Genomic DNA, 50,641 nt, shown 5'->3' with positions numbered 1-50,641 from the left:
TCCCGTGGTTTTTGGGCGGGCTGCTTTTGTTTTTTAACAGCCCCCCCCCCCCACCCGGGCCGGGCCGGGGCCGGCCCCGCGCCCCCCCCCCGGCTCCTGCCGTCGAGGCGCGTCACTCCTGGGCGGAAGCCGCCCCCAGCAGTCCCCGGATCCTGGTCGTCGCCGCGCGGAACTCGGGGCGCCCCAGCGTTTCCGTGTACTCCCGTTCCGCCGGCAGTCCCACGTCGATGATCTCCGTGATGGTGCCGGGGCGCGGGCTCATCACCACCACCCGCTGGGCGAGATAGACCGCTTCCGAGATGGAGTGGGTCACGAGCAGCACGGTGGTTCCGGTCTCGCGCCAGATCCGGTTCAGCTCCATGTTGAGCTGCTCCCGCGTCAGCGCGTCGAGCGCGCCGAACGGCTCGTCCATCAGCAGCACGGGCGGTGCATGGAGCAGCGCCCGGCAGAGCGCGACGCGCTGCTGCATGCCACCGGAGAGTTCGTGCGGATACGCGTCCTCGAACCCGGTGAGCCCGGTCATCGCGATGAGTTCGTCCGCCCGCTCGCGGGCCGCGGCGGCGTCCGTCCGCCGGATCTCCGCCTGGAGCAGGATGTTGCGGCGGGCGGTGCGCCACTCCAGCAGCGCGGCGCGCTGGAACACGTAACCGATGTCGTGCCGCGGCCCCTCGACGGGCCGGCCGTGCAGCTGTACGGCGCCCCCGGACGCGGTCAGCAGGCCCGCCACGAGTTTGAGCAGTGTGGACTTGCCGCAGCCGGAGGGCCCGACGAGGGCGACGAACTCGCCGGGCGCCACATCGAGCGAGACCTCGCGCAAGGCGGTGACCTCGCGCTTCTTCGTACGGAACCGGACGGCCACCTCGTCCAGGCGGACCGCGGGCGCGCCCGGGGGCAAGGTGGTGTGGTGCGCGCCGTCCTGCCGCGCGGCCGGATCCTGGAGCTTCGCGTCCCTGGCCATGGTGTGTTCCGCCCTATCCCTTCAGCGCCGTGCCGCTGTCCCAGTACTCCTGTACGGCCTTCGGGCTCTTCACCAGTCCGGCCTGCGCGAAGATGTCGATGGTCCGCCGCCAGTCGCCCTCGGTGTTGACGCCCGGGGCGGCGCCGCGCGTCGCGTCGGTGTGCAGCAGGGTCACCGTGGTGGCGAACTGCTCCGACAGGACGTTCTTGGGCGGCAGTTGCTCCGAGGCGCCGTCCATCGCGGCGACGGCGGGATCCGGCGCCTTCTCGGCCGCCGCCCAGGACTCGCTGACGGCCCGCACCATGCGCCGGGCCAGGTCGCCGCGCTCGGCGAGGATCCGCTGTCCGGCGATCAGACCGTTGGAGTAGAAGTTGAGCCCGTGATCGGAGAAGCGGAGGTACGAGACCTCCTTCTTGGCCTTGTCCTTCATGGTCGGGCCCTGGTCGCTGGCGTAGCCGAGCAGCGCGTCCGTCTTGCCCGAGATCACCGCGGCGATCTTGCCCGCCGGGTCGGTGTTCTGGATCGTGACGTCCGACTCCTTCAGCCCGTTCTTCTCCAGGAAGATCGGGAAGGTCTTGGTGAGCGCGTCGCCCGCCGTGCCCGCGATGGTCTTGCCCTTGAGGTCGGCGGGGGTGGTGACGTTCTCGCTCTCGAAGAACTGCACGGACGACGGCGTCGTCTGGAGGAAGACCCCGAGGCTCTTCACCCGGACGCCCTGGTCCACCCCGCTGAGCACGGCGGGGGTGTCGGCCCAGCCGAAGTCGGTCTGTCCGGCGGCGGTCGCCTGCACGGTCTTCTGCGAACCCTGGCCGGCCCTGATCGTCAGATCGATGCCGTGCTTCTCGAAGATCTTCCGCTGCTTGCCGTAGTAGAACGGCGCGTGTTCGCCGTACGGATACCAGTTGAGCGTCAGGGTGACCTCGTCGAGCTTCTTGCCCGAGTCGCTGGTGGAGGTCCCCGCGCCGTCCTCGCCACAGGCGGTGGCGGCGATCAGGAGCAGTGGTACGAGACCGATCAGGAGTCTGCGCGGGTGCATGGCGTGGCCCTTCCCGGAACGGGGTCGAGTCGGCTTACGTACGTGTGGTGCGCCGTGCCTGTCGTACGCGGGTGTGTCGCGTGGTTCAGTAGGTGGTGGTGACGTCGGTGTCCCGGCGGCTCGCGTGCCAGGGCAGCAGCAGCCTCTCGGCGGCCTCGACCAGCGCGAAGAGGACGACACCGATCAGCGACATGACGAGGAGCCCCGCGAAGAGCATCGGGGTGTCGAGATTGCCGTTCGCCTGGAGGATCACATAGCCCAGTCCTTCGTTGGCGCCGACGAACTCGCCGACGACCGCGCCCGTCACCGCGAGGGTCACGGCGACCTTGAGCCCGGAGAAGAGATGGGGCAGCGAGGCCGGAAAGCGGATTTTGACAAAGGTCTGCCAGGGTTTCGCGCCCATCGTCGCGGAGAGCTGGAGCATCTCCGGGTCGACCGCCTTGAGACCGGTCACCATCGAGATCACCACGGGGAAGAAGGCGATGAGGACGGCGATCAGGATCTTCGGGGTGATCCCGAAGCCGAGCCAGACCACGAACAGCGGTGCGACGGCGATCTTCGGCACCACCTGGGCGAAGAGCAGCAGGGGGTAGAGGGTCCGCTCCACGGTCGACGAGCGGACCATCACCACCGCCGCGAACACACCGACCACGGCGGCGATGAGAAAGCCGAGCAGTGTCTCGTACGTCGTCACCCAGGTGTGGTGCCAGAGGTAACCCGCCTTCCCCGTCAGTACATCGAGGGTGGCACCGGGCGACGGGACGAGATACGGCTCGACCAGCTCGGCGGCGGCGATCGCCCACCAGAGCACACCGCAGCCGACCAGCAGCGCGACGGGGCGTTTACCGGCCTCGACGGCGCGGGCGATCCGCTCTCCGGCGCCCGGCCTGACACGCTGCGGCGAGGGAGCGGGAGGGGCGGGCAGGACGCTCTGGCTCACTGTGAACTCCTCGGGGAAACCGGGTAGTTGTCACGTGCGCTGCGCCTTGGGGATACTTCGGGAACCTGCCGTCAACCGCATCGGCCGACACTGGGCCCAGACTCTGGGGCCGAGAGCCGGAAAGCGCTTTCCGCCAGGATTGATCCGTCACGCTAGTGACTGCCCGTCCCTGTGGTCAAGAGGCTGGTCCGAGGTTGGGGTCTGTCCTGTGGATCAGGCCAGGCCGTCCTCCCGGCGGTGGATCTGCGCCATCAGTTGCGCCGCACAGGACTTGATGGTGTCGAGCCCGGTCCGCCCCCAGCGCCGCGGTTCGGTGTCGGCCACGCAGACGGTGCCGAGCGCCAGTCCCGTACGGTCGATGAGGGGCGCCCCGAGGTAGGAGCGGATGCCGGTCTCATCCACGAGCGCGTTCCCGGCGAACCGGGGGAAGTCGCGGACGTCCTCCAGGACCAGCGCCTTGCGCCGTACCACGACATAGGGGCAGTAGCCGTGGTCACGGGACTTGACCCGCTCCCCGCTCCCGCCCGGCGGGGTGTGCAGCCCGGCGAAGAACTGCCGTTGCTCGTCGAGGAAGTTGACCATCGCGTACGGGGCGTCCGTCAGCTGTGCCATCTGCTGGGCGAAGGTGTCGAGCGCCGGTTCCGGGCGGTCGCCGAGGCCGAGCCCGCGCAGCCGGAGCGCGCGTTCGGGCGCCTCCTGGTCCACGGGGGTGAGCAGCAGCCGGGCGATGGGGTCGTATCTCATCCGCGTTCTCCGGCACTCGGGGTGCGCGCGGGTGACCGCCTCATTCGGCGAGCTCCGGTGCGGGGGCGGGCGCGAGGACCGTCGGGGACGGCGGCGGCAGCGCGAACGGGGCCGGGGCCGGGGCGGGCGCCGGGTACGAGGTGAGCAGATGCTGGACGAGGGTGACCAGTGTGCGGATGCCGGAACTGGCGATACGCGCGTCGCAGAGCACGATCGGCACCTCCGGCTTGAGGTCTATCGCGGCCCGCACCTCCTCCGGTCCGTAACGGTAGGAACCGTCGAACTCGTTGACGGCGACGACGAATCCGATGCCCCGCTGTTCGAAGAAGTCCACCGCGGAGAAGGAGTATTCGAGCCGCCGGGTGTCGGCGAGGACGATCGCGCCGAGCGCGCCCCGGGACAGTTCGTCCCACATGAACCAGAAGCGTTCCTGTCCGGGCGTGCCGAAGAGGTACAGCACATGGCGTTCGTCGAGCGTCAGCCGGCCGAAGTCCATCGCGACCGTCGTCGACGTCTTCGTCTCGACGCCCGTGAGATCGTCGGTCGCGGCGCTGACCTGGGTCAGCAGCTCCTCCGTGCTGAGCGGCGCGATCTCGCTGACCGCGCCCACGAAGGTCGTCTTGCCGACGCCGAACCCGCCCGCGACAAGGACCTTCAGCGCGGTGGGAAAGGGCTGGCCGGCGGAACAGGGGTCAGAGCTGTCGTCGTAGACCATCGAGCACTGCCTCCAGCAGGAAACGGTCGGTGGGGTGGTCGAAGCTGTCCGGCGGCCGTGCGGTGATCGCCCCGCACTCCACCAGATCGGAGAGGAGGATCTTGGTCACCGTCACCGGGAGCCGGAGTTGCGCGGCGATCTCCGCGACGGAGGTCGGCCCCCCGCACAGGCCGACGGCGTGGGTGTGTTCGGGTCCGAGGTGCGGCTGTGGCGGCGCCCCGGTGGAGATCACCAGTGTCAGCAGGTCCAGGGCGGCCGTCGGTCTGGTCCGGCCACCGCTCACGGTGTACGGGCGGATGAGCCGGCCCGCCGCGTCGTCGAGCCACGGCCCGTCCGTGGAGAGCGGCACGGTCAGTGCCCCGTGCCGCTCGGTGAGACACCGGCCTCGTGCCGCAGCGGCGTCGCCAGATACGGCCGTACGCTCTTGACCAGCATCGCCATCTCGTAGCCGAGGACCGCGGCGTCCGCCTCGCGGCCGGCCAGCACGGCGAGACAAGTACCGGATCCCGCCGTGGAGACGAAGAGCAGGGTGGAGTCGAGCTCCACCACGACCTGCCGGACCTCACCGCCGTCGCCGAAGCGGATCCCGGCGCTGCGGCCCAGCGAGTAGAGGCCGGAGGACAGCGCCGCCATGTGGTCCGCGCTGTCGCGGTCCAGCCCGTGCACGGATCTCACCAGACCGTCGGCGGAGAGCAGCACCGCGCTGCGGGTGTACGGGACTCGCTGGACCAGGCCGCTCAACAGCCAGTCCAGGTCGGTGACATGGCCGGTCGGCACATCGCTCGCCATGGTGTGTCTACTCCTTGGGGGTGGTGTCGTGGCGCGGTGATTCCGGCGGTTCCGGAGCGGGTGGCGCCGCTTCCCCGGGGCGCGCGGCGGGTTGGGACTCGGCGAGGCCGATGCCCCGCCGGAAGGCCGCCATCAGCCCGGGGTCGTGGAGCGCGGGCTCACCGGCGGGCGGCGGCGCGGGGGCGTCCCGCAGCTGCGGTACGAGGTGTTCCTGCCCGCGGCGCCGGGGCAGCCGGGGCCGGCTCGCGGCGGGGCGGATCATGCCGTCACCGGCGTGCTCGGCCAGGGGTCTGACCGGGATCACCGGGGCGGGCGGCGGCTCGGGGCGCGCCGCGTGACGGGCTCCGGGGCGGGCCTCGGCCGGGGTGGGCCGCTCGGCGCGGGCGCTCCGTACGGGCAGGGGCGCGGGCCCGCCGGGGGCCGCCGGGGACGGCGCGGCGGGCGCCGGCTCCTGGCGCGGCGGAGGCGGGGACGCGTACGCCTGCCGCTCGACGGGGAGCTGACCGCTGCCCTGCACGGGAGTCGCCCGCACAGGCGCCCCTGGTACGGGAGGCACGGGCGCAGGCGCCTGGTGCACGGGAGCCCCTGGTACGGAATCCCCTGGTACGGGAGAGCCCGGCCGCTCCGCGGGGGCCGGGGGCGCGGCGGGGGCCGGGTGCGCGGCGTGGGCCGGTTCTTCGCCCGGGTCGGCGCCGAGGAGCGTCTGCGGCAGGACCAGTACGGCCTGGATCCCGCCGTAGATGTTGGTCTGGAGCCGGACCGCGATCCCGTGCCTGCGCGCCAGTGCGGCGACCACGAAGAGGCCGATCCGCCCGTCCTGGAGGAGGTGCGCGACATTGACCTGGTCGGGGTCGGCGAGCAGCGCGTTCATCTTCCGCTGCTCGGTGACGTGCAGGCCGAGCCCCCGGTCCTCCACCTCGATCGCCAGCCCCGCCGTCACCTGCTGGGCGCGCAGCAGCACTTGGGTGTGCGGGGACGAGAACAGCGTGGCGTTCTCGACCAGTTCGGCCAGCAGGTGGATGACGTCGGCGACGGCGTGGCCGCGCACGGTGCCTTCGATCGGCGGCACGAGCTTGACCCGCGGATACTGCTCGACCTCGGCGATCGCGGAGCGCAGGACCTCGGTCAGCGTGACCGGCCTGCTCCACTGGCGCCGGGAGATCGCCCCGCCGAGGACGGCCAGGTTCTCGGCGTGCCGGCGGATCCGGGTCGCGAGATGGTCGACCTGGAAGAGACCTTTCAGCAGCTCGGGGTCCTCGACCTCGTTCTCCAGGTCGTCCAGCAACTGGATCTCGCGGTGGACGAGGGACTGGAGGCGGCGGGCCAGGTTGACGAAGACCTCCACCTTCTGTTCGTCGCCGACACTGCCGGAGAGCCGCGAGGCCTGGATCACCGCGCCGACGGCGGCCTCACGCGAGCGGCCGAGTTCGGCCGCGAGCAGGTCGAACTCGTCTCCGCCGTGGCCGGTCCCGGTGGGCGGCGCGGGGGGCGCGGGCACCCGTTCACCCCGCCTGAGCCGCTCGACGACGTCGCGCAGTTCGGCCTGCCCGCGCGCGCTGGAGCGGCGCAGCGCGGTGCACCGGCCGAGGACGGTCCGCGCGGTGCGCTCCGCTCCCAGGGCCGCCGCGGCGACGGCGGCGAAGGCGAGCAGCGCGGTGCCCAACAGGGCTGTCCAGACCGGGGCGGTGGGTTCCGCCGTGGTGGAGCGCAGGACGAGCACCACGGCCGCGGCGCCGCTCAGTGCGGCGACTGTCGCGGGCAGGACGGCGGTGCGCAGGAGTTCGGCACGGAGGAGCTGGGGCCGTATGCGGGCGTCCGGTGGGATCGCCGCGTCCGCCCGGGCCGCGGAGGAGAGCGCGCGGGGGCCCGGCCGGCCGTGCCGTCCGCCCTCCCGGCGCTCCGGCCGCGCGACAGGTGCGCGTAGGTGAGACATCTGTGTCCTCGGTACTGGGGCCCCAGGATCGGCATCGTGCTGGTGCTGGTGCGGCGGCGGTCTTCTGGTTCACGGCGCGGCGGCAGGACCGGCGCATGCCGGACGAGCCCTCCGTTGATCACCGAGCACACACGGTAGTCGCCAAGCGGTCATCCGCGGTGGGCAGTTGACAAAGTTGCCCACAGAGCGTCCCGCTCCGGTATGAGCCGTCGCACATCAGCCCGAAATAGCCCATGGGGAGCGCGGGGGCGGCACGCGTGCGGCCCGGCGCATGGCGCCGGGCCGGATCGTTCGTACAGTGCTCCGCCTCCCGCGGCTTCCCGCTACGCCGGGAGGATCACCGAGCGGGTCAGATGGCGCGGGCTGTCCGGGTCGAGGCCGCGCCGCCGCGCGATCGCCAGGGCGAGCCGCTGGACCCGTACCAGCTCGGCCAGCGGGTCGAGGCGTCCCGCCACCCACAGCCCGCCGGTCGCCGCGACCTGCTCCGCCAGGCCGTCGGGGGCGTCCCCGAGCATCCAGGTCGCCGTGCCCCCGGTCGTGATGCTGATCGGGCCGTGCCGGTACTCCATCGCCGGGTACGCCTCCGTCCAGGAGAGGGAGGCCTCCCGCATCTTGAGGGCGCCCTCCTCGGCGAGCCCGACCGACCAGCCCCGGCCGAGGAAGGTGAACTGGGTGCACTCCGTGAGGCCGTCCGGCAGCGGCAGCGCGAGCGCCCTCTCCCCGTCCGCGGCCACGGCTTCGGTGTGCAGTCCGAGACGGGCCCGGAGCAGCGTGAGGGCCGTGGTCGCGAAGCGGGTCTGGACGACGGACCGTTCGTCGGCGAAGTCCAGGACGATCAGGTCGTCGGCGGCGTCCCGGACCGGTGTGGCCGGGTCCGCGGTGATCGCGGTCGTACGGACCGTGCCGCGGACGCCCGCGAGCAGGGCCAGCACCTCGGTGGTCGTACCGGAGCGGGTCAGCGCCACGATCCGGTCGTAGCGGCGCCCCGAGGGGAACTCGGAGGCGGCGAAGGCATCGGTCTCCCCCTGCCCCGCGCCCTCCCGGAGGGCGGCGTAGGCGCGGGCCATGAAGAACGAGGTGCCGCAGCCCACGACGGCGACGCGCTCGCCCGGCGAGGGCAGCGCGCCGCCCACCGCCTCGTCCGCGGCCAGCCCGGCGGCGCGGCGCCAGCAGGCCGGCTGGTCGGCCAGTTCCGTCTCCACATGTGTCGCCTGAGCCATAGGTGCTCTCCGTTCCCCGGCCTGATGACCGATCATCGGCTCGCTGTGATTTTTTCTGCATGCTAGAGCAGACTTTCGATCAGAAACAAGCATGCGGAGTGCGCGGTACGCTCAGGGCCGGGCCCGGGAGCCGGACCCGGCCGAACGGTGCCGGACGGTGTCGGGGCCGGTCGACGTCGACAGGGACGCGTCGCGAGGGACGCGCCGAGAAGGATGCGTGATGCGGTGAATCGCCACGAGCGGCACACGGCCCTGCTGGAGCTGCTGACCGAGCGGCATCAGGTCGAGGTCGAGGCCGTCGCCGCCGAGCTGGGGGTGTCCGTCGCGACCGTACGGCGCGACCTCGACCACCTCGCCGAGCAGCAGTTGCTGACGCGCACCCGGGGCGGGGCCGTGGCCCACTCCGTCGCGTACGAACTCCCCTTGCGCTACAAGGCGGTGCGGCACGCCTCGGAAAAGGAGCGCATCGCGCGGGCGGCGGCCGCGATGGTCGAGCCGGGGATGGTGATCGGGCTCAACGGCGGTACGACGACGACGGAGGTGGCCCGCGCCGTCGCCACCCGGGGCGACCTCGTGGGATCGGCCGAGGAGCCCGCGGTCACGCTGGTCACGAACGCGCTGAACATCGCCCATGAGCTGGCGGTACGGCCACACATCAAGATCGTGACGACCGGCGGCGTCGCGATGCACCAGTCGTACGAACTGGTCGGCCCGCTGGCCCGGCACATCCTGGGCGAGGTCAGTCTGGACCTCGCCTTCATCGGGGTGGACGCGGTGGACGCCGAGGAGGGCGCGGGCGCGCACAGCGAGCACGAGGCGAGCATCAACGCGCTGCTCGCCGAGCGGGCGCGGACGCTGGTCGTGGTGGCGGACAGCTCCAAGCTGGGCGCCCGCGCGTTCGCCAGGATCTGTCCGGTGGAGGAGATCGGGACCCTCATCACCGACACGGGCGCGGCGGAGCGGGCCGCCCGCTTCGAGGAACGCGGGATCCCGGTCGTCCTCGTCTGACGGGCCGGACCCGGCCGCGGTGGCGCGGGCGGCCGTAGCCGCCGCACGCCACCGGGGCCCTACCCTCCCGGCCTCACGCGGGTGACGTGGTCTCGGCCGTCTCCTCCGCCTTACCCGTGACGGGCTTCCCGGCCGCCGGGCCCGTGGCCGTACCGGCCGAGGCGACAAGGGCGTCGGGGACGGCAGTGGCGTACTCGGGCCAGCCGCCGGCCGGTATGGCGGCCACCGAGCGCCACCAGGGCGCGTCGGGGACGGCGTCGCCGGTGGGCTCGAAGGGCCGGCCGGGGATCGGCAGCGCGAGCCCGGCGCCGGCTTCCGCGGCGGCCTCGACCGTGCCCTCGCCCGGTTCGGCCCACGGGTGCGGGGCGAGGTTGAACGTCCCCCAGTGGATCGGCATCATCACGCCGGAGGGCCGCCCGCCCTGCAGGTCGAGGTGGGCGCGCATCCCCTCGGCCGGGGTCATGTGGATGTCGGGCCAGTACTCGCTGTACGCGCCGATCTGGATCATCGTGGCGTCGAAGGGGCCGTGCTCCGCGCCGATGTCCTGGAAGCCGGCGAAATAACCGGTGTCCCCGCTGTGGTAGATCCGGTGGTCGGGCCCCGCCACGACCCAGGACGCCCAGAGCGTGTGCTGCTGGTTGCGCAGGCCACGCCCGCAGAAGTGGCGCGCGGGGGTGGCGGTGAGGCGGATGCCTGCGACCTCGGTGGACTCGTTCCAGTCGAGTTCGCGCAGCCGGGACGCGGGCACGCCCCAGCTCTCCAGGTGGGCTCCGACGCCGAGCGGCACGGCGAACAGGGTGTCCGTGGAGGCGAGGGCCCGGATCGTGGGCAGATCGAGGTGGTCGTAGTGGTCGTGGGAGATCACGACGACATCGACCGGGCCGAGCGCGGCGAGCGGTACGGGGACGGGGTGCAGCCGCTTCGGGCCCGCGAAGGAGAACGGCGAGCAGCGCTCACCCCACACCGGGTCGAAGAGCACCCGGCGGCCGTCGATCTCGGCGAGGACGCTCGAATGCCCCATCCAGGTGAGCCGCAGGCCGGAGGCCGGGGGCGCGGCCAGGTCCGCGAGGGTCGTGGGGTGCACGGGGATGGTGCCGATCGGGGAGCGCCGGGCCCGCGCCTCCTTCTGGAAGTAGATCTTCGCGAACTCGATGCCCGAGGCCCCGGACGGTCTGGTTCTGGCGCCCACGGGGTTCTGGAACACCCCGTCGGCGAAATTCGGCGAGCGGTGGATCCGCTCCAGCCGCTCCCCCGCCGAGTCGGCCCCGAAGGCAGCGGGTCGCAGCGAGCGCAGCCGGGAGCGCAATGGAAGGGGGGAACCAGCGCCTGTCACAGCACCTCCTGGAGGTTCGGTGTTGTCCCATTATGGCCGGGAGTGTTCATCTGTGCGGGGTGAGTGATCGCAATCGCTTCACTCCCGCCCTGTCCCGTGTACGCCCGTCCAACGTTCGTCACTGCCCCGGGGATTCCCGGTCATGCCCGCCGATCCGCGTGATCTTCAGGACAGCGGCAGGCGCGCCGGGGCGCGGGCCGGAGCGCGGGCCGAGTCTCTTCGCCGGGTGGCGGGTGGTACGGCCATACTGGGGGCGGTCGGACCGTCCGGACCGTGAAAGGGAGACTGTGACGCAGCCGCAGACCGCTCAGAACGACCGGTTCCACCACGATGTGCTGGTCGTCGGGGGCAGCGGGGTGGATACCGTCGTCCGGGTCGATTCGCTGCCGGTGCCGCTCGCCGATTCCGTCCCGGTGGGGCCGATCCGTGAATGGCCCGGGCACACCGGCGGCAATGTGGCCCTGGGCTGCCGGAACTTGGGGCTGAACGTCAAGTTCCTCGACTACATAGGCGATGACTGGACCGGCGTGCAGGTCAAGGAGCGGCTCGCCGCCGGCGATGTGGACTTCGAGGCGCTGATCTCGCCGGAGGGCACCCGGCGCGCGGTCAATCTCGTCGACAGGACGGGCCGCCGGATGTCCTTCCACGACGCGCGGGACCCCGAAAAGCTGCGGATGCCACGCGAGTTCTACCTGCCGCATCTGCGGCGCGCCCGCCACGTCCATCTGTCGATCACGAACTTCACCCGGTTCCTCTTCGACGATCTTGAGGCACTGAACCTCCCGGTCTCGACCGATCTGCACGACTGGGACGGACTCGACGACTACCACCGGGAGTTCGCCCTCCGGTCCGACCTGGTGTTCCTCAGCGCGGCCGGGGCGGGCGAGCGGATCGCCTCGGTGATGCGGGAGATCCTGCGCGAGGGACGGGCCGAGGCGGTGATCGCCACGGCGGGCGCCGGCGGCTCCTACCTGATGACCCGCGACGGCGGCCGCACCCCGCGCCCGGTCCCCGCGACCGCCCCGCCCGCACCGGTGGTGGACTCCAACGGCGCGGGGGACGCGTACGTCTGCGGTTTCCTGTACGGGCGGCTGGCGGGCCTGGACCTCGAACGGAGCGCGGCGCTCGGCGCGGTCGCGGGCGCGTACGCCTGTACCGCCGAGGGCAGCGAGGCCCTGATCGGCCGGGACGAACTGCTCGCGGCCGGGGGCTGACGCCCGGGGCACGGGCGGGACGGCGGCGGCTCCGGCCGCCGGGCTCCGCCCCTCCGAACGGCGTTGTCAGTGGCGCTTGGTAGAACTGCACCAGATCAGCCGATCACCGCCCACCGGCGTCTGGAGCGTTCGACGTGACCGTCAACCACTACCTGCGGGAGCTGTACGGCCTGCCCGTGTTCGACTTCCCCGGCACCGACGGGACCGAGGGACGTGAGGCCGGGAAGCCCGAGGCCGAGGAGCTGCCGGACCCGGCCTCGGTGGCCTGGCGCATCTCGGTCGGTTCGTACGAGGCGAACGAGTCGTGGGAGGAGGCGTTCGCCCGCTTCACCGCGGCCGTCGACACCGCCGGCGTCCGGGCGCTGATCGTCGGTTCCTGGACCGACGCGTACGAATCGGGTTCCGAGTCGATCGTGGCGGCGCTGGTCGCGGCCCGCGACCGGCTGCCCGGACTGCGCGCCCTGTTCATCGGTGACATGACGTACCTGGACTGTGAGATCTCGTGGATCAACCAGAGCCGGCTCTCCCCGCTGCTGGAGGCGTACCCCGGGCTGGAGGAGTTCGGCGCGCGCGGCGGGACCGGCCTGGACTTCCTCCCCGTACGGCACGCGCGGCTGCGCTCGCTCACCGTCGAGACCGGCGGCCTGGACGCCGGCGTGGTGCGGGGCATCGGCGCGAGCGACCTGCCCGCGCTGGAGCGGCTGGACCTCTGGCTCGGCTCGGCCGAATACGGCGCGAGCACGACCGTGTCCGACCTGGGGCCCATCCTGGCCGGTGACCGGCTCCCCCGGCTGCGTCATCTGGCGTTGCGCAACAGCGTCATCCAGGACGAGATAGCCGTCGCGCTCTCCGGCGCCCCCGTCGTCGCCCGTCTGGAGAGCCTCGATCTCTCGATGGGCACCCTCGGTGACGAGGGCGCGGAGGCCCTCCTCGGCGGCCGGCCGCTCACGCATCTGAAGAAGCTCGACCTGCACCACCACTACCTGAGCGAGGCGATGCGCGAGCGGCTGGCCGCCACGCTCGGCGCGGCCGGAGTGGAGGTCGATCTGTCCGGGGCCGAGGTGCCGGACAGCTGGGACGACCGGGAGCACCGCTATGTGGCGGTGGCCGAGTAACCGATGAGCGCCTACCCCGGCGGCCAGGCCCCGGAGCCCCGACTGACCGTCGTCGGGATCCCCGGCAACCGCCGCCTGTCCCTGTTCCAGAACGCCGTACGGGCCGCCGGGCTGGCCCCGGCCCGGGAGGTCGGCTGGCTCGATGTGCTGCGCGGCCGGGCCGCGTTCGGCGCCGGGGAGACCGTACGGATCGACTCCCCCGGCGAGGACCCCGAGGTGGACCGGCTGCTGCGCGGCGCGGACGACCAGACCCGCGTCGAGGGCACGGGCCGCTGGTACGAGCGGTTCACGGCGGCCGCCCGTGACCTGGGCCGGGCGGCCACGGCCGCCGGGGCCGAGCTGCTCGACGACCCGGACGAACTGGCGGTCCTCTTCGACAAGCGGCTCACCCACGGGGTGCTGCGCGCGGCGGGGGTCCAGGTCCCCCGGTCGCCCACCTCGGGAGCGGCCGGGCCGGCCGTGTCGGGGTGGGACGACGTACGGACCCTGATGGCGGAGGCCGGGCTGTCCCGGGCGTTCGTCAAGATCGCCCACGGCTCGTCCGCGTCCGGGGTGCTCGCCGTGCGGACGGCGGGGCCGGGGCGGGTGAGCGCGACGACCTCCGTGGAGCTGGACGACGCCGGCCGCCTCTTCAACTCCCTGCGGGTGCGCCGCTACACGGACGAGCGCGCGGTGGCGGCGATCGTCGACACCCTCGCGCCGGACGGGCTGCACATCGAGCAGTGGGTGCCCAAGGGAAGCCAGCACGGCCGCGAGGCCGATCTGCGGGTGGTGGTGATCGCGGGCCGCGCCACGCACGTGGTCGTCCGTACCAGCACCTCGCCCATGACCAACCTCCACCTCGGCGGGGCCCGGGGGGACCTCGACGCGCTGCGGGCCACGATCGGCGCGGCGGGCGGCAGCTTCTCCACCGTTCTCATGATGTGCGAGGCGGCGGCGTCCTGCTTCCCCGCCACCCACTGCGTGGGCGTCGATCTGCTGCCCGCCCCGAGCTGGCGGCGGTACGCCGTCGCGGAGGTCAACGCCTTCGGCGATCTGCTGCCCGGCCTCACCGGGCTGCCGGAGCGCGAGGCCGCGGGCCTGGACACCTACGCGGCACAGCTCGCGGCCCTGCCCCGGCGGGCGGAGCGCGGGGAGGCGGGCCAGCGGCCGTGCAAACACCTCGTATGACGCCCCCTTCCCGCCCCAGGTCACCCGCCCCCGCGACGGCGCCGGTCACCGCTCCCACGGCCGCCCCCGTCACCACGCCGATGGCCACCTCCGTGGCCGACACCCTGACCGCTCCGGCGGCCGCTCCCGACATGAACGAGGTCGTCGGGCAGGACGACCTGCTCCTCGTCACCCTCGACACGCTGCGCTTCGACGTGGCGTGCGAGCTGGCCGCGGCGGGCCGCATCCCGCATCTCGCCCGCCATCTGCCGACCGGCGGCTGGGAGGAGCGGCACGCCCCGGGCAGCTTCACCTACGCCTCGCACCAGGCGATCTTCGCCGGTTTCCTGCCGACCCCCGCCACCCAGGGACCGCACCCCCGGCTCTTCGCCGCGCGCTTCGGCGGCAGCGAGTCCACGGCCGCCGGAACATTCGTCTACGACACCCCGGACCTGGTCTCGGGTCTGGCGGCGGCCGGTTACCGCACGGTCTGCGTCGGCGGTGTCGGCTTCTTCAACCGGCGGGGCGCGCTCGGCTCGGTCCTGCCCGGGCTGTTCCAGGAGAGCCACTGGGAGCCGGAGTTCGGCGTGGCGTCCCCGGTCTCCTTCGAGGCGCAGGTGGCCCGCGCCGAGCAGGTCGTCGCCGGACTCGCCCCGGAGCGGCGGCTGTTCCTCTTCGTCAACGTGTCCGCGCTGCACCAGCCCAACTGGTTCCACCGCCCGGGCGCCACCCCGGAGGCGGGCGACACCCGGGCCACGCACGCCGCCGCGCTCGAATACGTCGACCGGCACATCGGCCGGCTCTTCGCCGCCGCGAGCAGCCGCCGCCGGTGTTTCGCGATCGTCTGTTCCGACCATGGCACCGCCTACGGCGACGACGGCTGGCACGGCCACCGGCTGGCCCACCCGTCCGTCTGGACCGTGCCGTACGCCCACTTCTTCCTTGAGCACGGGACCGCACCATGACCACATCGCTGTCGCCCGCACTCCCCACGGGCACCCCGCGTCCGTACGAGAGCTACGTCTACGCCTATCCGCACAAGACGGCATACCGCCCGCTCGACGACCGCCCGGCGCTCGCCGCGGAGTGGGCCGGCGAACGCAAGGACGCGCTCTCCCTCTATCTGCACATCCCGTTCTGCGAGGTCCGCTGCGGCTTCTGCAATCTCTTCACCCGGATCGGCGCCCCCGGCGAGCTGACCACGCGCTATCTGGACGCCCTGGACCGGCAGGCGACGGCGGTACGGGACGCGCTGGACGCGGCCGGGGACGCGGAGGGGCCCGTACGGTTCGCCGCCGCGGCCTTCGGCGGCGGCACGCCCACCTATCTGGAGGCGGCGGAGCTGGAGCGCCTCTGCGACCTCGCCGAGAAGCGGATGGGCGCCGATCTGCGCGCCGTCCCGCTCTCCGTCGAGACCTCCCCCGCCACCGCCACCGCGGACCGGCTGGCGGTCCTCGCCGACCGGGGCGCGACCCGGCTGAGCATCGGCGTCCAGAGCTTTGTCGACGCGGAGGCGCGGGCCGCCGTCCGCCCGCAGCGCCGCGCCGAGGTGGAGGCCGCGCTCGGCCGGATCAGGGACGCCCGGATCCCCGTCCTCAACATCGATCTCATCTACGGCATCGACGGCCAGACCGCGGCCACCTGGCGCCGCTCGCTGGACGCCGCGCTCGCCTGGCGGCCCGAGGAGCTCTACCTCTACCCCCTGTACGTACGGCCGCTCACCGGCCTCGGCAGGCTCGGCGCGGGCGGCGACGCGCAGTGGGACCAGCAGCGGCTGGGCCTCTACCGGCAGGGCCGTGACCATCTCCTCGCCGAGGGGTACGAGCAGGTGTCCATGCGGATGTTCCGCCGCCGGGACGCACCGCCCCAGGGCGCGGACGACTACGCGTGCCAGACCGACGGCATGATCGGACTGGGCTGCGGGGCCCGCTCGTACACCTCGCGCCTGCACTACTCCTTCGACTACGCCGTCGGTATGAGCGAGATACGGGCCATCATCGACGCCTACACGGAGACGGCGGACTTCTCGCGCGCCGAGGTGGGCCGCCGCGTCGACGGGGACGAGGCGCGCCGCCGCCATCTGCTCCAGTCCCTGCTCCAGGCGCGGGGCATGCCGGTGGCGGAGTACCGCGCGCGCTTCGGCGCCGCGCCCGGCGAGGACTTCGGCCCCGAGCTGGACCGGTTCGCGGAGCTCGGCTGGCTGGACGCCGGCGCGGGCCCCGGGCTGCTGCGGCTCTCCCCGGAGGGGCTCGCGCACTCCGACGCGCTCGGGCCCGCGCTGTTCTCGCCCGCCGTACGGGCCGCGATGGCCGCGTACGCGTCGAAGTAGTGCGAGGGAGCCCCATGGACCTGACCATCCTCTACCGCGGTCCGCTCGCCTCCTGCGACTACGACTGCCCGTACTGCCCGTTCGCCAAGCGACGGGACAGCCGCGAGCAGCTGCGCGCCGACCGGGCCGCCCTGGAGCGGTTCACCGCCTGGGCCGCCGCCGCGACGGACGACCGGCTCTCCGTGCTGTTCACCCCCTGGGGCGAGGGGCTGGTGCGCTCCTGGTACCGGCGGGCGCTCACTGAGTTGTCACTGCTGCCGCACGTCCGCCGGGTGGCCATCCAGACCAATCTCAGCTTCCGCACCCAGTGGCTGGCCGACGCCGACCCGGCGAAGCTCGCCCTGTGGTGCACGTACCACCCGGGGCAGACGCCGTACGACCGTTTCCTGACGAAGGCCCACGAACTGGCGGAGCGCTCCGTCCGGTTCAGCGTCGGGGTCGTCGGCCTCGACGCACATCTGGAGCACGCCCGCCGGCTCCGCGCCGAGCTGCCGCCGCACGTCTATCTGTGGATCAACGCGGCCGAGGGGCACACGTACACGGACGAGGAGGCCGCGCGGTGGACGGAGCTGGACCCGCTCTTCCCGTACAGCCGCCACCCGCACCGCTCGGCGGGACTGCCGTGCCGGACGGGCGAGTCGGTGATCTCGGTGGACGGCGAGGGCACGGTACGGCGCTGCCACTTCGTCCCCGCCGAGCTGGGCAACCTCTACGACGGCTCGTACCGCCGCGCACTGGCGCCGCGGGCGTGTCCGCTCGCGGTCTGTGACTGCCATATCGGCTATGTCCATCTGGAGACACTGCCGCTGTACGACGTCTTCGCGGGCGGGGTGCTGGAGCGAATCCCGGCGGGGGCGTGAACCGGGCCGGGGCGTGAACCGGACGGGGCGTGAGCGGGGCGGGGGCGTGAGCCGCGGGACGGAGCGCGCCGTACGGGACCGCCCCCGCTCCCGCACCCCGCGCCGTGTCAGTGTTCCAGGGGGAGAAGGTCCGGGCGCTTCGCCGCGACATGGTCCCCCGAGGACGCACCGCGCAGCCTGCGTCCGATCCAGGGCACCAGGTACTCGCGTGCCCAGTGGATGTCGTCGCGCCGTACTTCGAGGGTGCCGCGCGGCGGCAGCGGCGGCCACGGCTGGTCCGGGTCGGCGGGCACCTCGACGCCCAGCACCTGCCCGGCGCGCAGCGCGACCCGGGTGTGGCCCTCGGCCGACAGATGGAGCCGGTCGCCGTCCCAGGCCCGCCGGTCCTGGATGGTCCTGAGGGACCAGAGGTCGAGCACGGGGCAGCCGTAGCGGTCGGCGATGGCCCGGGTGTGCTCGTTGAACGTGGCGATCTTGCCCCGCAGATGGCGCAGCACGGGCACGCCCCGGGTGTCGAAGCCGGTGGCCAGCATGACCGTGCCGACGGAGCCGGTGAGGTCGGCTACGGCCCGCTCGAAGCGTTCCGCCACGTCGTCGGGGTCGGTGCCGGGGCGGATGATGTCGTTGCCGCCCGCGCAGAACGTCACCAGGTCCGGGGCGAGTTCCCGGGCGCGGGGTATCTGTTCCTCGACGACCTGGTCGAGGAGCCGGCCGCGTACCGCGAGGTTGGCGTAGCGGAAGTCGCCGTGGACGGGGTCGGCCGTCGCACCGGAGACCGGAAGCTGATCGGCGAGCAGGACCGCGAGCCGGTCCGCCCAGCCGACGAACAGCCCGTCGGGGCCTGGATCTCCCACACCCTCGGTGAAGCTGTCACCGATCGCCGCGTACGACCCGAATGTCTTGTCTCTTCTTGTTCTCGAATCGTCTGCCACAGCGGGACATTTTCCTCCCGGCGATGTGGCCTACGCGACCGTAGGCGGGGGTTGACTCAGGGTGAGAAACGCCATCGGTCAATTTTCCCTCAAGCGGGAATAGCGAAAAGCCCTGCGGCCCGGCACCACAAGGGTGCCGGGCCGCAGGGCGGAGGAATTGTGTCCGGGGCGACCGGACGGATCAGATGGAGACGCCGTTCTGCCGGAGGAACGCCAGCGGGTCGACGTCCGAGCCGTAGTCCGGGCCCGTCCGGATCTCGAAGTGCAGGTGCGGCCCGGTCACGTTGCCGGTGGCGCCGGAGAGGCCGAGCTGCTGGCCGGTGGAGACGCTCTGACCGGCCGAGACGGAGAGGGAGGAGAGGTGGGCGTACTGGGAGTACATGCCGTTCTCGTGCCGGATGACGACCTGGTTGCCGTACGCGCCGCCGTTGCCCGCGGAGACGACGGTGCCCGCGCCGACCGCCTTCACGGTGGTGCCCGAGGGGGCCACGAAGTCCACACCGGTGTGGTAGCCACTGGACCAGCTTCCGCCGGCGGCGCGGTACGAGGTGCCGACCCCGATGCCGTCGACCGGCAGGGTGAAGCCGGACGCGCTGCTCTGCGCCGCGGAGTCGGCGGCGGGCGCCTCGCTCCGGGCCGTGGAGGGCTTGGCGGACGAGGAGTCCGACGAGGAGTCCTTCGACGACTTGGCCGACTCCGCCGACGCGGTCGACTCGGCGGGCTTGGCCACCCGGGACGACTTCGAGGCCCTGGTGGGAGCCTCCGAGCGGACGGCCGGGGTCTTGCCGTTGATGGTGAGCTTGAGGCCGGGGTGGATCAGCCCGGGATCGTCGCCGACGGCGCGGCGGTTGTCCTCGTACAGCCGCTGCCAGCCGCCCCGGACGTGCTGCTCCTCGGCGATCTTGGAGAGGTAGTCGCCCGCGACCACCGCGTACGTACGCACCGTGGTCCCGGCGGTTCGGCTCACGTGCGTGGCGGCCGCCCCCTGCGGCGCGGCGGCCGACGCGGACTGCGGGGCGCTGACGGGGGCGGACTGCGGGGCGGTGGCGGGCGCGGCCTGCTGTGCCGCGTGCGCGCCGGTGGCGCCGATGAGCGGCAGCGCGATGGCGGCGCCGCCCGTGCCGGCGGCGATGAAGCCCCGGGAGAACGGATTGGTCTTGGGGCGGCGGTGCTTACCCTTCGCGGGCATGGCGAATTCCTCTCCGGCGCCTACGAGGTGAGCTGTCGGGTTCGGGCTGGAGCTGCCCGGCCGCGCGTGGTGCGCGACTTCACCCCGAGCCGTCCCTGACGTCGGAACATCGGAACGGCGTACTACCTGGGTCCCCCGCTCCTGCCACGCGTGAATGGGTGGATGGTGTCCCCGAGGCGGCGGCAGGATTCGGCGTTCCGCTCGGATTGAGGGTGAACGTAGGCGAGTGGGACGGCCGGAACAAGCCACCCTTTTCCCTCGGTGACGCACCTTTGCCTCCGCACCGAAGATCCCCCGTCACCCTGCGTGGAGACCGCCTTCCAATTCCCTTTCGAGGTGGCCCTTCCCTTTCGCACCGTCACCACGGAACGTCACGGATATGATCCTGCTCACCAGCCGGAGCCCATCTCCCCCGCGACCGGGGCAGGTTATACGGAATCGGTCAATCCGGACAGTGCACCGTTTAGGCGCTTTCGCCCCACTCGTCCCGTCATGGTCCGTGGACTCCCCGGCCCCTCCGCCGCACTGATGAGCACACCGGCCGATGTCGTAGGGTCGGGGACCGACTCCGCCGGCGAGCAGCGCCGACGGCAGACACGGAGGAGCAGGCGTGACGCAGCAGTCGCCGCAGGTCCCGTCCACCGAGCCCGAGCTGTCCGGAGTACGCAACTTCCGTGATGTCGGCGGCCTGCCGACCGTGGACGGACGCCGGGTGCGGTACGGCGTGCTCTACCGCAGCGGTCATCTCGCCCACGCCACCGCCGACGACTCCGCCTTTCTCTCCGCCCTCGGTCTGCACACGATCTTCGACTTCCGCAATTCCGCCGATGTGAAGCTCGACGGCGCGGATGTCGAACTCGCGGGCGTGCGCCATGTGAACATCCCGCTCTCCGACCCGGCCGAAGGCGCCCAGTTCTGGCGGATGGTCCGGGACGGCGACCTCGACCAGCTCCGCTCGCTCCTCGCGGACGGCAGAGCGGCGGCCCGGATGACCGCCTCGTACCACGCGATCATCACGGAGCGCACCGCCGAGCACAGCCGGCTGCTGCACGCGCTGGCCGAGGACAGCGTCCCCGCGCTGCTGCACTGCGCGGCGGGCAAGGACCGCGCCGGGCTCTCCGTCGCCGTGTCGCTGCTCGCGGTCGGTGTCGAGCCGGAGGCGATCACGGCCGACTACCTCAAGTCGAACGATCCGCACCGCCGCTACGCCTTCCGCCGCAGCGACCGGTCGCCCGCCGGAAGGTCCGGCGAGGTGATGGAGTTGCTCAGCCCGCTCTTCGACGCCCGCGCTGCCTATCTCGACGCCGCCTTCGAGGCCATCGGGAAGACCTGGGGCTCCACCGACCGCTATCTCGCCGACGGCCTCGGGCTCGCGCCCGAGACCCGCGAACGGCTGCGCGCCCGCCTCCTGGACGAAGGCTGACGCCACGGCGGAAGACGGCGTCGAACACCTTCGGCCCGAAAGCCGCTACTGCCCCTGGCCCGAAAGCCGAAAGCCCCTGGGCCGAAAGCCGCTACCGCCCCTGGGCCCCGACGTGAAAGAGGAGGTAGAGGAATCCCGCGAAGAGATGGCCGGCCACCAGATAGGCGAAGAGCCGGATCACCAGTCCTCGCGGGAACTTCTTCTCCTCGTCCATGACGCGCGGGCCCGGGGGCACCTGTTCCCGGCCGCCCTCGGCGGGCGCCGGGCGCTCTGTCTCCGACATGGATGGGACCTCTCTCGGCAGGTCGGACATGGGGATCAGGCATGAGGAGCCGAGCCGCCGACACACAGGTCGGCGGCCGGGCTCTGGAGCAGGGTGTGGACGAAGAGGAGCTCGGCCCCCTCGGATCCGGCCGCCGCGATGCGGTGCGGGGTGAGCGAGTCGAAGTGCGCGCTGTCCCCGGGGGCGAGCAGATGCACGGCGTCGCCCAGGCTCAGCCTGAGCCGCCCGTCGAGCACGTACAGCCACTCCTCGCCGGGGTGCACCCGGACCAGGTCGCCCTGTGCCCCGTACGGCACCTCCAGCCGCAGCGGCTGCATGGCGCGCCCGGGGCCGCCCGCCTGGTGGTAGGTCCAGCCGTCGGCCTCGAAGGGTTCCGCCCGGCCGCCCCGGACGATCGGCTCGCGCTCCGGCGGCACCTCGCCGAGCAGCTCGGAGACGGTCGTCCCGTAGATCCGGGCCAGCCCGAGCAGCATGGGCAGCGAGGGCTGCCGGTGCCCCGTCTCCAGCCGGGAGAGATGGGCGGGGGAGAGTCCGGCCCGCCGGGCGGCGGCCTCCAGGGTGAGCCGGCGGCCACGGCGCAGCTCACGCAGGCGCGGCGCGACGTCGGGAAGATGATCGGAAAGCGGGTCGGGCAGCCCGTCGGGCAGCCCGTCGGCCGCCTCTCCGGCGGAGGGTGTGCTCATGCGTCCATTGCGCCAGGGACTTTCCTCCCAGGCAAATTTCTTGCCCAGGAGGCAAAAATACCCGACGCGGATCGGCCAGGCCGGCAGCCGTCTAACGGTTCGCGACGGCCTGCTTCACCAGTGTCCTGCCGAAGTCCCACATGAGTCCGCCCCCGCCGTGCGCGTCGTCCATCACGGCGGTGAAAGCGGACACGAAGCGGTCGACCTCCCGCTCCCCGATGATCAGCGGCGGAATCAGTTTGATCACTTCCAGGTGGTCGCCGGAGACCTGGGTGAGGATACGGTGCTTCTGCAGCAGCGGTACGACGACCATCTGGGCGAAGAGCCCCTTGCGGGCGGCCTGGAGCATCGTCCAGCGCCCGCGCAGCTTGATCGAGTCCGGCCGGCCGAACTCGATGCCGATCATCAGGCCCCGGCCGCGTACGTCGTGCAGCAGCTCGTAGCGGTCCACGAGCGCGGCCAGCCGTGACCGCAGCAGGTCCCCGGTGGTGCGTGCCCGCGCGACGATCTCCTCGTCCTCCAGCACCGAGAGGACGGCCAGCCCCGCCGCCATGGCCTGGGCGTTGGAGCCGAAGCTCGCGGAGTGGACCAGGACCCGGTCCATCGAGGAGTAGACCTTCTTGAAGATCCAGTCCTTGCCGAGGGTCGCGCCGACGGGCACGTAGCCGCCGGAGAGCGCCTTCGCGACACAGACGAGGTCCGGCTCCACGCCCTCCTCGTGCTGGTACGCGTAGAAGTCGCCGGTCCTGCCGAGGCCGGTCTGCACCTCGTCGGCGATGAGCAGCGCCTTGTGGCGGTGCAGCAGTTCCTGGGCGGCGCGCAGAAAGCCGGGGGGCGCGGCGTGGACGCCCTTGCCCTGGATCGGTTCCACCACGAACCCGGCCACGTCGCCGCGGGCCAGCTCCCGCTCCAGCGCGTCGAGGTCGCCGAGGCCGATCGCGGTGTCGGGCAGCAGCGGTGCGAAGCCGTCCCGGAAGCCGTCCTCGCCGTTGACGGAGAGCGACCCGGTGGTCAGCCCGTGGAAGGCGTGGCCGCAGTAGAGGATCCTGGGGCGCCCGGTGGCGTACCGGGCGAACTTCAGGGCCGTCTCGACGGCTTCCGTACCGCTGTTGCCGAAGAACACCCGGTCCAGGTGCGGGCTGTGCGCGAGGAGCTTCTCGGCGAGCAGGCCGGGCAGCGGCTGGCAGTCGAAGCGGGTGAGGTCGGCGAGGGAGGCGTCGAGGACGTCGTGGAGCGCCTTGCGTACGACGGGGTGGTGCCGGCCGAGGCCCATCACGCCGAAGCCCGCGAGCATGTCCAGGTAGTCGTTGCCGTCCGCGTCCCAGAAGTAGGCGCCCTCGGCGCGTTCGTAGACCCGGTCGAAGCCGATGGTGTGCAGCATGCGCGGGAGCTGGTGGTTGAGGTGTCTCGCGTGCAGTTCGTAGCGCTCGGCGCCGCGCGCCGCGAGCAGCCCCGGTAGGTCGAACCCCTTGGACGGGGCCGGCTGGGGGGATCCGTTCATCGCGCGCTCTCCTTGCCTGTCAGGGCGGCGCCGATCCGGCCCGCGATCTCGACGGGGGTGAGGCCGAGGTCGGCCAGCACCTCGCCGCGTTTGGCGTGCGCCAGGAACTGTTCCGGGATGCCGAAGGTACGCAGCGGTACGTCCACCCCCGCGTCGCGCAGGCACTGGCCGACGGCCCAGCCCACGCCGCCGCTGCGGCTGTTGTCCTCCACGACCGCGACCAGCCGGTGCCGTTCGGCCAGCGGGGCGAGCTGTTCGTCGACGGGCTTGACCCAGCGCGGGTCGACCACGGTGCAGCCGATGCCGCGCTCCGCGAGGAGTCCGGCGGCGCCGAGACAGACCGGTGCGAGGGCGCCGACCGCGACGAGCAGTACGTCGTCCGCCGGTACGGTGCCGGACCGTACACCGCCCACGCCGCCCACGCCGCCCATGTCGCCCGCGCCGTCCGCCGCCCGGCGCAGGACGTCCATGCCGCCGACCCGCCCGACCGCGGGGACCGCCGGGCCGACCGCCTCCTTGGGGAAGCGCACCACGGTCGGCGCGTCGTCCACGGCGACGGCCTCGCGGAGCTGGGCCCGCAGCTGGTCGGCGTCCCGGGGCGCGGCGATCCGCAGCCCCGGCACGCACTGGAGCATCGACAGGTCCCACATGCCGTTGTGCGAGGCGCCGTCCACCCCGGTGACACCGGCCCGGTCGAGAACGAAGGTGACACCGCACCGGTGCAGCGCGACATCCATCAGGAGCTGGTCGAAGGCGCGGTTGAGGAAGGTGGCGTAGACGGCGACGACGGGATGGAGTCCGCCGGTGGCGAGTCCGGCGGCGGAGACCGCGGCGTGCTGTTCCGCGATCCCCACGTCCCAGACCCGGTCGGGGAAGCGTTCGGCGAACTTCGTCAGCCCCACGGGGTGCAGCATGGCCGCCGTGATCGCCACGACGTCGGGGCGCTCCGCCCCGATCTCGGCGATCTCGTCGCGGAACACCGATGTCCAGGAGGGTCCGGCGGCCGGGGCGAGCGGCTCGCAGGTCCGCGGGTCCATCGCCCCGACGGTGTGGAAGCGGTCGGCCTCGTCCTCCAGCGCCGGGGCGTAGCCGCGCCCCTTCTCGGTGAGGCAGTGGATCAGCACGGGGCCGTGGAAGCGTTTGGCCCGGCGGAAGGCCGACTCCATGGCGGCGATGTCGTGGCCGTCGACCGGTCCGACGTACTTGAGGCCGAGGTCCTCGAAGAGCCCCTGGGGCGCGAAGGCGTCCTTGAACCCCTTCTTCGCGCCGTGCAGCGACTCGTACAGGGGCCGGCCCACGACCGGTGTGCTCTGCAGCACCGACTTGCCCCAGGCGAGGAACCTCTCGTAACCGTCGGTGGTGCGCAGGGTCGCGAGATGGTCGGCGAGGCCGCCGATCGTCGGTCCGTACGACCGCTCGTTGTCGTTGACGACGATGATCAGCGGGCGGTTCTTCGCGGCGGCGATGTTGTTGAGCGCTTCCCAGGCCATGCCGCCGGTCAGGGCGCCGTCCCCGATCACCGCGACGACATGGTCGTGCCCGCCGAGCACGTCCCGGGCCTTGGCGAGGCCGTCGGCCCAGCCGAGCACGGTGGAGGCGTGCGAGTTCTCGATGACGTCGTGCTCGGACTCCTCGCGGGAGGGGTAGCCGGAGAGACCGCCCTTGCCGCGCAGTTTGGAGAAGTCCTTTCTGCCGGTGAGGAGTTTGTGGACGTACGCCTGATGGCCCGTGTCCCACAGGATGCGGTCGACGGGCGAGTCGAAGGTCCGGTGCAGGGCGACGGTCAGCTCCACCACCCCGAGGTTGGGCCCCAGATGGCCCCCGGTCCTCGCCACCGCCTGGATGAGGAACGTTCTTATGTCCGCGGCCAGTTCATCGAGTTCGCTCGCCGTCAGTGCCTTGAGGTCGTGCGGCCCCCGGATGCGCTCCAAGACAGACACGCGCTGCCCCCTCTCGGATTCGTTCAGCTCACGGTGCCGGCGGGAGCCCCCGAGGCCACCCCGGCGTCCTTCATGGATGAGGCGATCCCCGTCGCCCCGTCGATCAGTTCCAGTCAGTTCCAGTGCTTCACGGTTTCCGTCGGCCGCGCCGGCCCCGGCGCCTCCCCGACGGCCGCCGCCGGCCCGGCGTGGATACGGCACGCCGCCCGGCGCTCCGCGACCGGCCGGGCCGGCGTGGCGGGGAGGTCCGGTGCGACCGGCTCTCCCGTGGTCATGCCGTCACCGCGTCCCGACGACCGTTTCACGGGCCGCCCGCAGGGACTCCTTGAGGGAGCCCATGGTGGCGAGGACGGCGGTCGGCTCGTAGCCGCAGTGCGCCATGCAGTTGGCGCAGCGCGGGTCCTTGCCGCGGCCGTACTTGCTCCAGTCCGTCTCCTCGATGAGCTGGCGGTACGTCGGTACGTAACCGTCGCTCATCAGGTAGCAGGGGCGCTGCCAGCCGAAGAGCGAGTAGTTGGGGATGGCCCACGCGGTACACGGGAAGTCGGCCTTGCCCTCCAGGAAGTCCAGGAAGAGCGGCGAGTGGTTGAGGCGCCAGCGCGCCCGGTTGCCGCCGGCGAAGGACTTCTTGAACAGTTCGCGGGTCTGTTCGACGCCGAGGAAGTGCTCCTGGTCGGGGGCCTTTTCGTAGGCGTAGGCGGGCGAGATCATCATCTCGTCCACCTTCAGGTCGTCATTGAGGTAGTTGAGCACCTCGATGACGGTCTGTGGGGTGTCGGTGTTGAAGAAGGTGGAGTTGGTGGTGACCCGGAAGCCGCGCCGCTTGGCCTCCTTGATCGCGGCCACGGCCTCGTCGAACACGCCTTCCTTCGCCACCGATTCGTCGTGCCGCTCGCGCAGTCCGTCGATGTGCACCGCGAAGGCGAAGTAGGGCGAGGGCGTGAACTTCTCGATCTTCTTGCGCAGCAGCATCGCGTTGGTGCACAGGAAGACGTATTTCCTCCTGGCCACCAGTTGCCGGACGATCTCGTCGATCTGCGGGTGCATCAGCGGTTCGCCGCCGGCGATGGAGACCATCGGCGCCCCGGACTCCAGCACCGCCCCGACGGCCTGGGCCACGGGCATGCGCTGCTTCAGCACCCCGGCCGGGTGCTGGATCTTGCCGCAGCCCTCGCATGCCAGATTGCAGGCGAAGAGGGGTTCCAGCTCGACGATGAGCGGGAACTTCTCACGCCTGCGGAGCTTCTGTTCGAAGAGGTACGTCCCGACCCTGATGGTCTGACGGAGTGGCATGGCCATCTAGCTCACCTCCTGGGGAGCAGCAAAGAACGGTGCCATTCATGGAAAGCTGGAAGGACGGCACGAAGAACACGGAAAGCCGATATTCCACCGCGCACTGTGCCGATTCGGACGAGCTCATGCTCTGGAGCGTCCACGACCACCCGGACGGCCGCAACGGGGCGGGGCCCGGTGGCCACGGCGCACCGCAGCGTGGCGGCGGACTCCATGTCCACCGCGAGCGCCCCCGTGGCGCGCAGCGCGGCCCGTTCCTGACCGCGTACGACGTGGTCGGAGCCGGTCAGCGGCCCGGTGTGGACGGTGCGTCCCGGTACGGCCCGGGTCAGCGCCTCCACCAGGAGGGCGGTGCCCGTGCAGGGGATGGCGCCGTCCCGGTGGCGGGTCTCGTCGGCGACGATCAGGTCCCCCGGGTTCATCCCCGGGGTGAGCCCGGCGCAGAATCCGGCGGCGATGACGGCCGCGTCCGCGTGCCGGGGCTCGCCGAGCGCGCGGAGCACGGCGCGCTCGGCGTTCCTGGGGCCCATGCCCGTACGGAGCACGGTGACGGGTCCCGCCGCCCCGCCCCGCCCGGAACCGCGCAGGGCGAGGCGTTCGATGCCGAGCGCGCAGGCGATCAGCAGCGGCGTACGGGGACCGGTGGGCGGCCCCGCGGACCGCTCCATCAGACGCCCTGTCGGACGCCGGTGTGGTGGGTGAGTGCCTTCGGTTCCCCGTGGAGATAGCGGCCGAGCGCCGTCAGCGGGAAGACCTGCCGGTAGAGGTGGTAGTTGATGGAGAAGTCCCACGGGAAGCCGGTGCCCGTGAAGTACGGCTCGTCCCACGAGCCGTCCTCCCGCTGGCTCCCGGCGAGCGAGGCGATGCCCCGTTCGACGGCCTTGCTGCCGTGCTCTCCGGCGGCGAGGAGCGCGAGGAGCGCCCAGGCGGTCTGGGAGGCGGTGGTGGCGCCGTGCCCGATCCACTCCTCCTCGCGGTAGGAGCGCAGGTCCTCGCCCCAGCCGCCGTCCTCGTTCTGGACGGATTCGAGCCAGGCGACCGCCCGTCGGATCGCGGGGTGGGAGGCCGGCAGTCCGGCGGCGGTGAGGGCGGGCACGACCGCCCCGGTGCCGTAGACGTAGTTGACGCCCCAGCGGCCGAACCAGGCGCCGTTGGTCTCCTGTTCGGCGAGGAGCCACTCGATGCCGCGCCGGGTGGCGGGGTGGTGGGACTTGCCCTCGTAGGCGAGCATCTCGACGACGTGCGCGGTCACGTCGGCCGACGGCGGGTCGATGACCTCCCCGAAGTCGCAGAAGGGCAGCCGGTTGGGGAACAGGCTGGTGTTGTCGGCGTCGAAGGCGCCCCAGGCCCCGTTGCGCGACTGCATGCCGAGGTTCCAGCGGGCGCCGCGGGCGACGGCCGCGTCGACCCGGTCCTGGTCGGGGTGGCCGACGCGGCGGAGCGCGAGGATGACCTCGGCGGTGTCGTCGATGTCGGGGTAGTTGTCGTTGTGGAACTCGAACGCCCAGCCGCCGGGGGTGAGTCCGGGTCTGCGCACGGCCCAGTCCCCCGGGCGGACGATCTGCTCGCCGATCATCCAGTCGGCGGCCTTGACCAGGGCGGGGTGGTCCGGGCTCAGGCCCGCGTCGGCGAGCGCGATGGTGGCGAGGCAGGTGTCCCAGACCGGGGACTGGCACGCCTCGATCATCCGGGCGCCGTCCTCGCGCCAGACGGCGAAGCGGTCGAGCGATTCGAGCCCGGCCCGCATGATCGGGTGGTCGAGGTCGTAGCCGAGCAGATGCAGAGCGATCACCGAGTAGACGGCGGGCGGCTGGATCCCGCCCCAGCAGCCGTCGTTCTCCTGCCGCTCGATGATCCAGCGCGCCGCGGCGTTCATCGCGGTGCGGCGCAGCAGGCGGGGCGCGACGCGGTGGTAGGCGTGCAGGGCCTTGTCGATGCGCTGGAACGCGCCGTCCCAGCTCGCCACGCGCGCGAGCGCCCGGCGGGGGCGGGGGCGGGCGGCGTCCGTGTGGAGTTCGTCGAGGGCGAAGGGGGCGGGCCGTACGGGCCGTTTCGCCGAGACGATGGTGAGGGGCACGATGGTCTGCCGCGCCCAGCAGCCGAAGTCGTAGATGTTGAGCGGGAACCACTTGGGCAGGAAGATCAGTTCCGGCGGCAGTTCGGGGAGGTCGTCCCACTTCCACCAGCCGAAGAGGGCCAGCCAGACGCGGGTGAAGACCCGGCTCGCGGCGATCCCGCCGTGTTCGCGCACCCACTGGGAGGCGCGCGCCATGTGCGGGGCGTCGGGCAGGTCCCCGGCGAGCCGCAGCGCGACATAGGCCTCGATGGTGGCGGAGAGTTCGGGCGGGCCTCCGTAGAAGGTGGCCCAGGTGCCGTCGGCGCGCTGTTCGCCGCGGATGAAGAGGGCCGCGGCCTCGGTGGTACGGGGGTCCTGCACGCCCAGGAACTGACGGAGCAGCAGATCCTCGGCGTCCATCGTCACGTTGGTGGCCAGATCCCCTTTCCACCACCCCTGGGCGTCCTGCCGGCCGAGCAGGTGCTCGACGGAGCGTGCGGTGGCCCGCTCGGCGGCGACCCGCAGGTCACCGCCCGCGGCGGGGAGGGTGGTGGTGTCGGTCGGTCCGCTGGCCGAGGCTGCGCGGGGTCCCATGGCCCCGGTGCTTCCGTCGGTCGTCGCTGTCATGGCTTCCCCTTCGTGCAGTGGTGTTCTTCTGCTGTGCCTGGGGTCTCCGTCGTCCGGTGCCGATGGCGCAGGACGGCGACTGCGGTCATATGGGAATGGTGATCATCTCTTTCGGACGACGACGAAGTCCGCGAGCGCGACGAGCTGCGCGCGGATCTTTTCCGGCATGTCGACCCGGTCCAGGGCCTCGACGGCGACGGCGTGCTGCCTGCGCGCCTCCTGGGAGGTCCACTCCCGGCCGCCCGCCTCCTCGATGAGCGCGGCCCGGGTGGCGAACTCCTCCTCCGAGAAGTTCTCGAAGTCGTTGCTCTTGACGTCGGTGGCGAGGAGTTCACCGAGCCGTACGGAGGCCGGTCCGCCGGCGGCGAGCGCGGCGACGACCGGCAGGGACTTCTTGCGCTGGCGCAGGTCGCTCCAGGTCTGCTTCCCGGTGGCCTCGGGGTCGCCCCAGATGCCGAGCAGGTCGTCGACGGCCTGGAAGGCGAGTCCGAGGTGGTGTCCGTACGACTCCAGGGTGTCGGCCGTACGGTCGTCGGCGCCGCCGAGGACCGCGCCGATGGAGACGGCGCAGGCGAGCAGCGCGCCGGTCTTGTTGCCCTCCATCTCCAGACACTCCTGGACGGTGACCCGCTCGCGGTGCTCGAAGGAGATGTCCTGCGCCTGACCGTCGATCAGCTTGCGGGTGGCGGTGGTGAGCCGGCGGGTCGCGCGGCCCGCCTCGACCGTGCCGAGTTCCAGCAGCACCTCGTTGGCGAGCGCGAACAGGGCGTCGCCGACGAGGATGGCCTGCGCGGGGCCGTGCATCTTCCAGACGGTGTCGCGGTGGCGGCGCTGCTCGTCGCCGTCCATGAGGTCGTCGTGGAGCAGCGAGAAGTTGTGGACCAGTTCGACGGCGACGGCGCCGGGGACGCCCTTCTCGGGGGCGGCGCCGGCCGCCTCCGCGGAGAGGAGGGCGAGCGCCGGCCGGACGGCCTTGCCGCCGTCGCCGTCGGCGGGGCGGCCCTGGGCGTCGATCCAGCCGAAGTGGTAGGCGGCGACGGTGTCCATGGGGGTGGCCAGCCGGTCGACGGCGGCGCGCAGGACCGGCGTGGACAGGCTCCGTCCCCGCTCCAGCAGCGCGTGGACGTCCGCGGTGTCGACAACCGGGTGGGCCGGGGGCACAGTCGGCACGGTCTCTCCTCTTGTTCCAGTACTCGTCGGTGCAGTACTCGGGCTCATGCCGCCTCCTGCAAGGGGTGTTGATGGCGGTGCCCGAGTGCGGAGAGAGCCGCGCCCGCGGCGTCGAAACCGCTGCGCACAGCCCCCTCCATCGTCGCGGGCCAGCCGGTGGCGGTCCATGCGCCGGCCAGGAAGAGGCCGGGGGCGCGGGTGCGGGCCGCGGGGCGCAGCCGGCCCACGCCGGGGGTGGGGGCGAAGGTCGCCGTCCGCTCCCGGGTGACGAAGAAGTCCCGTACCTCCGCGCCGCGGGCGGCGGGCAGGAGGCGTTCCAGTTCCGGGAGGTAGCGCTCGCGCAGTGCGGAGACGGGGGTGTCGATCTCGTCCTGGGCGGCCGACTGGGAGACCGCCAGGTACTGGCCGTCCGTCAGTCCCGAGGCGCCGGTGCGGTCGAAGACCCACTGGACGGGCGAGCCCAGCGCGGCGAAGAACGGGCGGCGCAGCACCCGGCGGCCGTACACGACATGGACGTTGAGGATGGGCGCGTCGGCGATGTCCAGCAGCCGGCCGGGGTGGTCCAGCGCGCCTTCGGGCAGCAGGGCGTGCGCCTCGCGCTGGGGTACGGCGAGGACGACGGCGTCCGCATCGAGCCGTTCGCCCGCCACGTCGACGTGGAAGCCGCCGCCGTCAACGTGGAAGCCGCCGCCGTCGGCGCGGGAGACCGCGCCGACCCGGGTGCGCAGTTCGGTGCGTACGCCCGCCGAGTCGAGGGCCTTGCGGGCCAGGGTGTCGTGCAGGTCGCCGAGCGGGACACGGGCCCAGCCGATGTCGGCGGCGCCGGGCTCGGAGAGCAGCCCGGTCTTGAAGACCATCGCGGCGAGCGCCAGGGAGGCGTTCGGCGCGGTGGCGTTGAGGGTGGCCACCCCGACGAGGTCCCAGAGGGCTTCGACCGTACGGGCCGACTGTCCGTGGCGGTGGAGCCAGGTGGCGAAGTCGGTGCCGTCCAGCGCGGGGTCGGCGAGGTCGAGCCGCTGGAGGGCGAAGGCGGCGCGGGCCACGGAGGCACGCTCGGCGAGCGAGAGGTGCGGGTACGCGGCGAGTCCGGGCGCGAGGTGCAGCGGTACGGGCAGTGCGGTGCGGCGGATCCGGCCGAGGCGGGCGCGGGCCCCGCCGCGCCCGCCGACGTCCAGGACGGGTACGTCGAGCCGGTCCTGGATCGGTGCGAGCGCCGCGCCGTCCACCCGGTCGAGGAACCAGCGGTACGCGGTGCAGCAGCGCAGGTAGACGTGCTGGCCGTTGTCGACGGTGAGGTCCCCGCGGCGGAAGGAGAAGGCGAGTCCGCCGAGGCGCGGCCGGCCTTCGAGGAGGGTCACCCGTACCCCGGCGTCGGCGAGCTGGAGGGCGGCGGTGATCCCGGCGAGCCCCCCGCCGACCACGACGGCGTGGCGGGCCCGGTTTCCGTCGGCCGTTGTCATACGTCCCCCCTTGCTGCCGGAGCCGTCGGGCGGTTCGGTCCCGCCGGCCCCTCCGCAGTCAGGGACGCGTCATGTTCACGCAAGGTTGAGCATCCTTCGTGCGGATATGTGTGCGATGGAGCGGGGGCGGCCGCGGGAGTCCCGCACCGCGTCCTGGGCCCCCGCATCAGCCGCGCCGCCTGACGGCCTGACGGGAGATGGTCCTGGCGTCGAGGCCGGAGAGCCCGCGGACGGCGACGTACGCCTTCTCGTGACCGGGCAGCGAGACCCGGCCGCGGAGCACGGCCCCGGGGTCGCGCTCGATGCGGTCGAGGAGCCGGCGGTAGATGCCGGCCATGGCCGCGACACAGGCGCCGCTGCGCCGGTCGAGCATCGGCAGCAGCCGGTAGCCCTCGGCGAAGAGCGCGCGGGCGCGGCGGACCTCGAAGTGGACCAGGCCGGCGAAGTCCGCGCCCGGGGCGGGGACGGTGCTGTGGAACCCGGCGGAGCAGCCGAACTTGGCGAGGTCGTCGGCGGGCAGGTACGTACGGCCGTTGGCGGCGTCCTCGCGGACGTCCCGGAGGATGTTGGTGAGCTGGAGGGCGAGCCCGAGTGTGTCGGCGTACTCGGCGGCGCGCTCGGTCCCCGGGGCGCCGGGCGCGGTACCGAAGACGCCGAGGGAGACCCGGCCGATGGCGCCCGCGACGCACCGGCAGTAGGCCTTGAGGTCGTCCCAGGTCTCGTACGTGTCGCCCCTGACGTCCATCAGGACGCCGTCGATCAGTTCGTCGAGCCCCCCGAGGGGCACCGGGAAGCGGCGCGCCGTGTCCGCGACGGCGACCGCCACGGGGTCGGTGTCGTCGTCGGCCACCTCGCCCGCCCTGACCCGCTCCAGCAGCGCCCGGGTCTCCTCCAGCCGGGCCTGCTTGGCCTCGGGCGCGAGCGTGCCGTCGCCGATGTCGTCCACCCTCCGGGAGAAGGCGTACAGCGCGGACATGGCCTGCCGCTTGCCGGTCGGCAGCAGTCTGATGCCGTAGGCGAAATTACGGGCCTGCTGCCCGGTGACGGCCTCGCAGTAGCTGTAGGCCGCCAGTACCGGCGCGGACATGGGCGTCTGTCCCTCCACGTTCCGGCTCACCCCTCTCTGTGCGCACTTCGCAAGACAGCTCCCACTTCACGCAGCAGACGCGGCTTGGTGGGTTTGGGCGGACCGGGGAGCACATCGTGCCCGGCGGCCGCGATCGAAGCGAGGGCGGCGCGCCCTCCGGCGACGAATCCCGCGAGGAGCAGGCGGAGTCTGCCGTGCACGCTGCCCACCAGGGAGGTTCCCTCGTCCAGGAGCAGCCGGGCGCGCTCCGCCTCGTGGGCGACCAGGGAGCGCACGGAGGCGTTCGCGGTGGGAGCGGCCAGGTCCGCCTCGGTGACATGGAAGCGCTTCATGTCCTCGGCGGGGAGGTAGATCCGGTCGCGGCCGAGGTCCTCGGCCACGTCCTGGAGGTGTTCGACGATCTGGAGCGCCGTGCAGACGGCGTCGGAGCGGCTCAGCCGCTCGGGGCTCGCGGTGCCGGTGATGCCGAGGACGAGGCGGCCGACCGGGTTGGCGGAGAGCTCGCAGTAGGAGAGCAGGTCGTCGTAGGTCTCGTACCGCCGCACCACCTGGTCCTGGCGGTTGGCCTCGATCAGGCCGAGGAACGGCTCGGGGGGCAGGGAGCGGCGCCGTACGGTCGGGGCCAGGGCGCGCAGCAGCGGGTGGCCGGGGGCGGGGCCCCGGTCGTCGAAGACGCGCCGCAGGTCGGCCTCGAAGGCGTCGAGCACGGCGGTCCTGTCGTCGGCGAGCGCGGGGGCGACGCCCAGGTGGCGGGCGTCGGCGCCGCCGGGGGCGAGGTCCCCGTCGCCGATGTCGTCGACGAGGCGGGCGTATCCGTACACCGCCATCAGGTCGTCGCGCCAGGCGCGCGGCAGGAAGAAGGGGGCCACGGGGAAGTTCTCGTCCGCGGCCTTGTCGAGCGTGGTGCGCGAGGAGTCGTCGGGGCGCACATCCGGGGTGCCCGTCACTGCGCGCTGCCCGTTACGGGGACGGCGGAATCCTCGCGGAGCTGGAGATTTTCCGTCATTGCCGTCACATCTCCCGTTCTACACTGCTGACCCAATACATCCCATTTCGGACACGCCGCCCGCCCCTCCGAGTACAGAAGGCCCCATGGCAGCCGGGTCGCACCGTGGGCATCGCCCCACTTGCCGCGAATCGGCCCGGCCCAGCTTACGTTGTACAGCCAAGGGGAACACCTCGGGGTGTTGGTCGTATGACGAGAACGCGGCATTACACGCCAACCTTCCCTCGACCCACCGGACTTGACCGATCTTTGACCAACAGTGATCGGTTCGTGCCATGACAATGCCCCCGCCTGATCACTCCGGCGAGGGCGTTGGCATTGCTCCCGGGCGTTCCCGGCCTACTTGCCGGTCTCCTTCTCGTACGCCTTGATGACCTCGTCCGTCGGACCGTCCATCAGCAGCTCGCCCTTCTCCAGCCACAGAACACGGTCACAGGTGTCCCTGATCGACTTGTTGCTGTGACTGACCAGGAAGACCGTGCCGGCCTCCTTGCGCAGCTCGCGGATCCGCTGCTCGGAGCGGATCTGGAACTTGCGGTCGCCGGTGGCCAGCGCCTCGTCGATCATCAGCACGTCGTGGTCCTTCGCCGCGGCGATGGAGAACCGGAGCCGGGCTGCCATGCCCGAGGAGTACGTGCGCATCGGGAGCGTGATGAAGTCTCCCTTCTCGTTGATGCCGGAGAAGTCGACGATCGACTGGTACCGCTCCCTGATCTGCTCGCGCGACATCCCCATGGCCAGACCGCCGAGGATGACGTTGCGTTCGCCGGTCAGGTCGTTCATCAGCGCGGCGTTGACGCCCAGCAGGGACGGCTGGCCGTCGGTGTAGACCTTGCCGCTCTCCGCGGGCAGCAGCCCCGCGATGGCGCGCAGCAGCGTCGACTTGCCGGAACCGTTGGTGCCGATCAGGCCGATCGCCTCGCCTCGGTACGCGGTGAAGGTCACACCCCGCACCGCGTGGACCTTGCGGACGCCCCGCGACTCCCCCTTGTCGCGGCGGAGTATGCGGCTCAGGGCCGCGGTCGCGCTGCCCTTGCCGCCGCCACCGCCGTTGACGCGGTACACGATGTGCACGTCGTCGGCGATGACCGTGGGAACGCGTCCCTGCTTGTTGTCCTCAGCCACGGCCGTACCGCTCCTCAGCCTTCCAGAAGTACACGAAGCCGACGACGCCCAGCAGCAGCGCCCAGGCCAGCGCGACGAGCCAGACGTGCGCGGGCAGGTTCTCCGAACCGTACCCGTCGATCAGCGCGAACCGGACCAGATCCATGTAGACCGCGGCCGGGTTGTACTGGAGCACGTCGGCGATCCAGCCCGGCTGGTCCTTGAGCATCACCGGGATCGAGAACATCACACCCGACGCGTACATCCACGTACGCATCACGAACGGCATCAGCTGCGCGAGGTCCGGGGTCTTGCTGCCCAGCCGCGCCATGATCAGCGCCAGACCGGTGTTGAAGAGGAACTGCAGCGCCAGCGCGGGCAGCACCAGCAGCCAGCTCAGGCTCGGGTAGCTGCCGAAGATGACCGCCACGGTGACCAGGACCACCATGGAGAACAGGAGTTGCTGAAGCTGCTGGAGGGAGAAGGAGACCGGCAGCGACGCCCGGGGGAAGTGCAGGGCCCGGACGAGCCCCAGGTTCCCGGAGATGGCACGGACCCCGGCCATCACCGAACTCTGGGTGAAGGTGAAGACGAAGACGCCCGTGACCAGGAACGGGACGAAGACCTCCTGGGGAATGCCCCGCTTGGTCTGGAGGATCAGCCCGAAGATCAGGTAGTACACCGCCGCGTTCAGCAGCGGGGTCGCCACCTGCCAGAGCTGTCCCAGCTTCGCCTGGCTGTACTGGGCCGTGAGCTTCGCCTGGGAGAAGGCCAGGATGAAGTGCCGACGGCCCCACAGCTGCCGGACGTAGTCGCGCAGCCCTGGCCGGGCTCCGCTCACCGACAGGCCGTACTTGGCGGCGAGCTCCGCCGCGGACAGACCGTCGTCGGGCGACGGGGGGGCGCTCACAGCGATCGCACCCTCATGGGTTGTGTCACTCACAAGTTGAAACTTTCGTGTTCAAGATGCGCAGCCGGTCGGGCACAGGCGCGGACGGCCATGCCCCGGGGATAAGCCCGATGCTCTCAGAACCGAGCTTGTCAGACGACAGGCGGTCGGCCCAGCCGGGTCAGCCGCCATACCGTACGCCACTTCATCGGGCGCCGCGGACCGCACGGGGTCGCCCAGCCTTCCCGGAACCCCCCGAACCAGGCTTTCAGGGCGGGCACGGACGGCCGGCGTACCAACGTGAGCAGCAGCCATACGCCGAGATACAGCGGGACGACGGGGGCGGGGAGGTTACGGCGGGCCAGCCAGACCCGGTTACGGGCCACCATGCGGTGGTAGACGGCGTGCCGGGACGGCGGCGTCGTCGGGTGGGCGAGCACCATGTCGGCGCGGTAGTCGATCATCCACCCCGCGTCCAGGGCCCGCCAGGCGAGGTCGGTCTCCTCGTGGGCGTAGAAGAAGTCCCCGGGCAGCGGGCCGACCTCGGCGAGGACTCTCGTCCGTACGGCGCTGGCGCCGCCCAGGAAGGTCGTCACGCGGGAGGAGCGCAGCGGGTCCGAGGCGCGCAGCCGGGGCACGTGGCGGCGCTGGGTGAGCCCGGTCTCCGGATCGGTGATCCGGAAGCTGACGATGCCGAGGACGGGGTCGGCGGCGAACGCCTCCCGGATCAGCGCGGCCGTGTCCGTCCGGGGCAGCAGCCCGTCGTCGTCCAGGAAGAGCAGCACGTCCACGTCGGAGCCGGCGGCCCCGAACGCCTCGATGCCGACGTTGCGGCCGCCGGGGATCCCGAGGTTCTCCGGCACCTCCACGGTCCGCACGCCGGGCGGAACGGCGCCCACCGGGGCGCCGTTCCCGACCACGACGATCTCGACCGGATCACCGTCCTGCCGGAGGACGGAGTCGAGCAGCGCACGCAGATCGCCGGGGCGGTCACCCATGGTGATGATCACCGCGCCGAGCTGCACGTCACTCACCTCAGCCTGCTGGACGCCAGGATGGAAACCAGGTGGAGCAAGGTCTGGAGCAGCGCGATCCCGGCGAGGACGGCGATGCCGAGCCGGCTGAAGAACAGGTCGCCCCGGACCGCGTCCAGGATCGCCAGGAGAAGGATGAGCAGGGACGCCTCGATGCCGAGGATGAGCCGGTGGAACTTGAGCGCCGCGGCGGCCCTGCGGGCCAGCGCCATACCGGACGAGCGCGCCTCGGAGGCCGACTCCTTGACCGGGGCCATCCCCTGCTGGTGCCGGGCGACGCCGACCAGGTCGGTCTCGGCCTTGACCAGGATGGCGCCGAGGGCGGCGAGCGTACCGAGGAAGGCCCACAGCCAGTCGATCCGTCCGGTGCCCCACAGGTCGGAGCCGCGCAGCCCGAAGCCGACCAGGACGGCGGCGTCGCACAGGTAGGCGGCGACCCGGTCCAGGTAGACCCCGGTCATCGAGTACTGCTTCTTCCAGCGGGCGATCTCCCCGTCGACGCAGTCCAGCAGCAGATAGAGCTGGACCGCCAGCACGCCGAGCACCGCGCCGGGGATCCCCGGCACCAGGAGGGCGGGGGCGGCGAGGGCACCGGCGACGGTCATCACGTACGTCAGCTGGTTGGGGGTGACCCGCGTGTTCACCAGGTACCGGTCGACGCGCAGCGAGACTTCCCGCATGTACAGGCGCCCTGCCCAGTGTTCGCCGCTGCGGCGGTCTTTCACCCCCTCCGGGTGGACGACCGGGCGGAGTTCAGCTACTGAGGGTCGAGGCATAGTCGGCGTACGCGTCCCTGATCTGGTCGGTGGACAGGTCGAGGTGCTCGAGGATGGTGAAACGGCCCGGCCGGGTCTGCGGCGCGTAGGCGACGGCCCGTACGAACTCGTCGACGGTGAAGCCGATCTCCTCGGGCAGCACCGGCAGCCCGTGGCGCCGCAGCACCTCGGTGAACTGCAGTGACTCCTCCTCCGCGCCGCGCAGCCGCATGGCGAAGGCGGCACCGAAGCCGACCTGTTCGCCGTGGAGCGCGGAGCGCTTGGGGTAGAGGAGGTCGAAGGCGTGGCTGATCTCGTGGCAGGCGCCCGACGAGGGGCGGGTGTCGCCGCTGATCGACATCGCGATGCCGGAGAGGACCAGCGCCTCGGCGAGCACGGTGAGGAACTCGTCGTCGCCGACCCCGCCGGGGTGGCGCAGCACGGCTTCGCCCGCTGTACGGGCCATGGCGGCGGCCAGTCCGTCCACCGGCTCGCCGTTGACCCGGTGGGAGAGTTCCCAGTCCGCGATGGCCGAGATGTTGGAGACCGCGTCTCCGATGCCGGAGCGGACGAAGCGGACCGGCGCGTCCCGGATGACGTCGAGGTCGACGACCATGGCGATGGGCGTCGGGACGCCGTACGAGCCGCGGCCGTTGTCGTTGTCGAGGATGGAGACGGGCGAGCAGATGCCGTCGTGCGAGAGGTTGGTGGCGACGGCCACCATGGGCAGCCCGACCCGGGCCGCCGCGTACTTCGCCACATCGATGATCTTGCCGCCGCCGAGGCCGACCACGGCGTCGTACCGCTTGCCCTTGATGTCGTCGGCGAGCCGGACCGCCGAGTCGATCGTGCCGTCGGCCACGGCGTACCAGTCGGCGTCGGGGAGCACCGGCGCGAGCTTCTCGCGCAGCGCCTGGCCCGAGCCGCCGCTGACGGCGATGGAGAGCTTGCCCGAGCTGGAGATCCGCTGGTCGGCGAGGAGTCCGGCGAGGTCGTCCATGGCGCCGGGCCGGATGTCCACGACGACCGGCGACGGGATGAGCCGGGTCAGTACTGGCACGCGATCTCACGGCCCTTCGCGAGGTCGTCGTGGTTGTCGATCTCGACCCAGGGGATGTCTCCGATCGGCGCGACGTCGAGGGTGAAGCCGCGGTTGACCAGTTCCTGGTAGCCGTCCTCGTAGTAGAGGTCGGGGTCCTTCTCGAAGGTGGCCTTGAGCGCGTCCGCGAGATCGGCGGCGGCCTCGGGCTCGATCAGGGTGACGCCGATGTACTCGCCGGTGGCGGTGGCCGGGTCCATCAGCTTGGTGATCCGGCGCACGCCGCGCTCACCGTCGGTGATGACCTTCATCTCCTCGTCCGCGAGGGACTTGACGGTGTCGAGGGCGAGGATGATCCGGCGGCCCTCGCCGCGCGCGGCGAGGAGCGTCTTCTCGACGGAGACGGGGTGGACGGTGTCGCCGTTGGCGAGGATCACTCCGCGGGCCAGGATGTCCCGGGCGCACCAGAGGGAGTAGGCGTTGTTCCACTCCTCGGCCTTGTCGTTGTCGACCAGGGTGAGCGTCAGCCCGTACTTCCGCTCCAGCTCGGCCTTGCGCTCGTACACGGCCTCCTTGCGGTAGCCGACGACGATCGCGGCCTCGGTCAGCCCGACCTCGGCAAAGTTGCCCAGGGTCAGGTCGAGGACGGTGGTGGTGCCCTCCCCCGCCGGGTCGACCGGCACGAGGGCCTTGGGCAGCGTGTCGGTGTAGGGGCGCAGGCGCCGTCCTGCTCCGGCTGCGAGTACGAGGCCGATCATGCGGGTTCTCCTTCGTCGTGTACGGCGGGGGCTCCGGAGGACACCCAGAACCGGATGGACTCCACGAGCGCGATCAGCGCCACGGCGACGGCGATCACCGTCAGTTCCAGCGGGAAGTCGAGTGCGCGGGTGGAGAGGACGGCACACAGGGTGACCAGCAGCGTGCGGCCCTCGTGTCCGCCGAGCGCCCGGACGAGCCGTCGGGGCGGGGCGCCGGTGCCGCCGCGGATGCGGTACACCGAGTCGTAGTGATGGTAGGCGACGGCCGCCACCAGCCCGAACGCCGCCGGGAGCGCGCCGGGTACGTCGGAGCGGACCGCGAGCACCAGCACGGTGCCGTACTCGGCGGCGCGGAAGACCGGCGGAACGAGCCAGTCGAGGGCGCCGCCCATCCGGCGGGCGACGGCGAACCCGGAGGTCAGGACGTACACGAGGGCGCCGAGGAGGAGCACGGGGCTGTCGAGCGGGGCGAACGCCGCGCAGGCGGTGACCGCGGCGCCGCCCGCGAGGGCGACGAGGAAGGGCGCGGGCCCCGGGAGCGCGCGGGCCGGGCGCCGCAGCACCCGGGCGACGAGCTCGGCGAGCGGCCCCGAGTCGGCGAGGTCGGCGAGCGCGCCGGCGGCCCGGTCGGTGCGGACGGCCTTGCGGGTCACGGAGCGCAGGACCCGGCCCGCCGTGGTGTAGCAGGCGGCGAAGGCGCAGCCGGCGAGGAGCGCGTAGAAGACGATCCGGGGCGTGGTCAGGGCGGTCAGCACGGCGATCATCGCCCAGCGCTCACCGATCGGCAGCACGATCATGCGGCGTACCCAGACCGTCCAGGCGACGCTGTCGAGCCGGGTGGAGAGCGCGGAGGTGGGGGTGCCGACGACGGCCTTGCCGGTGCCGGTACCGGACGCCGCCCCGCCGACCGTGCTGGCAGTGCTGGCAGTGCTGGCAGTGCTAGCAGTGCTGTCAACGTTGCTCTCGTTGAAGGAGAAGTCCACGACATGGCGGCAGGTCTGGAGGACCATCGCGGCGAGGGCGAGTGCCCAGATGTCGTCGCCGCCCCGGGCCGCGCCGAGGGCGAGGCCCGCGTAGTACGCGTACTCCTTGGCGCGGTCGAAGGTCGCGTCGAGCCAGGCGCCCATCGTGGAGTACTGGAGCGAGTAGCGGGCGAGCTGCCCGTCGGTGCAGTCCAGGACGAAGGAGAAGAGCAGCAGCGCCCCGGCGGCGACGAAGCCGCCCCGGGTGCCGGTGGCCGCGCAGGCCGCCGCGATCAGGGCGGTGACCAGCGACGCGGTGGTGACCTGGTTGGGGGTGAGGCCCCGGCGGGCGCACCAGCGGGCGAGGTAGCGCGAGTAGGGGCTGACGCAGAACGTGGTGAAGAAGCCGTCGCGGGCCTTCACCGCGGAGCGCAGCCGTACGGCCTCGTCGTCGACGGCGGCGACGGCTGCCTCGGCCCGTTCGCGGGCGGGCGCGTCCGCGGGGACCGCGGCGACGAGCGAGCCCAGCTCGGGGCGGGTGACGGCGGTGCCTCCGGCGTCGAGCGCGCTGGCGACCCGGTCGGCCAAGGGCGCGTCGGCGGGGGCGGACGCGGCGCTTCCGCTTCCTGCAGTGGCGGGCTCGGTGGCCGTACCGGCGGCCGTACCGGTGGCCGTGTTCGTGGCGGGTTCGCTCGGGGCGAGCGCCGTGGCGGAGCCCGGACGCGCGTCGGCGGCGGCGCCCCCGCGGCGGGGTTCGGGTGTCCCGGCGTCCCCGGCGACGGCCGTGAGCGCGCTCAGCAGCGCGCCGCGGGCCTCCGGCCGGGCGGTGAGCGCCCCGGGTACGGCGGCGGCGGGGAAGCGCGGGTCGGTCAGGGCCAGCCGCAGGGCATGGACATGGCCGACGAAGCGGGCGTCGACGAGTGCGACACGCTCCGTCGAGGGGGCCGCGGCGAGCAGGCTCCGGGCCTCCTCCGTACCGGGTGCGGTCCGTACGTCAAAGCCCAGGGACCGCAGATCGCCTTCGAGCGGCGATCCGGGTACCGGAGCACCGGTGAGGATGGCGGTCGACAGACGAACTCACTCCTTGACACTGACAGGGCCGGGTGTGTGGCGGCGGGCCCCGGGATCCGGGGGGCGGCACGTCGGCAGAGGCTATCGGATGAACAGAAGGGCGAGTTCATCGCCCGTTTACGCCCCGTTCCGCCCGGGACAGCCGCCCCGGACACCCTCATCAGGGCGGGGAGGGCGCCACGAAGAGATCATCATGGTCGATCCGGGGGTTGCCCCACAAACCGCGGCGGCCGGAAACACGAGCCGGAGCACACGCGGGAGCACGGGCGGGAGCACGGGTGGGAGCCGCCGGGAGCACGGACGGGAGCCCTCGGCGGCCCGCGCCTGAGCACGAGCCCAAGCACGGGCCTGAGCACGGGCGGGAGCACGAGCCGGAGCACTAGGGTGACCGCATGACATGGCTGATCACAGGCGGGGCGGGGTACATCGGGGCCCATGTGGTGCGCGCGATGACGGCGGCGGGGGAACGGGTCGTCGTGCTGGACGATCTGTCGACCGGCTTCGCCGAGCGGCTGCCGGAGGAGATCCCGCTCGTCGAGGCGTCCCTGCTGGACCGGGAGGCCGTCGACAAGGTCCTGGCGGGGCACGGGGTCACCGGTGTGGTGCATCTCGCGGCGAAGAAGCAGGTCGGCGAGTCCGTCGAGCGGCCGCTGACGTACTACCGGGAGAATCTGCACGGGCTCACGGTGCTGCTGGACGCCGTCGTGGCCGCGCGGGTGCCGCGCTTCCTCTTCTCCTCCTCCGCGGCCGTGTACGGGGTGCCCGATGTGGAGTTGATCACGGAGCAGACCCCCGCCGTACCGATCAACCCGTACGGCGAGACCAAGCTGGCGGGCGAGTGGCTGGTCCGGGCGACCGGGCGGGCGCACGGAATCTCCACGGGTTGTCTGCGGTACTTCAACGTGGCGGGCACGGCGCGGCCGGAACTCTCCGACATCGGAGTGTTCAACATCATTCCGATGTTCTTCGACCGGATCAGCCGGGGTGAGGCGCCGCGGATCTTCGGCGCCGACTATCCGACGCCGGACGGCACCTGCGTCCGGGACTACATCCATGTCGCCGATCTCGCCGAGGCCCATCTCGCCGCCACGCGCCATCTGGCCGGGCGCCCCGGCGGCCACGACCTGACGGTGAACATCGGCCGCGGCGAGGGCGTCTCGGTGCGCGAACTGGCCGCCCTGGTGGCGGAGGTCACCGGTGACCGTACGGAACCGGTGGTCGAGGCGCGCCGCGCGGGGGACGCCGCGCGGGCCGTCGCCTCCGTCGAGCTGATCACCCGGGAGCTGGGCTGGACGGCCACCCGGGATGTGCGCGCGATGGTCGAGTCGGCGTGGGCGGGCTGGCGGCTGCGCCGTCCCGATGCGCAGGACGGGTGATCCCACCGCCCCGTCGACCGGGCACCGCACCGCTCTGACCTGGCATCATTTCCGCAGGTCAGAGCATATGACAACGGTGTTCAGTGCCGTGTTGCCCGATACCCCCCACCCGTAGTTCACTGACGGCGTCGGTACTCGTCCAGACGACCGGGAGGCGTCCTCATGGGGGCAGGGCACAACCACGGACACACGCACGGAGGGCCACCCGCGGGCACGGCGACCGCCGCCTACCGCGGCCGGCTGCGGATCGCCCTGGGGATCACACTCTCCGTGATGGTGGTGGAAATCATCGGGGGCGTCGTCTCCAACTCCCTGGCGCTGGTCGCCGACGCGGCCCACATGGCGACGGACGCGGTGGGGCTCGGCATGGCCCTGCTGGCGATCCACTTCGCGGCCAGACCGGCCGACGAGAGCCGCACCTTCGGCTATGCGAGGGCGGAGATCCTCGCCGCCCTCGCCAACTGCCTGCTGCTGCTCGGCGTCGGCGGCTATCTGCTCTACGAGGCGGTCGACCGCTTCATCTCCCCGCCGGAGACCAAGAGCGGTCTGACGATCGTCTTCGCCCTGATCGGCATGGTCGCCAACCTCGTCTCCCTCTCGCTGCTGACGCGGGGGCAGAGCGAGAGCCTCAATGTGCGGGGCGCCTACCTGGAGGTCCTCGCGGACACGCTCGGCTCGGTCGCGGTACTGATCTCCGCCGGGATCATCCTGGCCACCGGCTGGCAGCTCGCCGACCCGATCGTGGGGCTGCTGATCGGACTCATGATCGTTCCGCGTACGGTGAAGCTGTTGCGGGAGACCGTGAACGTCCTGCTGGAGGCGGCGCCCAAGGATGTGGACATGAGTGAGGTACGCGCACATATGCTCGCCCTGCCCGGGGTGGCGGACGTCCATGACCTCCACGCCTGGACCATCACGTCGGGGATGCCGGTCCTCTCCGCGCATGTAGTGGTGGACCAGGACGCGCTGGACGCGGTGGGGCACGAGAAGATGCTCCATGACCTGCAGGGATGCCTCGGCCATCACTTCGATGTCGAGCACTGCACCTTCCAGCTCGAACCCCGGGGCCACGCCGAGCACGAGGCGAAGCTCTGCCACTGAGCCGCCGGGCACTCGCGCTTCGGGGGGTGGGTATGGAACGGACATGCCCACCCCTCGAAGTGCGGACACGGGCCTTTTGCGTACGGCAGACTTGGCCACCGAGGCCCGAAGCGAAGGATGGTTATGCCGACCACACCAGTCACCGCAGCGAACAGCTCGTCGACCGCCGCACAAGAAACGATCATGCTGGAGCTGGTGGACGAGGACGGCAACACCATCGGCACGGCCGAGAAGCTCTCGGCACACCAGGCACCCGGCCGGCTGCACCGGGCGTTCTCGGTCTTCCTCTTCGACGAGCGGGGGCGGCTGCTGCTCCAGCGCCGCGCACTGGGCAAGTACCACTCCCCCGGCGTCTGGTCGAACACCTGCTGCGGCCATCCGTACCCGGGTGAGGCGCCCTTCGCCGCGGCGGCCCGCCGTACCCACGAGGAGCTGGGCATCTCGCCCTCGCTGCTCGCGGAGGCCGGCACCGTCCGCTACCACCACCCGGACCCTGCCTCGGGACTGGTCGAGCACGAGTACAACCACCTCTTCGTCGGGCTGGTGCAGGCGGCGCCGCGGCCCGATCCGCAGGAGGTCGGGGAGACCGCGTTCGTCACCCCGGCGGAGCTGACGGAGCTGCACGGCTCGGCGTCGTTCTCCGCCTGGTTCATGACGGTGCTGGACACCGCGCGCCCGGCGTTCCGGGAGCTCACGGGGCCGTCCGCGGGCTGGTGACCCGGCCGGGGCCCGCCGGGTCCGGCGGCTCGGGCCGGGCCCGGTCGAAGGGGAGCACCGCCCAGACGGTCTTCCCGCCCCCTGCGGTGTGCTCGGCCCCGAAGCCGCCGCCCGCCTCCCGGGCGATCTCCCGCACCAGCAGCAGCCCGCGTCCACCGGTCCCGGCAGGGTCGGTCTCCAGTGCCGTGGGCCGGTAGGGGTGGTTGTCCTCGACCGACACCCGGATCCACCCGGTGCCGACGGCGACCTCCACGGCGATCTCGGGCGAGAGCAGGGCGGCGTGCCGTACGGCGTTGGTGAGCAGCTCGGAGAGGACGAGCAGCACCCCGTGCGCGGTCTCGCCCCCGACCGGCACGCGCTGCCGCTCCAGCAGCTCGCCCACGGCGCGCCTGGTCCGGGGCACGGAGGCGTCGAGCGCCGGGACGGTGAAGCGCCAGACCCCTTCGTACGTCCGGGGTCTGACCGGAACACTTCCGCGGCTCTCCATTTCCGGGCTCCCGCCGTCGCGTCGAGCGGTGCCCACCACCGCTCCTCATCGGATGCCGAGTCTTGGGCAGGAAAGCGGTCCGCACCGGACTGCTGAACAAAAGTCAGCCTTTATTGACGGAGCACGACCACCTGGGAACCGGGATGCTGAACACGCGCTCGGTCCTGATCGCTCTCTGTCGGTCCGGGACCGGCTCGCGGCGCTCCGACGGAGCGCGGGGATAGCATCCGGCTCATGGAGCCCCAGCTTGTGCACACGGTCGAGAACGGCACGGCGACGGTGGTCATCCACCACCCCGCCAGGCGCAACGCGATGACGGCGCCGATGTGGCGTGAACTTCCCCCGCTGCTCGGGCGGTTGGCGGACGATCCGGCCGTCGGGGTGCTGGTGCTGACCGGGGCGGGCGACACCTTCTGCGCGGGCGCCGACATCTCCTCCCTGCGGGGGCCGGGCCTGCCGGGCGGCACCGGCCCGGCCGGGGAGGACCCGCAGGCGCTGGCCGTACGGGCCGAGGAGGCGCTGGCCGCCTTCCCCCGGCCCACGCTCGCCGCCGTACGGGGCCACTGCGTGGGCGGCGGCTGCCAGCTCGCCGCCGCGTGCGATCTGCGATTCGCGGAGGAGGGCGCCTCGTTCGGGGTCACGCCGGCGCGGCTCGGGATCGTCTACCCGGAGTCCTCCACCCGGCGACTGGCCGCACTCGTCGGGCCCACCACGGCCAAGTACCTTCTGTTCTCGGCCGAGTTGATCGGCACGGAACGGGCGCTGCGCACCGGGCTCGTGGACGAGGTGCTGCCCGCCGGGCAGTTGGCCGGGCGCGTCGCGGAGTTCACCCGGATCCTGCTCTCGCGTTCCCGGCTGACCCAGGCGGCCGCGAAGGAGTTCGCCTCGGGCCGCGCCGACCGGGCGGCGTACTGGGCGGAACAGGTGCGCGGCAGCGGCGACGCCGCGGAGGGGGTCGCCGCCTTCCTGGAGCGCCGCGCACCGGAGTTCACCTGGCCGGCCGGGTCATGAGGTGACCTACGCCCGGCGCCCCTTGGCGCGCAACTCCTCGACCAGGTCCGCGGGGGCCTTCGCGGGCGAGCCCGCGTCGAAGGGAGGCTGCGGGTCGTACTCCGTCAGCAGTTGGACGGACTGCGCGAACCGGTCGTCCACGAGCGAGGCGGTCAGGGTGAGCCCCATGTCGATACCGGAGGAGACACCGGCCGACGTCACGTACTTGCCGTCGGTGACGACGCGTTCGCCGGTCGGCTCGGCGCCGTACGTCCGCAGCAGGTCGAGAGCGAGCCAGTGGGAGGTGGCCCGGCGCCCGGTGAGCAGCCCCGCGGCGGCGAGGAGCAGGGAGCCGGTGCAGACGGAGGTGGTCCAGGTGGTGGTGGCGTCCACCGCGCGCAGCCAGTCGAGCAGCGGCTCGTTCGTCATCTGCGCCCGCTGGCCGGGGCCGCCGGGCACGACGAGCACATCCGGGGCGGTGACCTCGGCGAGTGTCTTCCGCGCGACGAGCGAGAGCGATCCCGCGTCGTTGTTCACGGGTCCGGCGTGTTCGGCGACGAAGACGGTCTCGGCGCCGGGAACGCGGTGCAGGATCTCGTACGGACCGACGGCGTCCAGTGCGGTGAAGCGGTCGAAGAGCAGGATGGCGATCTGCATGCGGGGCCTGGCTTTCCGGTCGACGGATTTCAACAGTTTTCGGACAGGGACACGGCGGGGTCAGGGCAACGGGGCCACGCGGAAGCGGCGGCGGTATTCGGCGGGGGCCGTGCCCAGGGTCTTCACGAAGGCGCGGCGCATGGCCTCCGGGGTGCCGTAGCCGCAGAAGCGGGAGATCTCCTCGACCCCGTCGGCACTCTCCTCCAGCAGCCGCCTGGCGTGTTCGAGCCGTACGCGCTCCACGTAGCGGCCCGGCGTCGTGCCGGTCTCGGAGCGGAAGGCACGCGCGAAGTGGCGGGGCGAGAGGCGGGCCCGTCCGGCCAGCGCCTCGACCGAGAGATCGTCACCGGGGTGCTCGCTGATCCAGCTCTGCACCGCCAGCAGCGGCTCGCTCCGCGCGGTCTGGGCGGCGAGCTGCGCGCTGAACTGCGCCTGGTTGCCGGGGCGGCGCAGGAAGACCACGAGACGGCGGGCGACGGCGAGCGCCACGTCGCGGCCGAGGTCCTCCTCCACGAGGGCGAGGGCCAGATCGATGCCGGAGGTGACCCCGGCGGAGGTGGAGATCTCACCGTCGCGTACGTAGATCGGGTCGGGGTCGACGTGGACGAGCGGGTGGTTCCTGGCGAGGAGTTCGGTGGCGCCCCAGTGGGTGGTGGCCCGGCGCCCGTCGAGCAGCCCGGCGGCGGCGAGCAGCAGGGCGCCGGTGCAGACCGAGACCAGGCGCCGCGCGCCGGGCGCCCGCTCGCGCAGCCAGTCGATCAGCTCCGGATCGGGGCTCCGGGTGCCCGGGCCGCCGGGCACGAGAAGGGTGTCCGGATCGGACGCGGCGGCGAGCGTGGTGTCCGGGACGAGCGTGAGCCCGCTGGAGGTGCGGACCGGCGCGCCGTCGAGTGCGGCCGTACGGATCCGGTACGCGGCCGGGTCGCCGACCGCGACGGCAGCCGCGGCGAACACCTCGACGGGGCCCGTCACATCGAGGCTCTGCACCTGGTCGAAGAGGACGACCAGAACCGATCGCTCTGTCATGGCACTCATCCTTCGCCCGGCGACAGATGTCCGCAATGACGAATACCCCGCTTTTCCTGCCACGGCCGTACCGTCCGATATCGCGCCCGCCGCCGTACTCGCCACCCGGTCCTGCCCGCCGATGTCGGTGCCACCTGCCACAATGCAGGCGCCGGACCCCAGAACAGCGGAGCGTGATCGTGACGACGTCCATCGAAGGCAGGATCGCCGAGGAAATCGGCGTACGCGAGCGGCAGGTGAAAGCAGCCGTCGAGCTGCTCGACGGCGGATCGACGGTGCCGTTCATCGCGCGGTACCGCAAGGAGGCCACCGAATCGCTCGACGACGCGCAGCTCCGCACCCTGGAGGAGCGGCTGCGCTACCTGCGGGAGCTGGAGGAGCGGCGGTCCACGATCCTGGAGTCCGTCCGGGAGCAGGGCAAGCTGGACGACGCCCTGGAGGCGCGGATCAGGGCCGCGGACACCAAGGCGCGGCTGGAGGACATCTATCTGCCCTTCAAGCCCAAGCGGCGGACGAAGGCGCAGATCGCCCGCGAGGCCGGTCTCGAACCCCTGGCCGAGGGCCTGCTGGGCGACCCCTCGGTGGAGCCGCTCACCGCCGCCGCCGCGTTCGTGGACGCGGAGAAGGGCGTCGCGGACCCGGCCGCCGCCCTGGATGGCGCGCGCGCCATCCTCACGGAGCGGTTCTCCGAGGACGCCGATCTCATCGGCGAGCTGCGTGAGCGGATGTGGACGCGGGGCCGGCTCGCCGCGAAGGTACGGGACGGCAAGGAGGAGGCCGGCGCCAAGTTCGCGGACTACTTCGACTTCGCCGAGCCCTTCACGCAGCTGCCCTCGCACCGCGTGCTCGCGATGCTCCGCGGCGAGAAGGAAGACGTCCTCGATCTGGTCCTGGAGCCCGAGGAGCCCTCGGAGCTGCCGGGCCCGACCATGTACGAGAACATGATCGCGCGGCGCTTCTCCATCGCGGACCGGGGCCGCCCCGGCGACAAGTGGCTCGGGGACACGGTCCGGTGGGCGTGGCGCACCCGGGTGCTGGTGCATCTCGGCATCGATCTGCGGCTGCGGCTGCGGACGGCGGCCGAGGACGAGTCGGTGCGGGTCTTCGCGGCGAACCTCCGGGACCTGCTGCTGGCCGCGCCGGCCGGGACGCGCGCCACGCTGGGGCTCGACCCCGGGTTCCGTACGGGCGTGAAGGTCGCCGTGGTCGACGCGACGGGCAAGGTCGTCGCCACCGACACGATCTACCCGCACGTTCCCGCGAACAAGTGGGACGAGTCCCTGGCGAAGCTGGCGCGGCTGGCCGAGCAGCACGCGGTCGACCTGATCGCCATCGGCAACGGCACGGCGTCCCGGGAGACCGACAAGCTGGCCGGCGAGCTGTGTGCCGCGCACCCGGAGCTGAAGCTCACGAAGGTGATGGTCTCGGAGGCGGGCGCCTCGGTGTACTCCGCGTCCGCGTTCGCCTCGCAGGAGCTGCCGGACCTCGACGTGTCGATCCGCGGCGCGGTCTCGATCGCGCGGCGTCTCCAGGATCCGCTGGCGGAGCTGGTGAAGATCGACCCCAAGTCGATCGGCGTCGGCCAGTACCAGCACGACCTGTCCGAGGTGAAGCTCTCCCGTTCGCTCGACGCGGTCGTGGAGGACTGTGTGAACGGGGTGGGGGTGGACGTCAACACCGCGTCGGCGCCGCTGCTCTCCCGGGTGTCGGGCATCGGCGCCGGGCTCGCCGAGAACATCGTCGCGCACCGCGACGCGAACGGGCCCTTCCGGTCCCGGCGCGGGCTCAAGGACGTGGCCCGGCTCGGCCCGAAGGCGTACGAGCAGTGCGCGGGCTTCCTCCGTATCCTCGGCGGCGACGACCCTCTGGACGCGTCGAGCGTCCACCCCGAGGCGTACCCCGTGGTGCGGTCCATGGTGAAGGCGACGGGCGGCGAGGTCGCCTCCCTGATCGGGAACGGCTCGGTGCTGCGGTCGCTGCGGCCCGCGGACTTCGTGAACGACTCCTTCGGGCTGCCGACGGTGACGGACATCCTGCGCGAGCTGGAGAAGCCGGGGCGGGACCCGCGGCCGGCGTTCCGCACGGCCACGTTCAAGGAGGGCGTCGAGAAGCTGGGCGACCTGGTGCCGGACATGGTGCTGGAGGGCGTGGTGACGAATGTCGCGGCGTTCGGCGCGTTCGTGGACATCGGGGTGCATCAGGACGGGCTGGTCCATGTGTCCGCGATGTCGCGGAACTTCGTCAAGGACCCGCGTGAGGTGGTGAAGCCGGGCGACGTGGTCAGGGTGAAGGTGATGGACGTCGACATCCCGCGGAAGCGGATCTCCCTGACGCTGCGCCTGGACGACGAGGCGGGCGCCGCGAAGCCGGAGCGGGACCGGTCGGGGGGTGGTGGCCGGCCGCCGCAGCAGCGGGGGGCCGGCCGGGGTGAGCGCGGTGGCCGGGGCGGCGGCGGGCGGAGCGGCGGCGGGCGCCAGGCCTCGTCACCGCCGCCGGCGAACAGCGCGATGGCCGACGCCCTGCGGCGGGCCGGGCTGACGGAGCCGAAGGGCGGCGGCGGGAGCGGCCGGCGGGGCTGACACACGAGGCGGGGTGCCGGACCGAGACCCGGCACCCCGCCCCGGGCCCGTGGTCCGGGGCCCGTGGTCCGGGGCCCGTGGTCCGGGGCCCGTGGTCCGGGGC

At 72.2% G+C, this 50,641-nt stretch carries 47 protein-coding genes and 1 riboswitch; of the genes, 13 read left to right on the top strand and 34 right to left on the bottom strand.

What is annotated here, in order from left to right:
* Positions 1-112: 112 nt before the first annotated feature.
* The 9 genes from ACFXKG_RS37910 to ACFXKG_RS37870 form a co-directional block, all read right to left on the bottom strand.
* Positions 113-958, bottom strand: coding sequence for an ABC transporter ATP-binding protein (locus ACFXKG_RS37910; protein ID WP_384849115.1), 846 nt, complete (start codon positions 956-958; stop codon positions 113-115).
* A 13-nt stretch (positions 959-971) separates the two neighbouring features.
* Positions 972-1,994 (bottom strand): ABC transporter substrate-binding protein, encoded by a 1,023-nt coding sequence (locus tag ACFXKG_RS37905; protein ID WP_384849112.1) that lies wholly within the window; start codon positions 1,992-1,994, stop codon positions 972-974.
* Between the two features lie 85 nt (positions 1,995-2,079).
* On the bottom strand, positions 2,080-2,934 hold the full coding sequence (locus ACFXKG_RS37900) for an ABC transporter permease (protein WP_384849110.1): 855 nt from the start codon (positions 2,932-2,934) through the stop codon (positions 2,080-2,082).
* Positions 2,935-3,147: 213 nt separating this feature from the next.
* Entirely contained in the window at positions 3,148-3,678 is a 531-nt protein-coding gene (locus ACFXKG_RS37895) for a GAF domain-containing protein (protein ID WP_384849107.1), read from the bottom strand.
* Between the two features lie 40 nt (positions 3,679-3,718).
* Positions 3,719-4,393 carry an ATP/GTP-binding protein gene (locus ACFXKG_RS37890; protein WP_384849105.1) on the bottom strand — a complete coding sequence of 225 codons (675 nt, stop codon included), beginning with the start codon at positions 4,391-4,393 and terminating at the stop codon, positions 3,719-3,721.
* Positions 4,371-4,742 carry a DUF742 domain-containing protein gene (locus ACFXKG_RS37885; RefSeq protein WP_384849102.1) on the bottom strand — a complete coding sequence of 124 codons (372 nt, stop codon included), beginning with the start codon at positions 4,740-4,742 and terminating at the stop codon, positions 4,371-4,373. The genes ACFXKG_RS37890 and ACFXKG_RS37885 overlap by 23 nt, the downstream gene beginning before the upstream one ends.
* Positions 4,743-4,744: 2 nt before the next feature.
* Positions 4,745-5,182, bottom strand: a complete 438-nt coding sequence (locus ACFXKG_RS37880) for a roadblock/LC7 domain-containing protein (RefSeq protein WP_384849099.1) — start codon at positions 5,180-5,182, stop codon at positions 4,745-4,747.
* 7 nt (positions 5,183-5,189) lie between these two features.
* Positions 5,190-7,115 (bottom strand): ATP-binding protein, encoded by a 1,926-nt coding sequence (locus ACFXKG_RS37875; RefSeq protein WP_384849096.1) that lies wholly within the window; start codon positions 7,113-7,115, stop codon positions 5,190-5,192.
* 323 nt (positions 7,116-7,438) lie between these two features.
* A complete protein-coding gene (locus ACFXKG_RS37870) occupies positions 7,439-8,335 on the bottom strand; it encodes an SIS domain-containing protein (RefSeq protein ID WP_384849093.1) in 897 nt (298 codons plus the stop codon).
* A 225-nt stretch (positions 8,336-8,560) separates the two neighbouring features.
* On the opposite strand from ACFXKG_RS37870, the gene ACFXKG_RS37865 reads away from it, so the two are divergent.
* Positions 8,561-9,343 carry a DeoR/GlpR family DNA-binding transcription regulator gene (locus ACFXKG_RS37865; RefSeq protein WP_384849090.1) on the top strand — a complete coding sequence of 261 codons (783 nt, stop codon included), beginning with the start codon at positions 8,561-8,563 and terminating at the stop codon, positions 9,341-9,343.
* A gap of 73 nt (positions 9,344-9,416) precedes the next feature.
* On the opposite strand, the gene ACFXKG_RS37860 is transcribed toward ACFXKG_RS37865, so the two are convergent.
* Complete coding sequence (locus ACFXKG_RS37860; protein WP_384849088.1) at positions 9,417-10,676, bottom strand: MBL fold metallo-hydrolase; 1,260 nt, start codon at positions 10,674-10,676, stop codon at positions 9,417-9,419.
* A 335-nt stretch (positions 10,677-11,011) separates the two neighbouring features.
* Here ACFXKG_RS37860 and ACFXKG_RS37855 point away from each other — a divergent pair, with 335 nt between their 5' ends.
* The 6 genes from ACFXKG_RS37855 to ACFXKG_RS37830 all read left to right on the top strand — a co-directional run bounded on the left by ACFXKG_RS37855 (position 11,012) and on the right by ACFXKG_RS37830 (position 17,343).
* Positions 11,012-11,890: a carbohydrate kinase family protein gene (locus ACFXKG_RS37855; protein WP_384849126.1), complete on the top strand. Its 879-nt coding sequence runs from the start codon at positions 11,012-11,014 to the stop codon at positions 11,888-11,890.
* Between the two features lie 134 nt (positions 11,891-12,024).
* Positions 12,025-13,005: an STM4015 family protein gene (locus ACFXKG_RS37850; RefSeq protein ID WP_384849085.1), complete on the top strand. Its 981-nt coding sequence runs from the start codon at positions 12,025-12,027 to the stop codon at positions 13,003-13,005.
* Between the two features lie 3 nt (positions 13,006-13,008).
* Complete coding sequence (locus tag ACFXKG_RS37845; protein ID WP_384849082.1) at positions 13,009-14,175, top strand: STM4014 family protein; 1,167 nt, start codon at positions 13,009-13,011, stop codon at positions 14,173-14,175.
* 131 nt (positions 14,176-14,306) lie between these two features.
* Positions 14,307-15,119 (top strand): STM4013/SEN3800 family hydrolase, encoded by an 813-nt coding sequence (locus ACFXKG_RS37840; RefSeq protein ID WP_384849123.1) that lies wholly within the window; start codon positions 14,307-14,309, stop codon positions 15,117-15,119.
* A complete protein-coding gene (locus ACFXKG_RS37835; RefSeq protein ID WP_384849079.1) occupies positions 15,116-16,483 on the top strand; it encodes an STM4012 family radical SAM protein in 1,368 nt (455 codons plus the stop codon). The genes ACFXKG_RS37840 and ACFXKG_RS37835 overlap by 4 nt, the downstream gene beginning before the upstream one ends.
* 14 nt (positions 16,484-16,497) lie before the next feature.
* A complete protein-coding gene (locus ACFXKG_RS37830; RefSeq protein ID WP_384849076.1) occupies positions 16,498-17,343 on the top strand; it encodes an STM4011 family radical SAM protein in 846 nt (281 codons plus the stop codon).
* Positions 17,344-17,450: 107 nt separating this feature from the next.
* On the opposite strand, the gene ACFXKG_RS37825 is transcribed toward ACFXKG_RS37830, so the two are convergent.
* Both ACFXKG_RS37825 and ACFXKG_RS37820 read right to left on the bottom strand, forming a co-directional pair.
* Entirely contained in the window at positions 17,451-18,275 is an 825-nt protein-coding gene (locus ACFXKG_RS37825) for an SGNH/GDSL hydrolase family protein (RefSeq protein ID WP_384849073.1), read from the bottom strand.
* A gap of 181 nt (positions 18,276-18,456) precedes the next feature.
* Positions 18,457-19,464, bottom strand: a complete 1,008-nt coding sequence (locus ACFXKG_RS37820; protein ID WP_384849070.1) for a peptidoglycan DD-metalloendopeptidase family protein — start codon at positions 19,462-19,464, stop codon at positions 18,457-18,459.
* Positions 19,465-19,468: 4 nt separating this feature from the next.
* Positions 19,469-19,635: riboswitch (cyclic di-AMP (ydaO/yuaA leader) on the bottom strand.
* Between the two features lie 439 nt (positions 19,636-20,074).
* Here ACFXKG_RS37820 and ACFXKG_RS37815 point away from each other — a divergent pair.
* Positions 20,075-20,887, top strand: a complete 813-nt coding sequence (locus ACFXKG_RS37815; RefSeq protein ID WP_384849068.1) for a tyrosine-protein phosphatase — start codon at positions 20,075-20,077, stop codon at positions 20,885-20,887.
* 91 nt (positions 20,888-20,978) lie between these two features.
* Here the strand turns inward: ACFXKG_RS37815 and ACFXKG_RS37810 are convergent, their stop codons facing one another.
* The 19 genes from ACFXKG_RS37810 to ACFXKG_RS37720 form a co-directional block, all read right to left on the bottom strand.
* Positions 20,979-21,170, bottom strand: coding sequence for a DUF6126 family protein (locus ACFXKG_RS37810; protein ID WP_384849065.1), 192 nt, complete (start codon positions 21,168-21,170; stop codon positions 20,979-20,981).
* A gap of 35 nt (positions 21,171-21,205) precedes the next feature.
* A complete protein-coding gene (locus tag ACFXKG_RS37805; protein ID WP_384849062.1) occupies positions 21,206-21,853 on the bottom strand; it encodes a helix-turn-helix domain-containing protein in 648 nt (215 codons plus the stop codon).
* A 91-nt stretch (positions 21,854-21,944) separates the two neighbouring features.
* The gene (locus ACFXKG_RS37800; RefSeq protein ID WP_384849059.1) at positions 21,945-23,354 is read right to left on the bottom strand and encodes an aspartate aminotransferase family protein; all 1,410 of its coding nucleotides are present in this window, start codon (positions 23,352-23,354) and stop codon (positions 21,945-21,947) included.
* Positions 23,351-25,294, bottom strand: a complete 1,944-nt coding sequence (gene dxs / locus ACFXKG_RS37795; protein ID WP_384849056.1) for a 1-deoxy-D-xylulose-5-phosphate synthase — start codon at positions 25,292-25,294, stop codon at positions 23,351-23,353. The genes ACFXKG_RS37800 and dxs overlap by 4 nt, the downstream gene beginning before the upstream one ends.
* A gap of 113 nt (positions 25,295-25,407) precedes the next feature.
* Complete coding sequence (locus tag ACFXKG_RS37790) at positions 25,408-25,569, bottom strand: hypothetical protein (RefSeq protein ID WP_384849053.1); 162 nt, start codon at positions 25,567-25,569, stop codon at positions 25,408-25,410.
* Between the two features lie 4 nt (positions 25,570-25,573).
* Positions 25,574-26,593, bottom strand: a complete 1,020-nt coding sequence (hpnH, locus tag ACFXKG_RS37785; RefSeq protein ID WP_365811993.1) for an adenosyl-hopene transferase HpnH — start codon at positions 26,591-26,593, stop codon at positions 25,574-25,576.
* A gap of 5 nt (positions 26,594-26,598) precedes the next feature.
* Complete coding sequence (locus ACFXKG_RS37780) at positions 26,599-27,255, bottom strand: 1-hydroxy-2-methyl-2-butenyl 4-diphosphate reductase (protein ID WP_384849050.1); 657 nt, start codon at positions 27,253-27,255, stop codon at positions 26,599-26,601.
* Positions 27,255-29,270 carry a squalene--hopene cyclase gene (shc, locus tag ACFXKG_RS37775; protein WP_384849047.1) on the bottom strand — a complete coding sequence of 672 codons (2,016 nt, stop codon included), beginning with the start codon at positions 29,268-29,270 and terminating at the stop codon, positions 27,255-27,257. The genes ACFXKG_RS37780 and shc overlap by 1 nt, the downstream gene beginning before the upstream one ends.
* A 102-nt stretch (positions 29,271-29,372) precedes the next feature.
* Positions 29,373-30,488 carry a polyprenyl synthetase family protein gene (locus ACFXKG_RS37770; RefSeq protein WP_382891921.1) on the bottom strand — a complete coding sequence of 372 codons (1,116 nt, stop codon included), beginning with the start codon at positions 30,486-30,488 and terminating at the stop codon, positions 29,373-29,375.
* On the bottom strand, positions 30,485-31,900 hold the full coding sequence (hpnE, locus tag ACFXKG_RS37765) for a hydroxysqualene dehydroxylase HpnE (protein ID WP_384849044.1): 1,416 nt from the start codon (positions 31,898-31,900) through the stop codon (positions 30,485-30,487). The genes ACFXKG_RS37770 and hpnE overlap by 4 nt, the downstream gene beginning before the upstream one ends.
* Positions 31,901-32,066: 166 nt before the next feature.
* The gene (gene hpnD / locus ACFXKG_RS37760) at positions 32,067-33,017 is read right to left on the bottom strand and encodes a presqualene diphosphate synthase HpnD (RefSeq protein ID WP_384849041.1); all 951 of its coding nucleotides are present in this window, start codon (positions 33,015-33,017) and stop codon (positions 32,067-32,069) included.
* Positions 33,014-33,934 carry a squalene synthase HpnC gene (hpnC, locus tag ACFXKG_RS37755; protein ID WP_384849039.1) on the bottom strand — a complete coding sequence of 307 codons (921 nt, stop codon included), beginning with the start codon at positions 33,932-33,934 and terminating at the stop codon, positions 33,014-33,016. Before hpnC ends, hpnD begins: the two co-directional genes overlap by 4 nt.
* Before the next feature lie 398 nt (positions 33,935-34,332).
* Entirely contained in the window at positions 34,333-35,118 is a 786-nt protein-coding gene (locus tag ACFXKG_RS37750; protein ID WP_365811980.1) for an ABC transporter ATP-binding protein, read from the bottom strand.
* Positions 35,111-36,040 carry an ABC transporter permease gene (locus tag ACFXKG_RS37745; RefSeq protein WP_365811978.1) on the bottom strand — a complete coding sequence of 310 codons (930 nt, stop codon included), beginning with the start codon at positions 36,038-36,040 and terminating at the stop codon, positions 35,111-35,113. Before ACFXKG_RS37745 ends, ACFXKG_RS37750 begins: the two co-directional genes overlap by 8 nt.
* Before the next feature lie 98 nt (positions 36,041-36,138).
* Positions 36,139-37,011, bottom strand: coding sequence for a glycosyltransferase family 2 protein (locus ACFXKG_RS37740; RefSeq protein WP_384849120.1), 873 nt, complete (start codon positions 37,009-37,011; stop codon positions 36,139-36,141).
* Between the two features lie 5 nt (positions 37,012-37,016).
* Entirely contained in the window at positions 37,017-37,796 is a 780-nt protein-coding gene (locus ACFXKG_RS37735) for a CDP-alcohol phosphatidyltransferase family protein (protein WP_384849036.1), read from the bottom strand.
* Positions 37,774-38,835, bottom strand: a complete 1,062-nt coding sequence (locus tag ACFXKG_RS37730; protein WP_382891933.1) for an iron-containing alcohol dehydrogenase family protein — start codon at positions 38,833-38,835, stop codon at positions 37,774-37,776. Before ACFXKG_RS37730 ends, ACFXKG_RS37735 begins: the two co-directional genes overlap by 23 nt.
* The gene (locus tag ACFXKG_RS37725) at positions 38,823-39,572 is read right to left on the bottom strand and encodes a sugar phosphate nucleotidyltransferase (RefSeq protein ID WP_382891935.1); all 750 of its coding nucleotides are present in this window, start codon (positions 39,570-39,572) and stop codon (positions 38,823-38,825) included. Before ACFXKG_RS37725 ends, ACFXKG_RS37730 begins: the two co-directional genes overlap by 13 nt.
* A complete protein-coding gene (locus ACFXKG_RS37720; RefSeq protein WP_384849117.1) occupies positions 39,569-41,605 on the bottom strand; it encodes a DUF5941 domain-containing protein in 2,037 nt (678 codons plus the stop codon). The genes ACFXKG_RS37725 and ACFXKG_RS37720 overlap by 4 nt, the downstream gene beginning before the upstream one ends.
* A 392-nt stretch (positions 41,606-41,997) precedes the next feature.
* Here ACFXKG_RS37720 and galE point away from each other — a divergent pair, with 392 nt between their 5' ends.
* From galE to idi, 3 genes are all read left to right on the top strand, one after another.
* Positions 41,998-42,981: a UDP-glucose 4-epimerase GalE gene (galE, locus tag ACFXKG_RS37715; protein ID WP_384849032.1), complete on the top strand. Its 984-nt coding sequence runs from the start codon at positions 41,998-42,000 to the stop codon at positions 42,979-42,981.
* Positions 42,982-43,143: 162 nt separating this feature from the next.
* Positions 43,144-44,082 carry a cation diffusion facilitator family transporter gene (locus ACFXKG_RS37710; protein WP_384849029.1) on the top strand — a complete coding sequence of 313 codons (939 nt, stop codon included), beginning with the start codon at positions 43,144-43,146 and terminating at the stop codon, positions 44,080-44,082.
* A 123-nt stretch (positions 44,083-44,205) separates the two neighbouring features.
* A complete protein-coding gene (gene idi / locus ACFXKG_RS37705) occupies positions 44,206-44,799 on the top strand; it encodes an isopentenyl-diphosphate Delta-isomerase (protein WP_384849026.1) in 594 nt (197 codons plus the stop codon).
* Here idi and ACFXKG_RS37700 read toward each other — a convergent pair.
* Positions 44,774-45,286, bottom strand: a complete 513-nt coding sequence (locus ACFXKG_RS37700) for an ATP-binding protein (RefSeq protein ID WP_384849024.1) — start codon at positions 45,284-45,286, stop codon at positions 44,774-44,776. The two genes, idi and ACFXKG_RS37700, sit on opposite strands and share 26 nt — an antisense overlap.
* A 234-nt stretch (positions 45,287-45,520) precedes the next feature.
* Between ACFXKG_RS37700 and ACFXKG_RS37695 the strand changes: the two genes are divergently transcribed.
* Positions 45,521-46,297 carry an enoyl-CoA hydratase/isomerase family protein gene (locus ACFXKG_RS37695; RefSeq protein ID WP_384849021.1) on the top strand — a complete coding sequence of 259 codons (777 nt, stop codon included), beginning with the start codon at positions 45,521-45,523 and terminating at the stop codon, positions 46,295-46,297.
* Between the two features lie 6 nt (positions 46,298-46,303).
* On the opposite strand, the gene ACFXKG_RS37690 is transcribed toward ACFXKG_RS37695, so the two are convergent.
* Positions 46,304-46,933, bottom strand: coding sequence for a DJ-1/PfpI family protein (locus ACFXKG_RS37690; RefSeq protein ID WP_384849018.1), 630 nt, complete (start codon positions 46,931-46,933; stop codon positions 46,304-46,306).
* Positions 46,934-46,993: 60 nt separating this feature from the next.
* Entirely contained in the window at positions 46,994-47,959 is a 966-nt protein-coding gene (locus ACFXKG_RS37685; RefSeq protein ID WP_384849015.1) for a GlxA family transcriptional regulator, read from the bottom strand.
* 179 nt (positions 47,960-48,138) lie between these two features.
* On the opposite strand from ACFXKG_RS37685, the gene ACFXKG_RS37680 reads away from it, so the two are divergent.
* On the top strand, positions 48,139-50,538 hold the full coding sequence (locus tag ACFXKG_RS37680) for a Tex family protein (protein WP_384849012.1): 2,400 nt from the start codon (positions 48,139-48,141) through the stop codon (positions 50,536-50,538).
* The last annotated feature ends 103 nt before the right edge of the window (positions 50,539-50,641 follow it).

Source organism: Streptomyces sp. NPDC059255 (genome assembly GCF_042752355.1).
In the GTDB taxonomy this organism is placed as follows: domain Bacteria; phylum Actinomycetota; class Actinomycetes; order Streptomycetales; family Streptomycetaceae; genus Streptomyces.
The sequence above is the reverse complement of the archived record's forward strand: the minus strand, read 5'-3'. Positions and strand labels throughout refer to the sequence as shown.

What these genes read in the sequence shown, in the direction of transcription:
- ACFXKG_RS37725 (WP_382891935.1), bottom strand. Translation starts at nt 39,572, where the DNA reads ATGATCGGCCTCGTACTCGCAGCCGGAGCAGGACGGCGCCTGCGCCCC.
- ACFXKG_RS37805 (WP_384849062.1), bottom strand. Translation starts at nt 21,853, where the DNA reads ATGAGCACACCCTCCGCCGGAGAGGCGGCCGACGGGCTGCCCGACGGG.
- ACFXKG_RS37875 (WP_384849096.1), bottom strand. Translation starts at nt 7,115, where the DNA reads ATGTCTCACCTACGCGCACCTGTCGCGCGGCCGGAGCGCCGGGAGGGC.
- hpnH (WP_365811993.1), bottom strand. Translation starts at nt 26,593, where the DNA reads ATGGCCATGCCACTCCGTCAGACCATCAGGGTCGGGACGTACCTCTTC.
- ACFXKG_RS37845 (WP_384849082.1), top strand. Translation starts at nt 13,009, where the DNA reads ATGAGCGCCTACCCCGGCGGCCAGGCCCCGGAGCCCCGACTGACCGTC.
- idi (WP_384849026.1), top strand. Translation starts at nt 44,206, where the DNA reads ATGCCGACCACACCAGTCACCGCAGCGAACAGCTCGTCGACCGCCGCA.
- ACFXKG_RS37685 (WP_384849015.1), bottom strand. Translation starts at nt 47,959, where the DNA reads ATGACAGAGCGATCGGTTCTGGTCGTCCTCTTCGACCAGGTGCAGAGC.
- ACFXKG_RS37820 (WP_384849070.1), bottom strand. Translation starts at nt 19,464, where the DNA reads ATGCCCGCGAAGGGTAAGCACCGCCGCCCCAAGACCAATCCGTTCTCC.
- ACFXKG_RS37905 (WP_384849112.1), bottom strand. Translation starts at nt 1,994, where the DNA reads ATGCACCCGCGCAGACTCCTGATCGGTCTCGTACCACTGCTCCTGATC.
- ACFXKG_RS37800 (WP_384849059.1), bottom strand. Translation starts at nt 23,354, where the DNA reads ATGAACGGATCCCCCCAGCCGGCCCCGTCCAAGGGGTTCGACCTACCG.
- ACFXKG_RS37770 (WP_382891921.1), bottom strand. Translation starts at nt 30,488, where the DNA reads ATGAGCCCGAGTACTGCACCGACGAGTACTGGAACAAGAGGAGAGACC.
- ACFXKG_RS37695 (WP_384849021.1), top strand. Translation starts at nt 45,521, where the DNA reads ATGGAGCCCCAGCTTGTGCACACGGTCGAGAACGGCACGGCGACGGTG.
- ACFXKG_RS37835 (WP_384849079.1), top strand. Translation starts at nt 15,116, where the DNA reads ATGACCACATCGCTGTCGCCCGCACTCCCCACGGGCACCCCGCGTCCG.
- ACFXKG_RS37700 (WP_384849024.1), bottom strand. Translation starts at nt 45,286, where the DNA reads ATGGAGAGCCGCGGAAGTGTTCCGGTCAGACCCCGGACGTACGAAGGG.
- ACFXKG_RS37880 (WP_384849099.1), bottom strand. Translation starts at nt 5,182, where the DNA reads ATGGCGAGCGATGTGCCGACCGGCCATGTCACCGACCTGGACTGGCTG.
- galE (WP_384849032.1), top strand. Translation starts at nt 41,998, where the DNA reads ATGACATGGCTGATCACAGGCGGGGCGGGGTACATCGGGGCCCATGTG.
- ACFXKG_RS37895 (WP_384849107.1), bottom strand. Translation starts at nt 3,678, where the DNA reads ATGAGATACGACCCCATCGCCCGGCTGCTGCTCACCCCCGTGGACCAG.
- ACFXKG_RS37840 (WP_384849123.1), top strand. Translation starts at nt 14,307, where the DNA reads ATGAACGAGGTCGTCGGGCAGGACGACCTGCTCCTCGTCACCCTCGAC.
- ACFXKG_RS37890 (WP_384849105.1), bottom strand. Translation starts at nt 4,393, where the DNA reads ATGGTCTACGACGACAGCTCTGACCCCTGTTCCGCCGGCCAGCCCTTT.
- ACFXKG_RS37910 (WP_384849115.1), bottom strand. Translation starts at nt 958, where the DNA reads ATGGCCAGGGACGCGAAGCTCCAGGATCCGGCCGCGCGGCAGGACGGC.
- ACFXKG_RS37690 (WP_384849018.1), bottom strand. Translation starts at nt 46,933, where the DNA reads ATGCAGATCGCCATCCTGCTCTTCGACCGCTTCACCGCACTGGACGCC.
- ACFXKG_RS37735 (WP_384849036.1), bottom strand. Translation starts at nt 37,796, where the DNA reads ATGCCTCGACCCTCAGTAGCTGAACTCCGCCCGGTCGTCCACCCGGAG.
- hpnE (WP_384849044.1), bottom strand. Translation starts at nt 31,900, where the DNA reads ATGACAACGGCCGACGGAAACCGGGCCCGCCACGCCGTCGTGGTCGGC.
- ACFXKG_RS37810 (WP_384849065.1), bottom strand. Translation starts at nt 21,170, where the DNA reads ATGTCGGAGACAGAGCGCCCGGCGCCCGCCGAGGGCGGCCGGGAACAG.
- ACFXKG_RS37780 (WP_384849050.1), bottom strand. Translation starts at nt 27,255, where the DNA reads ATGGAGCGGTCCGCGGGGCCGCCCACCGGTCCCCGTACGCCGCTGCTG.
- ACFXKG_RS37870 (WP_384849093.1), bottom strand. Translation starts at nt 8,335, where the DNA reads ATGGCTCAGGCGACACATGTGGAGACGGAACTGGCCGACCAGCCGGCC.
- ACFXKG_RS37790 (WP_384849053.1), bottom strand. Translation starts at nt 25,569, where the DNA reads ATGACCACGGGAGAGCCGGTCGCACCGGACCTCCCCGCCACGCCGGCC.
- ACFXKG_RS37710 (WP_384849029.1), top strand. Translation starts at nt 43,144, where the DNA reads ATGGGGGCAGGGCACAACCACGGACACACGCACGGAGGGCCACCCGCG.
- shc (WP_384849047.1), bottom strand. Translation starts at nt 29,270, where the DNA reads ATGACAGCGACGACCGACGGAAGCACCGGGGCCATGGGACCCCGCGCA.
- ACFXKG_RS37830 (WP_384849076.1), top strand. Translation starts at nt 16,498, where the DNA reads ATGGACCTGACCATCCTCTACCGCGGTCCGCTCGCCTCCTGCGACTAC.